This window comes from Steroidobacter sp. (genome assembly GCF_036402275.1).
GTDB lineage: Bacteria > Pseudomonadota > Gammaproteobacteria > Steroidobacterales > Steroidobacteraceae > Steroidobacter.
On record NZ_DASWTF010000005.1, the window covers coordinates 114,150 to 156,232 of the forward strand.

34 protein-coding genes are annotated in these 42,083 nt (G+C 62.7%); 20 read left to right on the top strand and 14 right to left on the bottom strand.

Annotated elements, in window-relative coordinates:
• Window positions 1-483: 483 nt before the first annotated feature.
• Window positions 484-990, top strand: coding sequence for an acetolactate synthase small subunit (gene ilvN / locus VGD45_RS02110; RefSeq protein ID WP_331153610.1), 507 nt, complete (start codon window positions 484-486; stop codon window positions 988-990).
• A gap of 122 nt (window positions 991-1,112) precedes the next feature.
• The gene (locus tag VGD45_RS02115) at window positions 1,113-1,721 is read left to right on the top strand and encodes a glutathione S-transferase family protein (protein ID WP_331153611.1); all 609 of its coding nucleotides are present in this window, start codon (window positions 1,113-1,115) and stop codon (window positions 1,719-1,721) included.
• Here VGD45_RS02115 and VGD45_RS02120 read toward each other — a convergent pair.
• Together VGD45_RS02120 and VGD45_RS02125 are read right to left on the bottom strand one after the other, a co-directional pair.
• A complete protein-coding gene (locus tag VGD45_RS02120; protein ID WP_331153612.1) occupies window positions 1,718-2,689 on the bottom strand; it encodes a quinone oxidoreductase in 972 nt (323 codons plus the stop codon). The genes VGD45_RS02115 and VGD45_RS02120 overlap by 4 nt on opposite strands.
• A gap of 76 nt (window positions 2,690-2,765) precedes the next feature.
• Window positions 2,766-3,104, bottom strand: coding sequence for a P-II family nitrogen regulator (locus tag VGD45_RS02125; RefSeq protein ID WP_331067962.1), 339 nt, complete (start codon window positions 3,102-3,104; stop codon window positions 2,766-2,768).
• A 561-nt stretch (window positions 3,105-3,665) separates the two neighbouring features.
• Here VGD45_RS02125 and VGD45_RS02130 point away from each other — a divergent pair.
• Both VGD45_RS02130 and VGD45_RS02135 read left to right on the top strand, forming a co-directional pair.
• Window positions 3,666-5,690, top strand: coding sequence for a M12 family metallo-peptidase (locus VGD45_RS02130; protein WP_331153613.1), 2,025 nt, complete (start codon window positions 3,666-3,668; stop codon window positions 5,688-5,690).
• A gap of 174 nt (window positions 5,691-5,864) precedes the next feature.
• Window positions 5,865-6,791, top strand: coding sequence for a DnaJ C-terminal domain-containing protein (locus VGD45_RS02135; protein ID WP_331153614.1), 927 nt, complete (start codon window positions 5,865-5,867; stop codon window positions 6,789-6,791).
• 88 nt (window positions 6,792-6,879) lie between these two features.
• Here VGD45_RS02135 and VGD45_RS02140 read toward each other — a convergent pair whose 3' ends face one another.
• The 7 genes from VGD45_RS02140 to gshA form a co-directional block, all read right to left on the bottom strand.
• Window positions 6,880-7,266: a response regulator gene (locus VGD45_RS02140; protein WP_331153615.1), complete on the bottom strand. Its 387-nt coding sequence runs from the start codon at window positions 7,264-7,266 to the stop codon at window positions 6,880-6,882.
• Between the two features lie 312 nt (window positions 7,267-7,578).
• A complete protein-coding gene (gene fixJ, locus VGD45_RS02145; protein WP_331153616.1) occupies window positions 7,579-8,208 on the bottom strand; it encodes a response regulator FixJ in 630 nt (209 codons plus the stop codon).
• Complete coding sequence (locus VGD45_RS02150; RefSeq protein WP_331153617.1) at window positions 8,205-9,758, bottom strand: PAS domain S-box protein; 1,554 nt, start codon at window positions 9,756-9,758, stop codon at window positions 8,205-8,207. The genes fixJ and VGD45_RS02150 overlap by 4 nt, the downstream gene beginning before the upstream one ends.
• Window positions 9,759-9,884: 126 nt before the next feature.
• Window positions 9,885-13,355 (bottom strand): pyruvate carboxylase, encoded by a 3,471-nt coding sequence (locus tag VGD45_RS02155; protein WP_331153618.1) that lies wholly within the window; start codon window positions 13,353-13,355, stop codon window positions 9,885-9,887.
• 190 nt (window positions 13,356-13,545) lie between these two features.
• A complete protein-coding gene (locus VGD45_RS02160; protein WP_331153619.1) occupies window positions 13,546-14,859 on the bottom strand; it encodes a GGDEF domain-containing protein in 1,314 nt (437 codons plus the stop codon).
• Window positions 14,802-15,029 carry a hypothetical protein gene (locus VGD45_RS02165; protein WP_331153620.1) on the bottom strand — a complete coding sequence of 76 codons (228 nt, stop codon included), beginning with the start codon at window positions 15,027-15,029 and terminating at the stop codon, window positions 14,802-14,804. The genes VGD45_RS02160 and VGD45_RS02165 overlap by 58 nt, the downstream gene beginning before the upstream one ends.
• A 340-nt stretch (window positions 15,030-15,369) precedes the next feature.
• On the bottom strand, window positions 15,370-16,953 hold the full coding sequence (gene gshA, locus VGD45_RS02170) for a glutamate--cysteine ligase (RefSeq protein WP_331153621.1): 1,584 nt from the start codon (window positions 16,951-16,953) through the stop codon (window positions 15,370-15,372).
• 183 nt (window positions 16,954-17,136) lie between these two features.
• On the opposite strand from gshA, the gene VGD45_RS02175 reads away from it, so the two are divergent.
• The 6 genes from VGD45_RS02175 to VGD45_RS02200 all read left to right on the top strand — a co-directional run bounded on the left by VGD45_RS02175 (window position 17,137) and on the right by VGD45_RS02200 (window position 24,191).
• Window positions 17,137-18,006: a diguanylate cyclase gene (locus VGD45_RS02175; protein WP_331153622.1), complete on the top strand. Its 870-nt coding sequence runs from the start codon at window positions 17,137-17,139 to the stop codon at window positions 18,004-18,006.
• Window positions 18,007-18,185: 179 nt separating this feature from the next.
• Entirely contained in the window at window positions 18,186-19,748 is a 1,563-nt protein-coding gene (locus VGD45_RS02180) for an amino acid permease (protein WP_331153623.1), read from the top strand.
• Window positions 19,745-21,115, top strand: a complete 1,371-nt coding sequence (locus VGD45_RS02185) for a glutamine synthetase (protein ID WP_331153624.1) — start codon at window positions 19,745-19,747, stop codon at window positions 21,113-21,115. The genes VGD45_RS02180 and VGD45_RS02185 overlap by 4 nt, the downstream gene beginning before the upstream one ends.
• 36 nt (window positions 21,116-21,151) lie before the next feature.
• Window positions 21,152-22,534: an aldehyde dehydrogenase family protein gene (locus tag VGD45_RS02190; protein ID WP_331153625.1), complete on the top strand. Its 1,383-nt coding sequence runs from the start codon at window positions 21,152-21,154 to the stop codon at window positions 22,532-22,534.
• Window positions 22,535-22,585: 51 nt separating this feature from the next.
• Window positions 22,586-23,764 carry an iron-containing alcohol dehydrogenase gene (locus tag VGD45_RS02195; RefSeq protein WP_331153626.1) on the top strand — a complete coding sequence of 393 codons (1,179 nt, stop codon included), beginning with the start codon at window positions 22,586-22,588 and terminating at the stop codon, window positions 23,762-23,764.
• Between the two features lie 52 nt (window positions 23,765-23,816).
• The gene (locus VGD45_RS02200; RefSeq protein WP_331153627.1) at window positions 23,817-24,191 is read left to right on the top strand and encodes a DUF2845 domain-containing protein; all 375 of its coding nucleotides are present in this window, start codon (window positions 23,817-23,819) and stop codon (window positions 24,189-24,191) included.
• On the opposite strand, the gene VGD45_RS02205 is transcribed toward VGD45_RS02200, so the two are convergent.
• The gene (locus VGD45_RS02205; RefSeq protein ID WP_331153628.1) at window positions 24,176-25,546 is read right to left on the bottom strand and encodes an MATE family efflux transporter; all 1,371 of its coding nucleotides are present in this window, start codon (window positions 25,544-25,546) and stop codon (window positions 24,176-24,178) included. The genes VGD45_RS02200 and VGD45_RS02205 overlap by 16 nt on opposite strands.
• Before the next feature lie 168 nt (window positions 25,547-25,714).
• On the opposite strand from VGD45_RS02205, the gene VGD45_RS02210 reads away from it, so the two are divergent.
• The 5 genes from VGD45_RS02210 (at window position 25,715) to VGD45_RS02230 (ending at window position 32,221) form a co-directional block, all read left to right on the top strand.
• Window positions 25,715-26,992: an acetyl-CoA C-acetyltransferase gene (locus VGD45_RS02210; RefSeq protein WP_331153629.1), complete on the top strand. Its 1,278-nt coding sequence runs from the start codon at window positions 25,715-25,717 to the stop codon at window positions 26,990-26,992.
• A gap of 589 nt (window positions 26,993-27,581) precedes the next feature.
• Entirely contained in the window at window positions 27,582-28,145 is a 564-nt protein-coding gene (locus tag VGD45_RS02215) for a PEP-CTERM sorting domain-containing protein (protein WP_331153630.1), read from the top strand.
• A gap of 150 nt (window positions 28,146-28,295) precedes the next feature.
• Window positions 28,296-29,372: a ferrochelatase gene (hemH, locus tag VGD45_RS02220; protein ID WP_331153631.1), complete on the top strand. Its 1,077-nt coding sequence runs from the start codon at window positions 28,296-28,298 to the stop codon at window positions 29,370-29,372.
• Window positions 29,372-30,091: a hypothetical protein gene (locus VGD45_RS02225; protein WP_331153632.1), complete on the top strand. Its 720-nt coding sequence runs from the start codon at window positions 29,372-29,374 to the stop codon at window positions 30,089-30,091. The genes hemH and VGD45_RS02225 overlap by 1 nt, the downstream gene beginning before the upstream one ends.
• A 54-nt stretch (window positions 30,092-30,145) precedes the next feature.
• Window positions 30,146-32,221: a S46 family peptidase gene (locus VGD45_RS02230; RefSeq protein WP_331153633.1), complete on the top strand. Its 2,076-nt coding sequence runs from the start codon at window positions 30,146-30,148 to the stop codon at window positions 32,219-32,221.
• A 45-nt stretch (window positions 32,222-32,266) separates the two neighbouring features.
• Here the strand turns inward: VGD45_RS02230 and VGD45_RS02235 are convergent, their stop codons facing one another.
• Window positions 32,267-32,884: a YceI family protein gene (locus tag VGD45_RS02235; RefSeq protein WP_331153634.1), complete on the bottom strand. Its 618-nt coding sequence runs from the start codon at window positions 32,882-32,884 to the stop codon at window positions 32,267-32,269.
• Window positions 32,885-33,126: 242 nt separating this feature from the next.
• On the opposite strand from VGD45_RS02235, the gene VGD45_RS02240 reads away from it, so the two are divergent.
• From VGD45_RS02240 to VGD45_RS02255, 4 genes are all read left to right on the top strand, one after another.
• The gene (locus tag VGD45_RS02240) at window positions 33,127-33,693 is read left to right on the top strand and encodes a cytochrome b (RefSeq protein WP_331153635.1); all 567 of its coding nucleotides are present in this window, start codon (window positions 33,127-33,129) and stop codon (window positions 33,691-33,693) included.
• The gene (locus VGD45_RS02245; protein ID WP_331153636.1) at window positions 33,690-34,280 is read left to right on the top strand and encodes a YceI family protein; all 591 of its coding nucleotides are present in this window, start codon (window positions 33,690-33,692) and stop codon (window positions 34,278-34,280) included. Before VGD45_RS02240 ends, VGD45_RS02245 begins: the two co-directional genes overlap by 4 nt.
• A 48-nt stretch (window positions 34,281-34,328) precedes the next feature.
• Window positions 34,329-36,509, top strand: coding sequence for an acetyl-CoA hydrolase/transferase C-terminal domain-containing protein (locus VGD45_RS02250; protein ID WP_331153637.1), 2,181 nt, complete (start codon window positions 34,329-34,331; stop codon window positions 36,507-36,509).
• A gap of 117 nt (window positions 36,510-36,626) precedes the next feature.
• Entirely contained in the window at window positions 36,627-37,460 is an 834-nt protein-coding gene (locus tag VGD45_RS02255) for a DUF4097 family beta strand repeat-containing protein (RefSeq protein WP_331153638.1), read from the top strand.
• Between the two features lie 4 nt (window positions 37,461-37,464).
• Here VGD45_RS02255 and VGD45_RS02260 read toward each other — a convergent pair whose 3' ends face one another.
• From VGD45_RS02260 to VGD45_RS02270, 3 genes are all read right to left on the bottom strand, one after another.
• Window positions 37,465-38,337 (bottom strand): fructosamine kinase family protein, encoded by an 873-nt coding sequence (locus VGD45_RS02260; RefSeq protein WP_331153639.1) that lies wholly within the window; start codon window positions 38,335-38,337, stop codon window positions 37,465-37,467.
• Window positions 38,338-38,346: 9 nt separating this feature from the next.
• Window positions 38,347-39,180 (bottom strand): orotidine-5'-phosphate decarboxylase, encoded by an 834-nt coding sequence (gene pyrF, locus VGD45_RS02265; RefSeq protein WP_331153640.1) that lies wholly within the window; start codon window positions 39,178-39,180, stop codon window positions 38,347-38,349.
• 118 nt (window positions 39,181-39,298) lie between these two features.
• Complete coding sequence (locus VGD45_RS02270; RefSeq protein ID WP_331153641.1) at window positions 39,299-40,024, bottom strand: 2OG-Fe dioxygenase family protein; 726 nt, start codon at window positions 40,022-40,024, stop codon at window positions 39,299-39,301.
• Between the two features lie 132 nt (window positions 40,025-40,156).
• Here VGD45_RS02270 and VGD45_RS02275 point away from each other — a divergent pair, with 132 nt between their 5' ends.
• Window positions 40,157-41,935, top strand: coding sequence for a M14 family metallopeptidase (locus tag VGD45_RS02275; protein ID WP_331153642.1), 1,779 nt, complete (start codon window positions 40,157-40,159; stop codon window positions 41,933-41,935).
• Window positions 41,936-42,083 lie beyond the last annotated feature (148 nt).

Below are 42,083 nucleotides of genomic sequence, written 5' to 3' on the forward strand. Positions count from 1 at the left end.
CGTGAACGGGAGGGGAACTAGATTTCTATGTATTTGTGCTCGCCTGCGGCGAGCACGCGCCAGCTCGGAAACTCGCTGCGGCGAGCTGGCTGCAATATGCCACATACGTTGAAGGCGTCGTTCGAGGTGACCTTCCTTCTTCCGGCAGTGTCGAGAAAGAGGGACCTTTTCGGCACAGTGCGCCCAGGGACGGGACCCGGCGGCACGCGCGATAGCGCGGGCAAGGGGGAGCACGGTGCCGGAAGGAGGGAGGTCACCTCGGACGGCGCGAACCACCGGCGCCTCTTCCTCCGAACACAGCCCGCCGCAGGCGAAAAAGGTGGGGCTTCCGCCGGCCGGGGCAACAGTCACGCTAGGCGCACCGCCCCTCGTCCCGTATGCTCTCCGGCCCTTTCGCCAGCGACAGCGGCGCGACCGATGACCACAATAGTGACGCCTCAATCCGGGGCCTGGACCACACCCGCGACCGCCCGAGGACCCGCGATGAGCACCCGCAAGCGCCACATCGTTTCCATCCTGTTACAGAACGAAGTCGGCGCGCTCACGCGTGTCGCCAGTCTGTTCTCCACGCGCGGCTACAACATCGAGTCGTTGAATGTCGCGCCCACCGAAGATCCGACGGTGTCGCGGTTGACGCTGGTGACCACCGGCACCGAAGCGGTGGTTCAGCAAATCGTCAATCAGTCGCTCAAGCTCATCGACGTAGTGAACGTCGACGACGTGACGCGCGATCAGCACGTCGAACGCGAGCTGTTGTTACTGAAGTTGCGCGTGTCGGGCTCGCAGCTCGCCGCCGTGAACTCCGCTGTGCAAAAGGCGGGCGGAAAAGTCTTGTCGGATGACGCGGAAAGCTATACCGTCGAACTCACCGATAGTGAAGCGCAGATCAACAGGTTCATCGCCGAAGCGGGGAATCTCGGCGAAGTTCTGGAGGTCGTGCGCAGCGGTGCACTGGCGATGTTGCGAGGAGCGACCACGCTCCGCGCCTGATCGGCTGGCGATCGAGTTCTCTGCAAACATCACGGGGCAGGATGTTTCGCAGGACGCGCTCAATTCTTTGAACGTGTACCTGGAAACCTGGACCTGCGGACGATGATGCTTTGGGAGAGATGATGTACCGCCTGTATGATTATCTGCCTTCGGGCAACGGCTACAAAGTGCGCCTGGTGCTCAAGCAGCTGGCGCTGCCGTACGAGCTGATCCAGCTCGATATCAAAGTCGGCGCGACCCGCACTCCCGAATTCCTGGCGAAAAATCCCAACGGCCGCATCCCGGTGCTGGAGATCCCCGAGAAGGGCTACCTCTCCGAGAGCCACGCCATCATTTCGTATCTGGCGGAAGGCACTCAGCTGATTCCCGATGATGCGTATCAGCGCGCCCGCATGTGGCAATGGATGTGCTTCGAGCAATACAACCTCGAGCCCAACATCGGCACGGTGCGCTTCTGGCTGAAAATGCTGGGCAAGACCCGCGCAGAATTGGGCGAGAAGCTCATCGAGAAGAAAAAAATCGGCTACGCCGCGCTCGACGTTCTCGAAGACGGACTGCGCGAACGCACGTTCCTGGTCGCCGATCAGTTCACGCTGGCGGACATCGCGCTGTACGCGTACACGCATGTCGCGCACGAAGGCGGCTTCGATCTCGCGCCTTATCCAAACATTCGTGGCTGGTGCGACCGCGTGTCCTCGCAGCCGCATTGGGCGCCCATTACTTCGACTTAGGGCAGTAACACCGTCGAGCCCGTCGTGCGGCGGGCTTCGAGGTCGGCGTGCGCACGCGACGCTTCCTTGAGCGGATACGTCTGACCGATCTGCACTTTGATCACGCCGCTTCCCATCAGATCGAACAACTCCCCCGCGGCGCGCGCCAGAGCTGGACGTGTCCCAGTGAAATGAAACGCCGTGGGTCGCGTGAGATACAGCGAGCCGCGCTTCGACAATTCCAACGGCGAAATCGCGGGCGGCGCACCTGAAGCGTTGCCGTAACTCACCATCAGGCCGCGCGGTCGCAACGTATCCAGCGAGCGCATGAAGGTATCTTTGCCGACTGAGTCATACGCCACCGCCACACCTCGACCGCCAGTGATTGCCTTGGCCTGCGCCACCCAATCATCGTCGCTCAGCAACGCATGTTGTGCGCCCAACTCGCGCGCCGTATCGGCCTTCGCGGCGGAACCGACAACTGCGATCACGGTCGCGCCGAGATGACGAGCCCACTGCACGAGAATGGATCCGACGCCGCCAGCGGCCGCATGCACTAACAGTGCATCGCCTTTGCGCACTTTGTAGACCTGACGCAGCAGCATGTGCGCCGTCAGGCCTTTGAGCATCGCGGCGGCCGCGGTTCGATCGTCGATCGCATCGGGAATTTTCACGAGCCGATCCGCCGACATGACGCGAGCTTCTGCATACGAGCCGGAACCGCTCGCGGAGTAAGCGACGCGGTCGCCGACTTTCACATGCTTCACACCGGGACCGATGGCTTCGACGACGCCCGCCGCTTCCTTGCCAGGCGTGGCCGGCAGCGGCATCTGATAGAGGCCGTTGCGCTCGTAGACGTCGATGAAATTGAGGCCGACGGCGGCATGGCGCAGTCGGACCTGGTCGCGCGCGGGCTCGCCCAACTCGATGGATTCCCAACGCAGCACGTCGGGGCCGCCCGTTTCATGGAAGCGAATGATGCCAGTCATGCGCGGATTGTAACCGCGTAGCGGCATGCAAAGGTGCAGGCGGCGAACGAACGCCGCCTGGCATCACGCGCGTCGGTTACAGCGCTTGATCGTCGGCTTCGCCGGTGCGGATGCGCAGCACGCGCTCCAGATCGGTGATGAAGATCTTGCCGTCGCCCACTTTGCCGGTCTTGGCGGCGCCGATGATGGCCTCGACCACCTGATCGACCAGCGAATCCTTCACCGCCACTTCGATGCGGGTCTTGGGAACGAAATCCACGACGTACTCCGCGCCGCGATAGAGCTCGGTATGACCGCGCTGCCGGCCGAAGCCTTTGACCTCGGTGACTGTCATGCCGGACACGCCGATTTCCGACAACGCGGCACGAACGTCGTCGAGCTTGAACGGCTTGATGATTGCGCTGATGAGTTTCATTCCCCGTGGCTCCTGTCTCGATTGCGCTACCCCGACCTGGTCATCCGCGTTCACGCGCGAGGTCGGGAGTTTGGGTTTTTCATTTCCGCTTGGGTTGCATGGCGTGGCCAGACTACCTTGCACACCGCGGCGAGGGTTTGCAATGCACGTTCTATGCCGCGCGCCCCGGCCCGGCGTGACCGCTGGCTGTCAGCTTACCAGCAGCCTGCCGGTAAAAAACCGATCGATCTCGCACCAGTTTGGCGCGCGACCCGATCCGGCCGCGCGCGTTTGGTGCGACCGGAAGGCTGTGCGAGAGCACAGCCGAGGGAATCCCGCGAGACGACCGGAAGGCTGTGCGCGAGCACAGCCGAGGGAATCCCGCGAGACGACCGGAAGGCTGTGCGAGTGCACGGCCGAGGGAATCCCGCGGGACGGCTGGCACGTGACCCACATCGCGTCCCCGGCAAGCCGGTCCATCAGTTCTGTTGCCGGCGGCGCGCTCCTGTGCGAAAAGGGGCGCCGGCATTTTGAGAGCAGGTCAGATCAAAGATGGAGGGCGGCACGCGTAACGGCGCATCCATGTTCAGCGGGTACTGGTTGGCCGCAATCGCTCTCGGCAGTGTGACCGGCTCCGCAATCGGCGCCGACCACGGCGACTCCCGGATTCTATATTTCGAGCCTCTGCAGCTCGCCCCTGCCTCCAGCCCCGGTCAGCAAAAGTCAGCGCGCTCGCGCGAGCTTCAGTTCGACGCCTACGGCCGGCGCTTCACTTTGACGCTGGAGCCCAACGACAAGCTGTCGCCGCTACTGCAATCCGATTCGAGCAGTTCCGACATCGAGCTCTACCGTGGTCAGATCAACGGCGTGTCCCAGTCATGGGCGCGCATCTCGATCTCCCAGGGCAAGTATCAAGGCATGGTTTGGGATGGCGCCGAGCTCTACGTGATCGAGCCGGTCGCCGAGTTGCGCTCCGCCCTCCCGGCGAACGCCAAAGTGGATGCGACCGCAACCGCCATTTTCCGTCTGAAAGATGTGGAGATGACGCCGGGCGCTGCTTCGTGCGGGACCGACACGAAGGCGAGCTCACTCAAAGCCGCGGACGCCTATAGCTCGATGGTGAACGAGCTCAAGAACACGCCCGCCATCATGGAAGCGGCCGGTGCGACCCGCCGCCTGGAAATTTCAGTGCTGGGCGACAGCTTGCTCATGAGTCGCTTCGGCACCGAGGCCGAGACGCGCGACAAGATCCTGCAGCGACTCAATAACGTCGATGGCATCTACAGCTCGCAACTCGGCGTGGAGATCAGCGTGCCGAGCATCGACATCGCGGACTCGCTGTCGAGCACGACGGTCCCGACATCGCTGCTCACCGAGCTGGCCAACCTGCGCCGACAGTCGCCAAACCTCTACGTGCGCGGCTTGACGCACATGTTCACCGGCCGCGATCTCGACGGATCCACAGTCGGGATCGCCTACATGAGCTCCGTGTGTGACCGCCAATATGGCGCGGGCCTGACCCAAGCCGGTAGTCCGAGCGTGTGGACCGAGTCGCTGATCACGGCCCACGAGATCGGCCACAACTTCGGCGCGCCCCACGATGGCGATCCCGAGGGCGCTTGCGCGAGCACGCCGACCGGACTGTTCCTGATGTCCTCCAGCATCAACGGCAACGACAAGTTCTCGTTGTGCAGCCTGAGCATCATTCAGCCGAAGGCGGACAGTGCGAGTTGCATCACCGCGCTGTCGAACGCCGACATCGCAGTGGACGCCAGCCTGGGCTCGGCGCGCCGGCCCGTGAATAGCCCGTTCGCTTGGGAGCTGACAGTACGCAATGCTGGCGGCCTCGCGACAAGCGACACGCGCGCGGAAATCACGTTGCCCGCGGCGCTCATAATCGAAGAAGCATTCGTGAGCGGCGGCACGTGCACGAGTGGCGCCGGGAGAGTCATGTGCGACCTTGGCGCCATCGCCGGCGGAAGTTCGGCTGCAGTCGAGCTCACTCTGCGGAGCGCGGTCGCGGCGTCGTATCCGATCTCCGTCGACGTGAGCGCATCCAACGAAAGCAACCTTGCCAACAATCACGGCGAGGGCACGATCGACACCGAAGTTCCAGTGAATCTGGGAGTGAGCCTGCAGGCGCCGACCTCCACCGCGGCAGGTGCGGCCTTCAATGCGATGCTCTCCGCCACGAATTCCTCGGACACCACGGCCGGCTCGGTGACGCTCACGTTGACGTTGCCGAGTGGAGTCACGGCATCCAGTGCGACGCTCGTTGGCGGCAGCTGCTCGATGGGAACCGGCGCCGTGACATGCTCGTTGCCCTCTCTCGCTGGGGGCGCAAGCGCGACCGGAAACGTGGGCCTCACTGCCAGCACGGTCGGAAGCGCGGAATTGCGAGCTCACATCGGCAGCGACCGGCTGGATATGGTGCCGGCCAACGACACCGCGTCCGCTACGGTCAGCGTAACCACTGCGGCGGTGACCACTTCGCAGTCGCGCTCCGGCGGCGGTGGCGGCGGCATGGGCACCGGCCTGCTGACCCTGCTGCTCGGCGCGCTGGGCCTGAAACTTCAGCGGCGGCACAGACCTGCAGGCGCCCGCTGACGCTTGAAAGCGCGGTTGTAAGCGCCATCTACGACGCCATGCACGCGGAATCCGTGTCTCCGGCCAGCCACAAGCTGGTTCCGGGCCACCGACCGCGTAAATTGCTCAACATCAGTCGCTAGCAACCTGCCCGGCGCGTGTCTCACGGGCCTGGGCGCGAGGTGTCATTTCGCCGTGCCTGAATACAAGGACTACTACAAGATCATGGGCGTCGCCCGCGACGTCGGCCAAGACGAGCTGAAGCGCGTCTATCGCCGGCTCGCGCGCAAATACCATCCGGACGTGAGCAAGGAAAAGGACGCCGAAGCCCGCTTCAAGGAAGTGCAGGAGGCCTACGAGGTCCTGAAGGATCCGCAGAAGCGCGCCGCGTACGATCAGCTGGGCAGCAACTGGCGTCAGGGCCAGGAATTCCGCCCGCCGCCGGATTGGGGTCAGAACTTCGAGTTCTCCACCGCGTTCGGCGACCAGGAAGGCGGCTTCAGCGATTTCTTCTCGTCATTGTTCGGCGGCGCTGCCCGAGGCGGCCGCGCGCGCGGCGGCGGCGGTGGCCGAGGCTTCGCGATGGCCGGCGACGATCAAGTCGCGTCCATCGAGATCGATCTCGAGGACTCGTTCCGCGGCGGCACGCAGACCATCGAGCTGAAGAGCCCGCAGACCGGGCCGCGCACTTTGAAGATCACGATACCCCAGGGCATCGTCGAAGGTCAGCGCATTCGTCTCGCGGGGCAGGGCAGTCCCGGTCACGGTGGCGGACCTTCGGGAGATCTGTATCTCGAAGTGCGCTTCCGCAAACACAAGTTGTTTCAAGTGGACGGTCGCGATGTGACTTTGACGCTGCCGGTCGCGCCATGGGAAGCGGCGCTCGGCGCGACGGTCGCCACGCCGACGCTGGCCGGAACGGTGGACCTGCGTATTCCTGCCAATGCGAAAGCGGGACAACGCATGCGGCTCAAAGGCCGCGGCTTGCCAGGCGCGACGCCTGGCGATCAGTACGTAGTGTTGAAGATCGTATTGCCGCCCGCCGATTCGGCGAAAGCGCGCGAGCTGTACGAACAGATGCAGCGTGAGTTGCCGTTCGATCCACGAGCGGAGCTGCAGTAAACATCCGCAGGTCGATCGGCGCGAGAAGACCGATCAATGGCAACCCATTGCACACACCCCGCCGAAGGCGGGGTGTTTACTTCCGGTTTCAATGTGCGTGCTGTGAATGATCGAGCAAGTAGGCGACGCGACGCACGATGGAAAAATCCACGTGCGTCTTTTCGATAAAGTCCACCGCCCCCTCGCGCATGGCCGCCACCGCGGCGCGCACATCCGCATCTTCTCCCAACAAAATCACCGGCGTCGACGCGTGTTTCGCGCGCAGCTGCTTCAACAGATCCAGACCCGACATGCCGGGCAACGTCATGTCGGTGATCAGGCAACCGCCGTGAATTCCGTTGGGCGACGCTAAATAGCTTTCAGCGCTGTCGTAATCCTGAACATCCGCGTTCAGCTTACTCAACAAGGAACAAAGCATTCGGCGGTCCGTTGCGTCGGCTTCGATCACTGCAACGATGGGGCGGGAGTACGACACAACAGAGAAAGAATCGTTTGCGCTGAGATCTTCAAAAAAGCGGCCACGGCCACTGTACCGGGAAAGCCCGAGCCGCAGGGAGGATTGGGGGCGGTGGACTCGCCTGTGGGCCGTGGTCGCATGCTGTTATCTTGGCCGACCGCCACCGACGAAAAAGTCGCACTTGTACTTAAGGAAGGCAGCGTCGCTGAACGCTGCGCTCACCGTGTTTTTAAAGTGTTTTTCATGAAGCGCCGTCGCCCACTAGCGACGAGCCGCAAGCATCTGTCACGCCAGCAAAATCATATCTCCCACACGCGCCGATGCGCGGCCTCACACTTGCCCGACTTCGAGCACCATGCGCACCAGATGCGCGAGCGACGACGCCTGCATCTTCTCCATCACGCGCGCCCGGTGGATTTCCACGGTGCGTTGACTGAGCTTGAGATCGCCGGCGATCACTTTATTGGCTTTCCCGTGCACGACCAGATCGAGCACTTCGCGCTCACGCGGCGTCAGTGTTTCTAATCGGCGGCGAATGTCGTTGCGCTCGCCGAGCGCGGCGCGGTTGCTCGTGTCTTTCTCGAGCGCCTGGTTGATGCGGTCGATCAGATCCTGATCTCTGAACGGCTTCTGAATGAAATCGACCGCGCCGGCCTGCATGGCCTCGACCGCCATCGGTACATCGCCGTGTCCAGTGATGAAAATGATCGGCAATATCGAATGTTTTTCATTCAGCTTCTGTTGCAGCTCCAGACCGGACATGCCCGGCATGCGGATGTCCAGCACCAGACAGCCCGGCCGGTCTTCGCTGTACGACTCCAGGAATTCGGAGCCCGCGCCGTACGTCTCCACCGATTGCCCGACCGACCGAAGCAGCAGCTTCAGCGCGTCGCGCACCGCAGAGTCGTCGTCGACGACGAAAATCGTGGGCCGCTGATTGGTGACGCTAGCTCTCATCATTGCTGACTCCCTGCTGACGCCGGCACAGCCGGCAGTGTGAAAAAGAATCGCGCTCCGCCGCCGGGATTGGCGCTGCACCACAGCTTGCCGCCGTGAGCGCGAACAATGGACCGGCTGATCGACAGGCCGAGTCCGGTGCCACCGGGTTTGGTGGTGAAAAACGGATTGAACAGCTCGGCCATGGCCGCCGGATCGACGCCCGTGCCGCGATCGGCGACCATGAATTCGACATCGCCTTCGCTGTCCACCGTGGTTCGCAACAGAATCTCACGGCGCACTTCGGGCACCGTCAGCATCGCGTCGATGCTGTTGCGAACCAGATTCAGCACCACTTGTTGAATTTGTACCGCATCCGCCTGCACCTGCGGCGATTGAGGCGAGGGCTCGAGCACGAGCCGCACGCCGTTGTGTCGCGCATCGGTCTGCGCGAGCGTGACCACGTCGTCGAGCAGTCGATTTGCCTCGATCAACTCTCGCCGCACCTCTCTGTTTTTGACGAACGTGCGCAACCTGCGAATCACTTCGCCCGCGCGCAGCGCCTGCGCGCCGATGTGATTGAGCGCCGCTTCCACTTCTTCCTGCGAGAAATCGTTGGCGGCGATCAATCGCTGGCAAGCCTGCGCATACGTCGCGATTGCCGTCAGTGGCTGATTTACTTCGTGCGCGATGCCGGCTGCCATTTCACCCATGGTGGATATACGTCCGAAGTGCGCGATACGGTCCTGCATCTGTCGCGCTTCGTCTTCGGCACGGCGCCGATCCGTAATGTCGTGCAATGTTCCCACCTGTCGGAGCACCCTCCCGTCGGGCCGCCTCGTTGTCTGTGCAATGTGATGCACGTACCGGAGCGAGCCATCGGGATGGATGACGCGATACTCGATGTCCATGGAGCGCGCGCTGGTCTCGAGCTCGTCGCGCGCTGCCTGCCAGCGCGCGCGATCCGCCGGATGCACCATCGGCTCCAGATATTCGTAGACGCCTATATACGGTTCGCCATAGCGTCGCCCCAACACTCGATACAAGTGGGGCGACCAGTAGTCCTCGAACTTGCCGTCCGCATGCACGACATAGTTGCCGAGGTTGGCGATCTCCTGCGCGATGGTCAGCTGCGCCTCGCTGCGACGGAGCGCCTCCTCCGCATTCCGGCGCACGGTGATGTCGCGAATGAAGCCGACGAATCGCGGCGGGTCCGTGCCCTGCACGCGGCCGACCGCGAGCTCGGCGGAGAACTCGCTGCCGTCGCGACGCTTGGCCAACAGCTCACGGCCGATGCCGATGATGCGCGGCTCGCCCGCTTCGATGTAATGACGCAGATAATCGTCGTGCTGGGAGCGGTACGGCTCGGGCAACAGGATGTTCACCTTGAGCCCGATGACCTCCTGTTCGTTGTAGCCGAACATGCGCTCGCCGGCATGGTTCAGCAGCTCGATGCGGCCCTCGTGATCGAACAGCACCACGGCGTCGACGGCAGCGTCCAGAACCGCCTGGAATTCCCGCTCCAGCCTGTGTGCGCGCTCTTCTTGGGGCTCGGCGACTCGCAGTAAGGTCATAACGCCGATCTAACCACGCATGGCAGCAGCCGTGGAAGTAGTGGCTGCCGCGATAGCTTCCGCGTGGAGATCGAAGTCGGGCCTGGGGGCCGGCTGCGGCGGCCCCTCTGGACTCAGTACAAGAGGCTAAGCGAGCACGACCAGCAGGTCTTTCGCGTCGACCGTCTCGCCCGGCTTGGTGACGATCTCGCCGATGGTCGCGTCGCGGTCCGAGCGGACCGATGTTTCCATTTTCATGGCTTCGATGGTGAGCAGGACGTCGCCTCGCTTCACCTTGTCGCCCTGCCGGACAGCGACCGTCGCGACCGTGCCGGGCATGGGCGCGCCGACATGGTTGGCGTCGGCGGGTTCAGCCTTGCGACGGGGAGGCTTGAGAGCGACCTGGCTTCGGTCGGGCACTTTGACCGAGCGTGGCTGGCCGTTGAGCTCGAAGAACACGGTGCGCGTGCCGTCTTCGTGAACATCGCTCACCGCGACGAAGCGCACGATGAGGGACTTGCCGCGATCGATGTCGACGGTCACTTCCGCGCCCGGTTCCATGCCGTAGAAGAACAGCGGCGTGGGCAGCACGCTGACGCGGCCATAGTCGAGCCGGTTGCGCATGTAGTCGAGGAACACCTTCGGATACATCAGGTACGAAGCGAATTCCTCGTCCGTGATCTCGCGCCAGGTCTTGCTCTGCGCCTCTTCGCGCGCCTTGTCGAGATCGATGGGCGCCAGCACTTCGCCCGGACGCCCCGTCATGGCGGACGAGCCCTTGAGCACCTTTTCTTGGAGCGCCGACGGGAAGCCACCATAAGGTTGGCCAAGGTCGCCGCGGAATAACGAGACCACCGATTCCGGGAACGCGATCTCGGTGTTCGGATCGAGCACCTGCTCCGGTGTGAGATTGCTCGTGACCATCATGATCGCCATGTCGCCGACGACCTTGGAGGTCGGCGTGACCTTGACGATGTCACCAAACATCTCGTTCACCTTGGCGTACGCGCGCGCCACTTCCGGCCAGCGAACGTCGTCGATGCCGAGCGAGCGCGCTTGCTCGCGAAGGTTGGTGAACTGTCCTCCCGGCATGCCATGGACATACACCTCGGACGCACCCGAACGCAGATCGCTCTCGAACGCGCTGTAACAGTGACGCACCTGTTCCCAGTAGCCGGACAGCACTCGCAGATTTTCCGGATCGAGGCCCGACTCACGCGGACCATGCCGCAAGGCCTCGACGATGGAGCCGAGATTGGGCTGCGACGTGAGCCCACTCATGGAATCGAGCGCACCGTCGACAGCGTCGGCGCCCGCATCCACCGCGGCAAGCACGCTCGCGGCAGCGATGCCGCTCGTGTCATGTGTATGGAAATGCACGGGCAAGCCGATCTCTTCCTTCAACGCTTTGACCAGCGTGTAAGCCGCTCGCGGCTGGCACAGACCCGCCATGTCCTTGATGCCGAGAATGTGCGCGCCCGCGGCCTTCAAGTCGCGAGCCATCGACAGGTAATACTTCAGGTCGTACTTGGTGTGCTGCGGATCGGACAGGTTGCCCGTGTAGCAAATCGCAGCTTCGCAGAGCGCACCCGATTCGCGGACCGCGTCGATCGCGACACGCATGTTCTCGACCCAGTTCAGCGAGTCGAACACACGGAACAAGTCGATACCCGACTCCGCGGCCTGCTTGACGAAGTAGCGCACGACATTGTCGGGGTAGTTGGTGTAGCCGACGGCGTTCGCCGAACGCAGTAGCATCTGCAGCAGCAGATTCGGCATGGCCCGACGGAATTCCTGCAACCGTTCCCACGGGCACTCGTTGAGGAAGCGCATGGCGACGTCGAACGTCGCCCCGCCCCAGCACTCCACCGAGAATAGATTTGGCAGCAAGCTCGCGTAATAGGGCGCGATGGCCTTCATGTCATAGGTGCGGAAGCGCGTCGCCAGCAACGACTGATGCGCATCGCGCATGGTCGTATCGGTGAGCAGCACCTGCTTCTGTTCCAGCATCCACTGCGCGAACTTGTCCGGACCCAGCTCGGTCAGCTTTTGCTTGGTGCCCGGCGCTGGCGCAGGCAAATCGATCTTCGGCAGCTTCGGCGCAACCAGGCGCTGTGGACGCGGCCGCGACTTCACTTCCGGATTGCCGTTCACGACCACGTCGCCGATGAAGTTCAACAAGCGTGACGCGCGATCTTTCTTGCGCGGGAAGCGGAACAGCTCCGGCGTTTGATCGATGAACTTGGTCGTGTACTCCGCCGACGCGAACTGCGGATGCAGGATCAGCTGATCGAGGAAGCGCAGATTGGTCACGACGCCACGCACGCGGAACTCCCACAACGCGCGGTGCATGCGAGCGATGGTTTCGGCGGGAGTCGGCGACCACGCCGTCACCTTCACCAGCAGGGAATCGTACGAGCGGGTGATGATCGCACCCGAGTACGCAGTGCCTGCATCGAGACGAATGCCGAAGCCCGCGGGGCTGCGATAGGCCGTGATGCGACCGTAGTCGGGAATGAAATTGTTCTCGGGATCCTCGGTGGTCACGCGACACTGCATTGCGTAGCCGTTGAGGCGAATGTCTTCCTGCTTCGGCACGCCGCTATCGGCATCGCCGATTCGTGCTCCCTCGGCGATCCGGATCTGCGCGCGAACGATGTCGATGCCGGTGACGGCTTCGGTCACCGTGTGCTCCACCTGCACGCGCGGATTGACCTCGATGAAATAGAACTTGCCGCTGTCGGCGTCTTGTAAGAATTCAACAGTGCCGGCGTTGAGATAGCGCACCGCCCGCCCGATCTTGAGCGCTTCGTTGCACAGGGACTCGCGCTGCTCGGCGTTGAAGAACGTGGCGGGCGCGCGCTCGATCACTTTTTGATTGCGACGTTGAACCGTGCAATCACGCTCGAACAGGTGCACGAGGTTGCCGTGAGCGTCGCCGAGCAGCTGCACTTCGATGTGCCGCGCCCGGCGCACCAGCTTTTCGAGATAAACCTCGTCGTTGCCGAACGCCGCCTTGGCTTCGCGCCGCGCGGTGGCCACCATCTCAGGCAGCTCCTTTTCGGTCTCGACGATGCGCATGCCGCGGCCACCGCCACCCCAGCTGGCCTTGAGCATGACTGGGAAACCCACTTCGCGCGCCATGCGCAATGTTTCCGCTTCGTCCCGCGGCAGCGGCGGGGTCGCGGGCATCACCGGCACACCGGCTGAAACGGCAAGGTTGCGCGCCATCACCTTGTTGCCGAGCCGACGCATGATCTCGGGCGTCGGACCGATGAAGATCACACCGGCGGCGGCGCAGGCTTCGGCGAACTCGGGATTTTCCGACAGAAAGCCATAGCCGGGATGGATGGCGTCGACCTTCGCTTCGCGAGCGATGCGCACGATGTCGGCGATGTCCAGGTACGCTTCGACCGGCGTTTTGCCCGCGCCCACCAGGTAGCTCTCGTCCGCCTTCATGCGATGCAACGAGAAGCGGTCTTCCTGCGAGTAGACGGCGACGGTGCGAATCCCGAGCTCGGCCGCGGCGCGCATCACGCGGATGGCGATCTCGCCGCGGTTGGCGATCAGCAGACTTTTGATTCCCTGGCCCGTCGGCCGAGACATGACATGAGGCATGACAACACACTCGCCGCCCGCGCCAGTCGGGCTTGTAATAGTCGGTGGATGGAGCTGCCCCGGAAACTCCAGAAAAGGCAGCGAGATGCATCGATCATAGCCGCACGCCTCGCCCCTGCAAGGCCGAGGCCAATAGGCTTTGGCGATCAAAGTATCGCCAGCGGAGATGACAACGCGAGACGTTGTTTCTTCAGTGAGTCGTGCCGGCTGCGACCGGCTTTTCCTTGCGGAACGAGCCGGTGTTGAGGTCGCCGTATTCCTTGTCCATGATCACGATGCAGTTGCGGCCGCGCTCCTTGGCCGCGTACAGCGCCTCGTCGGCGAGCTGGATGAAGCCGAAGTGACTGCGATCGCTCATCGGCTGCACGCACGCGATGCCGATGCTCACTGTCAGACGGTTGCTCTCGGTCGCCGGGGCCGAATGCGCGATGGCCAGAGATTCGATGCCCGCCTGGATTTGCCGCGCCATGTCCTCGGCGTGCTGCCGGCTCGAGTCGAACAGGATCATGGCGAATTCTTCGCCACCGTAGCGGGCCGCGATATCCAGCGGCCGGCGCGCATGACTGCTCAACGACCACGCGACCCGCCGCAGGCATTCGTCGCCGGCCTGATGGCCGAAGCGATCGTTGTAGGCTTTGAAGTGATCGATATCGATCATCAGCAAGGTCAGCGCCCGGCCTTCGCGCGCGGCCTGCGCCCATACCCGGTTGATGTGCTCGTCGAAGGTGCGACGGTTGGCGATGCCGGTCAATCCATCACGACGCGCCGTTTCCATCAGCAGCTGCGATTCCAGGAAGTTGGTGCGATTGGCGCGCTCCAGCGAATAGCAGACGATGGCTCCGATCGCGTTGGTGAACAGCAATACCCCTACATCGACCAGTCGTTGCGGACCAGGAATGCCCGCCAGCGTGGCGATCAGCGGGTACGACAGCAGCACGAGCAACGACGTGCCCAACGCCGGCCGGAACGACATCCCCAGCATCAGATAGTTGTAGATGATGGCCAGCACCACCGACGCGATCAGGCTGACGCCCTGGCTCGCGGCGATCACGGCCAGCACCACCACGCCGACGCCGAACAAGGTGGCGCCGTAGGGGCATACGATCGGATACCAGCGCTGATACAGGCGGGTGTGCACCAGGAGGAGCGCGATCAGGAAGACCGGCCCGAGCACGGTGAGGCGGATCAGATCCAGCGGCCGGTTCACCGGCCCCGGCAGTACTAAATGAGTGAGCGCCGAGAAACCGACGACGAAGCCGATGCCGAGCAGCAGGTTGCGGCTGATCTGCGCGCGGCTGCGAGCCAGATGCGCGCGTCGGAATTTCCGCTCCAGGTCCGGATCGTCGAACTTGAGACGCGGAAAGCCGCGCGCCAGCTGCAGGCCGTAAGCAGATTGAGGGGCGACGGGCGCCGCCCCTGATTCAGTTTGTGCCGCCGGCTCGGCGATTAGTTCGAATCCTGCTGTTTGCGACGGTCGCGCGCGTCCTTGATCAAGCGTCGCCATACTTCGTAGGCATCCCAGCCACCCGTGGATTCGATAGTGGGCTCGACGACCGTGTCGATGCCGATCTCCGGCGATACATGCAAGTTGATCGCGTCTCCGAGCTGATCGGCGTTGGCCGCCGATCCTCCGCTGATCATCTGGCTGACGACAGGTTTGATTACAGTGCTCATATAAGTCAGTCGGCTGAGCGCTCTCACGCAGCTTCGGAGGAAAAAAACGTGCCCATGTTATTTCTCGCCCGACCGTGAAAGCGTGCGCAGTTCTCAGTTTTAGAACCTGGACGTCTTCGTAGACGACTTCCGTGCGCAAGACACTCGACAGACGTGGGTACGCGTTTGAAATCGCCTCGTTATGTTCAAGCGACCAACGCGCTAGCCAGGATGCCGAGAGTAATCCTCGTTAATAACTTCTGCTAGTCGGCGCGAAAAATAAAACTCACCCGCTAAATCGCGGCGCTGCGATATCCGGATTCGCTGTCGTTGGATTTGTCTCGGTCAGCGACTACAAACTCTACCGCGCGAAATATTTCGCCAGGAACTGGTCGAAAGTCATGTCGTCGGCGGCTTCGATGGCGGCTTGACGTTGCAGCGATTCTTCGGCTTCGGCACTGAATTCCGCCAGGCGCTGCTCGTTCGGCGGATACAGGTCCACAAAGTACGCTTTGTGGACGCGCGACATCCGCAGCGCGAATTGCGCGAAGCTTTCCCCGGTCGTACGCAACTCCTGCAGACTGCGCGCCGAAGGCGTGCGGTCCGGGTCGTCGATCTTGGTCTGTTGCAAATCCAACGCCGCCGTGTATTGCCGACGCTCGTCGCCTTCATCGAGCAGCTCGCAGATGCCACGCATCGAGTCGATCAGCTCCAGCGCCCACGTCCGCAATTCTATGGGGCGTCCATTGCGATTAAGTTTCAAGCCGGGCTCGCGGCCACGACGCGCCACGATGGCGTGATTGGCGTCCAGCTGCGCTTGCTCGCGAGCCTCGATAGGATCGCTCTGTTTCAACACGCATAGCGCGGCGAACGCTTCTAGAAAGCGCAATTTGTTCTGATTGACACCGACCGGATCGAATGCACTCACGTCGAGCGCGCGGAACTCGACGTATTCGACGCCACCCCGACGTAGCGCCTGCGACGGATGTTCGCCCGAGCGGGCCACTCGCTTCGGCCGGATGTAGCTGTAGTACTCGTTCTCGATCTGCAGCAGGTTGGTGTTGAGCTGTCGATACTCGCCGTCGACTTTCACGCCGAGTTTCTGATATTCCGGATGCGGCGTGCTGACCGCGGCCGTCAGGTCGCGCACGTACTCGTCGAGACCGTTGACCGAAATCTCCACTCCCGCCTGGCTCTTGTTGCGATAACCGAGGTCGCTCATCCGCAGCGACGTGGCGTGCGGGGCATAAAGCGTGCCGGCAGCGAACGGCTCGAGCTGATGATCGCGACCGCGCACGAACGAGCTACACAGCGCGGGTGAATTCCCGAACAGATACAGAATCAGCCAGCCATGCCGCCGATAGTTGCGTAGCAGGCCGAAGTACTGCTCCGAGATGAAACTCTGATCGGCGTTCTTCTCTTGCAAGGCTTCGGCCAGCACCGGCCAGAACTGCTGAGGGAACGAGTAGTTGAAATGCACGCCGGAGATGGCCTGCATCATCCGGCCATAACGATGCCCCAATCCCAGCCGATACACTTCTTTCATCCGCCCGATGTTGGAGCGGCCATACCGCGCGATGGGAATGTCGGCGTCGCCGCCGAGCATGCACGGCATGCTGGTGGCCCACAGCAACTGCTCGCCGAGATGGCGATACACGAACTGGTGCAGATCGCACAGATACTGCAGCAGTTGCCAGCTCTCGCGAAACGCGGGCGTGACCAGCTCGATCAGGGCTTCGGAATAATCGGTGGTGATGTGCTCGTGGGTGAGTGCCGAGCCCAGCACCTGGGGATGCGGGCTGTGTTCGATGCGGCCCTCGGGCGAGACACGCAGCGATTCCTTTTCCACGCCCTTCAGGCCGTTCTGCAGGACGCGCGGCTCGCGCGTATTGATCAGCGTCGCCAGGCGACGCTCGAAAGCGCGATCGATGCCGGAGCTGCTCATGTCACATCAGAATCTGAAATGGCCGGCAAGTTTCCCGAGCCTGTTCAAGGGCGTCAAGCGCAAAGCTCCGCGAATGGCGCGGGGATTGCAACCAAATCGTCACAAGACATGTGAATGGCCATGGGAATGACGGCGGGGCGTTTCGTCAAGTCTGATACCGCAAGCCCGGCCTTTGTGCTCTGATTGCATCATCCCGATGGGGCCCGCAGGAGATCCGTGGAGCTTTGGTCCGCCGCCGCGCTTGAATTCGCAACCTCGTATCTGTCGATCGGAGTGGTCGCGGCGCTGGCGGTCACGGTCATTGCTGCCTTGGCTCGGGCGCTCTGGCTGGTGCGACGGACGCGGGAGCTGGAAGCCGAGCTGCAAACCGTCCGCGACGATCTGGAAAATCGCGTCCGCGAGCGCACGCATGCACTGGAAGCGCGCAACGAAGAACTGAGCCGCCTGCGCCTGGCGCTGGAAACGGCCAATCAACGGCTCAAGCGCCTGGTGGCCATCGACCCGCTGACCGGCATCGCCAACCGACGCCATTTCGACCGGGCGCTCGAGCGGGAAGTGCGCCGGGCCCGCCGCGAGCAGCTGCCATTGTCGTTGATCTTCCTAGACCTCGACGAATTCAAGCACTTCAACGACACCTACGGCCATGCGCACGGCGACGAAGTCCTGCGACGAGTGGCGCGGACGCTGGATGAAAGCTTTCGCCGCGGCGGCGACCTGGTCGCCCGTTATGGGGGCGAAGAATTCGCCGTGATCTTGCCAGGTGTGGACGCGCGCCGTGCCGGGCTTTATGCCGAGCGACTGCGCCGGCGGATCTGGCGGATGGCCATTTCCGCGGGCAGCCCCACTGCCACTGACCGCATCACCATCAGCGGCGGCGTCGCCACCATCGCGCCGGGCTCGCCGGGCTTCATGGATACAGCGCCCGATGCATTGTTACGAACGGCCGACCAGGCGCTGTACCGGGCGAAATGCCAGGGTCGAAACCGAATTACCATGGCAGCCACTGCCGCGCCCGCCGCCGACCAGCGCCCCCGGATCGACCTCGCTTCTTAAAAACATCCGGCATCGAGGCGGGCTGGCCCTACTCTTGCTTGTCATTCAGCGCGCCCGCCGCGGCTCGCGCCATTCATTCGCGGTCGGCGTATAGTCGTTTCGTCGCATTCATCCTCGAGAACAACAGTTACAAGGAACGTAGTCGCGGCTGCGATTGACGTTCCTTCCAGGAGAATCGCATGACAGACAAGAAGACAGTCGGTGGCGTCACCTACCAGAACGCCGGCACGGAGTACTTCGAAAAGCGCCGCCTCAAACGGCACGCACGGGTCTGGTCGCTGTGGGCGCTGGGAGTCGGCGCCGTCATCTCGGGTCATTTCTCCGGCTGGAATTTCGGCATCGGCGCCGGCGGCTGGGGCGGCCTGTTCATCGCGGCCATCATCATCGCCATCATGTATCTCGGCCTGATCTTCAGCCTGGCGGAGATGTCGCCGGCGCTGCCGCACACCGGCGGCGCTTATTCGTTTGCTCGCAGCGCCATGGGACCGTGGGGCGGGTTCATCACCGGCCTGGCGGAGAGCATCGAATACATCATGACGCCAGCGGTCATCGTGTTTTTCATCGGCTCGTATCTCACCGGCATCTTCGAAACTCCCGCCGCGGTTCAACCATTGTGGTGGATCGGCTGTTACCTGCTGTTCGTGGCGCTCAACTACGCGGGGGTGGAGCTTTCGTTCAAGATATCCGTCGTGGTCACCGTGCTGGCGCTGATAGTACTGGTGGTGTTCTGGATCAGCGCCATTCCATATGCGGACTTCTCGCGCTGGGCGTTGAATATCGCGGTCGGCCCGGACGGCAAGATCATGGAATTGCCTCAGGGCGGCGGCAGCTTCCTGCCCTTCGGCTGGACCGGCGTGCTCGCGGCCTTGCCGTTCGCGGTGTGGTTGTTCCTGGCCATCGAGGAGTTGCCGCTCGCGGCCGAAGAATCGGTGGATCCGAAGCAGGACATGCCGAAAGGATTGATCTTCGGCATGTTCACGCTGATCGTGTCCGCGCTGATGATCATGCTGCTGAATGCATCCATCGGTTCCGCCGACGAAGGCAAGCTGCATGGCGCATATTCGTTGGCAACGTCGGCGGAGCCGCTGCTGGACGGCTTTCGAGTGATCTTCGCCGGCGACACCGCCAAGGTGCTGTCGCTGCTGGCGGTGATCGGATTGATCGCGAGCTTCCACACCATCATCTTCGCGTTCGGCCGGCAGATCTATTCTCTGTCACGCGCGGGTTACTACCCCGCGGCGATGTCGATCACGCACGGCTCGCGCAAGACTCCTCACATCGCATTGTTCACGGGCGCAGCGATTGGCTTGGCCGTAATTCTCGCGGTGTGGTTCTCGCTGGGCGCGGAAAAAGGCGGCTCGGTCATCGGCGCGACGCTGCTCAACATGGCGGTGTTCGGCGCCATGATTTCTTATGCGCTGCAGGGCGTTTCATTCATCCTGTTACGCAGGAACATGCCGCACATCGAGCGTCCGTATCGCAGCCCGTTAGGTATTCCCGGCGCGGCGGCGACCGTAGTCATCGCGTTCGTGACTTTGTATTTCCAACTGAAGGATCCGGTGTATCGCGCCGGCGTGTACTCGGCTTTGGCGTGGTACGTGGCCGGCCTCATCTACTTCGCCGCGGTGGGCCGTCACAAGCTGGTGCTGTCGCCGGAAGAAGAGTTTGCAATGACCGGCGGCCAGCATGGCCACCCGGAGCGCGAGGGTTACGGCACCACCAAAGTTGACACCGCATCATGATGGAACCTCGTCAGGTCAAGAGCGTCGCCGACGCCAAAGCCATCGTCGAGCAGCGCGGTCTGCCGCACGTCAAAGTCGGCGTGTTCGACGTGGACGGCATCATGCGCGGCAAATATATGTCGCGCGCCAAGTTCATATCGGCGCTGGAGAGCGGCTTCGGTTTTTGCGACGTCGTGCTCGGTTGGGACTGCCAGGACCAGCTCTACGACAACGTGAAATACACCGGCTGGCACACGGGCTATCCGGATGCGCCGGTGCGCATTCTTCCTGAGACGTGCCGGCCGCTGCCGTTCGAAGACGACAACCTGCTCTTCCTGAGCGAGTTCACCGGCGGCGCGGAACAGATCTGTCCGCGCGGCCTGCTACGACGCGTGCTCGACAAAGCGGCCAAGCTTGGATTCAACGCGTACGCCGGCTTCGAGTACGAAGTGTTCTTTTTCGACGAGACGCCGGAATCGGTTCGCGCCAAGCACTATCGGGATTTGAGACCGATGGCGCCTGGCTGGTTCGGTTACTCGGTCATTCGCAATTCGACCGCTGCGGATTTCTATCGACACATGCTGGCCACGTGCGAAGCCATGGATTTCGGCATCGAAGGGCTGCATGAGGAAACCGGGCCGGGCGTGATCGAAGCGGCCATCGCATTCGATGGCGCCCTCGCCTCCGCGGACAAGGCAGCGCTGTTCAAGACCTTCGTCAAAGTGCTCGCCCAACGCAGCAACATGATGGCCACCTTCATGGCGAAGTGGTCGCGCGACTGGCCCGGTCAAAGCGGGCACATTCATCTGTCGCTGAAGGACGGTGACGGCAAGCCGGTGTTCTACGATGCCGACCAGCCGCATCAGATGAGCCAGACCATGCGCCATTTCATCGGCGGCCAGCAGCAGCTCATGCCGGAGCTGCTCGCCATGGTGGCGCCGACCGTCAATTCGTACACGCGACTGATTCCCGGCTTTTGGGCGCCCACGCATTCGACACTTGGCGTCGAGAACCGGACCTGCGCTCTACGCGTCATTCCCGGCAGCGCGAAGTCACAACGTGTGGAATATCGAGTGGCCGCGGCCGATGCCAATCCGTACATCATTCTCGCCGCGGCGCTGGGCTCCGGTTTGTGGGGCATCGAGCATCGCATCGAGCCGGAGCCCATGGTCGAGGGCAACGCCTACGACCATCAGTTTCCCGAGCGCCTGGCGCTGCCCCGCACTCTGTGGGATTCGGCTCAGCGTTTGAAACAATCACGAATGGCGCGCGAATATTTCGGGGACGCCTTCGTGGATCATTTCGCCGCCACACGCGAGTGGGAAGAGCGAGAGTTCCGCAAGCACATCACGGACTGGGAGCTCGCCCGCTATTTCGAGATCATCTAACCCGCCGCCGTTCGGCGCGGCAGCTTCGGACTTCCCATGCAAAAGACGATCTCTCCCATCGATGGCAGCCTTTACGTCGAGCTCGAGCTGGCGACGCCGGCGGTGATAGATGAAGCACTCGATCGCGCTCGGACTGCGCAGCGCGCGTGGCGCGATACCTCCGTGCAGGATCGCGCGGCCATCCTCTCCAAGTTTTGCGATGTGTTCGAGAGTCAGCGAGACGAGATTGCCACCGAGCTGACCTGGCAAATGGGGCGGCCGATTCGTTACTCGCCCAACGAAGTCAACGGCACCCTGGAGCGCGCGCGACACATGATCGCCATCGCGCCCCAGGCCCTCGCCGACATCGACGCCGGTCCCAAAGAGAACTTCACACGCTTCGTTCGGCGCGAGCCGCTCGGCGTCGTGTTCACCATCGCCGCCTGGAATTATCCCTATCTCATTGCCGTGAACAGCGTGGTGCCCGCGTTGATGGCCGGCAACGCGGTGATCCTGAAACATTCGGCGCAGACGCCGCTGTGCGCGGAGCGCTTTGCCAGCTGCCTGACCGAAGCGGGCTTGCCGGACGGCGTGTTCCAGGTTCTGCATCTCACTCATGCTGACACCGAGAAGATCATCCACGACCGGCGCATCGATTTCGTCGCGTTCACCGGCTCGGTGGCTGGCGGCCATGCGGTACAACGCGCGGCGTCGGAACGTTTCATCGGTGTGGGACTGGAGCTCGGCGGCTGCGATCCCGTCTATGTGAGACATGACGCCGATCTGGCGCATGCCATCGAGAACGTCGTGGACGGTGCATATTTCAACAGCGGTCAGTCGTGCTGCGGGCTGCAGAGAATCTACGCGCACGAGCGCATCTACGACGAGTTCGTCGATGGCTTTGCCGATCTCACTCGCAAGTACGTCTTGGGAAACCCGCTGGATCAGAACACCACGCTCGGCCCGGTCGTTCGAACCGCCGCCGCGGATGCGATCCGTCAGCAGATCGAAGCTTCGATTCGCGCCGGCGCGCAGCCGGCCATCGAGGAATCGGCATTTGCTGTCAGCAAACCCGGCACACCGTATCTCGCCCCACAACTTCTGCTGGACGTCGACCACTCGATGACCGTGATGCGCGAGGAAATTTTCGGCCCGGTCGCCGGTCTGATGAAAGTGAGCTCGGACGAACAGGCGATCGCGCTCATGAACGACACGACCTTCGGACTCACCGCGGCGATCTGGACCCGCGATCGGGACGCGGCGCTCGCCATCGGCGATCGCATCGACACCGGCACCTGGTTCATGAATCGCTGCGACTATCTCGACCCGGCGCTCGCGTGGGTGGGCGTGAAGAATTCCGGTCGAGGCTGCACGTTATCCGTCGTGGGTTACGAGCACCTCACTCGCCCCAAATCGTTTCACCTGCGCACGCGGACTTGAAGACCCATGCGAGAGTTCATCATTAAACCGGTTCGCTCGAAGGAAAGCATTATGGCTTCGTTACGCGGCAACTGGAACTATCCCACTTCGGTGCGCTTCGGCCCGGGCCGCATCGCCGAGCTCGCCGACGCGTGCAAATCGCTGGCAATGAAACGTCCGCTGCTCGTGACCGATCCAGCTCTGGCAAAGTTGCCGATGATCGAGAACGCCGTCGCCGCCTGCCGGGCCGCGGGGCTGAGCTGCGAAGTGTTCAGCGACCTGCAGGCGAATCCGGTGGAGTCCAACGTCACGAATGGCGTCAATGCATATCGCCGAGGCGCGCACGATGGCGTGATCGCTTTCGGCGGCGGCAGCGCGCTGGACACCGGCAAGGCCGTGGCATTGATGGTGGGACAGACACGACCGCTCTGGGATTTCGAGGATCGCGAGGACTGGTACACACGCGTGAATGTCGCAGGCATGGCGCCAACGGTGGCAGTGCCCACGACGTCAGGCACGGGCTCCGAAGTCGGGCGCGCCTCCGTCATCACCGACACGCGCGACCACACCAAGAAAATCATCTTTCATCCAAAGATGCTGCCCTCGGTGGTGATCGCCGATCCCGAGCTCACTCTCGGGCTGCCGCCCAAGGTAACGGCGGCCGTCGGCATGGACGCGCTCTCTCACAATCTCGAAGCGTATTGCTCGCCTTCCTATCATCCGTTGGCGGAAGGCATCGCACTGGAAGGAATGCGTTTGATTCATGACTGGTTGCCAACCGCCGTGAAAGACGGCGGCGACATCGAAGCCCGCGCGCACATGATGGCGGCGTCGCTGATGGGCGCGACGGCGTTTCAAAAAGGCCTCGGCGCCATGCATAGCCTGAGCCATCCCTGCTCGGCCAACCTGAACACGCATCACGGGCTGACCAACGCCGTGGTCATGCCCTACGTATTGTCCTGGAACCGTCCGGCGCTCGGCGAAAAGATGCAGCGGCTGGCGGCTTACCTGAACCTGACCAAACATTCCTTCGACGGCGTGCTGGACTGGATCCTGGAGCTGCGAAAAACTCTGGAAATACCGGATACATTGGCCGATCTGGGCGTTAAACCAGAGCACGCGGAGACATTCGCGCCGCAGGCGTTTGGCGATCCCTCGACCGGCGGCAATCCGGTGCCGGTGACAGTCGCGGAATTTGCTCAACTGTACCGAAACTGCATCGAGGGCCGGCTGCATGCGGCGGCGTCGTGAGACTGGTTACAATTCATTTGCAATTCATCCCCTCCCAGGCATAGTGAAGGCCATGCGCACCCCCCTACTCATCGGTCTGACGGTCGTCATGGCGTCGCTCGCCGTGCCTGCCCATGCCGACGGCATGCGTTGTGGCGGTCGTTTGCTTCGAGACGGAGATTCACGCGCCGAAGTACGCGCCTTCTGCGGCGAGCCGGCCGACGTGCAGACGCGAACGATTCTGCGGCGGCCGTTTTATAACGTCAGCGGCCGCATTGTTTATTTCGGCGAGGGGTTGGTCGAAATCCCGGTGGAAACCTGGACCTATAACTTCGGCCCGAACAAATTGATGCGTCGGGTGCGTTTCATCGACGGCATCGTCGAAGACGTGGAAACGCTCGGTTACGGATATAACGATCCGCAGCGCGGATCTTACGCGGGCCGCTGACCCACACTGTCGATCCGCGCTTTGGTCACACGCCAATAGCGCGCGACTAAGAGCACCGCGCTGACGGTCAGTCCGACGTTCAGCCCGACCCAGACCAGCACCGGACCTTCGCCACGGTACACGCCGTAGTAATAAGCGAAGGTGAACCCAACCACCCAGTACGAGAACACGCACATCATCATTGGGATGGTCGTGTCTTTGAACCCGCGCAGCGCGCCGGCGGCGCCCACCTGCACGCCATCCGAGAACTGAAACAGCGCGGCCATGAGCAGCAGGCTCGCGGCCAACTCGCGTACCGGAAGATCGCGCGTGTACATCGCGGCGATATGGTCGTTCAGGAACAGAATCACGATCGCGGAGATCGTCATCACGACGGCGCACATCGCGATCCCGAGCAGACCGGCGTTGCGCGCTCCCTGCAAATCGCCACGTCCCAACGTGTGCCCCACATGAATCGTGGTCGCCGAGCTGATGGCCAGCGGCACCATGAACATGAAGGCGGCGTAGTTCAGCGCGATCTGATGTCCTGCCGCCGTTACCGCCCCCATGCCGCCCATCATCAAGGCCGCGCCTACAAACAAACCGCCTTCGGCCAGGATGCTGCCGGCGATCGGCGCGCCGACGCGAGCCAGCTCGCCGAGCACTGGCCAGTTCGGCGGATCGATGCGCGCAAAAAAGTTGAACGGCCGATAGGCGCGATGCATGCGCACGTGAAGAAACATCGCAAAGAACATCAGCCACATGGAAATGGCTGTCGCCACTCCGCAGCCCACCGCGCCCAGCGCGGGCGCGCCGAACTTGCCGTACATGAATATCCAATTGCCGATGATGTTCGCGGTCAGGCCGAGGAAGCCCGTGAACATGATGGGCTTGGTGCGCCCCAGTCCTTCGCTCGTGTAGCGCAATGAGAAGAACGCGAGCAGGCCGGGCATGCCCCAGCTCATCGCGTGAATGTATCCAATGGCGACCGGCAACACCTCGTCGGCGATGCCTAGCGCCGGCAGAAACCAGTCGGCCTGTCGCATGCCTATGAACAGCAGCATTGAAAGGACCAGCACCAGCCACCATGACTGCCGGGCATAGGTGGTGACCTTCACTGAATCCTTGGCGCCGAAGGCGTGCGCGACGGACGGCGAGGTCGCCATCAGCAGACCGAAGCCCGTGTACATGAACAGGTTGAAGCTGGCCGCGCCGACGGCCAGGCCGGCGAGGTCGACCGCGCCCAGCTGGCCCGCCATGACGGTATCGGCGAACGCCATGCCGGTGATCGAGAGGTTATTGCCTAGCAACGGTCCGCCGAGCGCAACAATAGCTCGGGCGTCCACGACCAGGCGGTCGCGGCTGGTGATAGTCATGCGGTCGATGGCGCCGTCACGGGCGGCGCGAAGAAAGTGTGGCTTTACGGATCGCGGCCGCACAGCGTACGGCCTTTGCACCGTTCGCGCCAACAGTGATCTTTGCTATGTATCGAGCTACGACGGCTGGCATGCTTGCGGCCCCTCGTTGCTCGCAATGGAGCCGCCATGCTCGTAGGTTCTTCGATCCGCCGCGTCGCCATCGTCGGTGGTACGCGCATCCCCTTCGCGCGCTCGATGGGCGCGTATGCAGAAGCCAGCAACCAGGAAATGCTCACTGCTTCGCTCAAAGGGCTGGTCGATAAATTCAACCTGCGCGGCGAAGTGCTCGGTGACGTGGGTGCCGGCGCGGTGCTGAAGCATTCCAGGGATTTCAACCTGACGCGCGAAAGCGTGCTCGACAGCGGCCTCGCGCCGGAAACACCCGCTTTCGATCTGCAGCGTGCGTGCGGCACCAGCTTGGATACAGCCATCGTGCTGGGATTGAAAATCGCCACCGGGCAGATCGACTCAGGGATTGCCGCCGGCGTGGACACGGCGAGCGATGTGCCCATCGTCTATCCCACTGCGTATCGCAAAATGCTTTTGCGCAGCGCGCGCGGCAAATCGCTCGGCGAGCGACTGTCGCCATGGGCGAGCTTTCGGCCGAGCTTCCTCAAGCCGCAATTGCCCGGCGTGAGCGAGCCCCGCACCGGCATGTCCATGGGCCAGCACACCGAGAAGATGGCGCAGACATGGCAGATCCCGCGCGCCGAGCAGGATCAGCTCGCGTACGAGAGTCATCGGAAGGCGGCGGCAGCTTGGGACGAAGGTTTTTACGAAGACCTGGTCGTGCCGTTCCGTGGCTTGAAGCAAGACAACAACGTTCGCCGCGACACTTCGATCGAGAAGCTCGCGAAGCTCAAGCCCTCGTTCGCCGCGAACGGAACGCTCACCGCCGGCAACTCGACGCCGATGACTGACGGTTCCGCTGCTGTTCTGCTCGCGAGCGAAGAATGGGCGAAGTCACGTGGCCTGCCGGTGCTCGCCTATCTCACGTATGGCAAATACGCGGCTGTGGATTTCGTGCAGAAGGAAGGACTGCTGATGGCGCCCGCCTATGCAGTGCCTCGGATGCTCGCGGACGCGAAGCTCACGCTGCAGGACTTCGACATCTACGAGATCCACGAAGCCTTCGAAGCGCAGGTGCTGTGTACGCTCAGAGCGTGGGAGTCGCCCGAGTTCTGCCGTGATCGGCTGGGACTGTCGGCGCCCCTCGGCAGCATCGACCGAAGCAAGATGAATCTCAAAGGCGGCAGCGTCGCCATCGGCCATCCCTTCGCCGCCACCGGCGCTCGCATCCTGGCCTCGCTCGCCAAGCAGCTGGCTCAACGCGGCAGCGGCCGCGGCCTGATCTCGATCTGCACCGCCGGCGGCATGGGTGTAACAGCGATTGTGGAGCGTTAGCCCGATTTGCCGAAAATGGAGGCGGTCGGTAGGGCCGATGGCTCGACTTCTACCGACCGCCGTCCGGACTGAGGCCAGAATAAGTTAATCCGGCGATCAGTCCCCTGCGCGAGGCGCCGCGATCCCGGGGAGGGGGCAGTAATGAATCGCGACACATCGAGCAAACGGTTGTTGAGGAGGTCGGCTGGCGGGAGCCGCTGACCTGGGAACCAAGAAATAAGTCAAAGAGAGATGAAGGGCATCCCTGCCCGGTTGCATGCCCCGACCTTGCGGGTCCTTGTGAAGGCATCCCTAATCACACGCACGCAGATCCTAAAATGTATAGCGACAAACCGAGGTAAATACCCTCACAGCCGCACTAGATAAGTTGCGCGCGCAGACATGCGATCAGTCCCTGCGGGAAGTCCACAATAGGTCAAACCGATTGCTGCAGCGCACGTCGGTAACGATTACAGGCCCTCTGACCAAGCCGGCGTCTCGCGGCTCCAACGGAAGCCAAGGCCCTGAAGCAGAAAGCAAATATTCTGCGTGGCATACCGGTTGCTTGATTCAGCTCAGCGCTCGAACCAACAACAGGAATGCTTCCCCCATGAATCGATTTTTCGCCCTGGTGCTGCTCGCGGTGGGCTTCGCCAGTTCCGCTCACGCCGACCTCATCCCGGCCACCTGGACCGACTCGGCCAACACCGGCAACGGCATCTACATCGGTGGCGGCCAGTCCTATACCTACGTTCACGACCTGAACGACAACGGCTTCCGCCCGCTCAACGACCTGATCACCAGCTTCAACCTCGCCATCAACCTCGCCGACGACAGCAGCAGCTGGCGCGACGGACTGGAGCTGGCTTTCATCGATCTGCCGGGCGTGCTGGGCGACGATGACGTGTGGAGCTGGGACTTCGACGCCAGTGGCGACGAGTACGGCGGCTGGTCCCTCGCCGGCCTGCTGCAGCTGAATGTGCTCGGCACTCTGACCGTCACCATCAGCTCGGTGTTCGGCGACTTCAATCTGGTCAGCTCCACTCTGACCGCGCACGGCCTGAGCAATGTGGACACCAGCGTTCCAGAACCGGGCGCGCTCGGCCTGCTCGGCATCGGCCTGGTCGGCATGGCGCTGAGCCTGCGCCGTCGCAAGCAGCTCGGCCGCGCCTGATCTCAAACTGTTCTCCTGGTAGGGAAGGCCCCGCTGCGGCGGGGCTTTTCTTTTTGTGCCCTTCAATGGCTGCGATTGCGAGGGACTGTTGGTCGCGCGGGGGGCGACCTCATTAAACTGGCGGCCCCTGAACGACGAGTCTCGATGGGCATGCCCACTTACCTTGGCGACCCTTCTCACCAGCATGGCGCTGCCGACCGCCTCGGCGTGTTGCTGGTCAATCTGGGTACGCCGGAGGGTCCCAAGCCTGGGCCCGTGCGCCGGTTCCTGGCCGACTTCCTCGGCGACCCACGCGTCATCGAAGCGCCGCGCCTGCTCTGGTGGCTGGCTCTGCACGGCGTGATTCTGCGAATCCGTCCGTCGAAGAGCGCCCATGCCTACCGACAGATCTGGACACCTCAAGGCTCGCCCCTGCTGACCCATAGCACCGCATTGACCCAGCGCGTGGCCGAGGCACTCGCGCCCCGTTGGAATGCCGCCGTCGCTCTGGGCATGACTTACGGCTCGCCCTCCATTCCCAAAGCGATTGAAGACCTGCGCCGGCAGGGCGCGCGTCAGCTCGTGGTGCTGCCGCTGTATCCTCAATATTCGGGCTCGACGACAGCCTCGGTGTTCGAGCGTGTAACGAAGGAACTGGGCCGCTGGCGCTGGGTGCCGGAGCTGCGCTTCATCGGCGACTATCACGATGACGCTGGTTATATCGACGCAATCGCCGCCAGCATCGAACGGCACTGGCGCACCAACGAGCGCCGGCATCTGTTGTTTTCGTTTCATGGCGTACCCCAACGCTATGCCGCAGCCGGCGATCCTTATGAGCATCAATGCACGCAGACCGCGCGACTCATCGCGCAGCGCCTGTCGCTGGGCGAGAAGGACTGGAGCCTCAGTTATCAATCTCAGGTCGGCCGGGAAGAATGGCTGCGACCCTACACGGATGAGCAGTTGCTCGAATATGCACGCAGCGGCCCGAAGCGAGTCACGGTCGTATGCCCGGGCTTCGCCACCGATTGTCTCGAAACGCTCGAGGAAATCGCGATCCGCAACCGCGAGACGTTTCTCGGCGCGGGTGGCGAAGCGTACGATTACATCCCGGCATTGAACGCCGACGAAGCGCACGTGACAGCTCTCACCAACCTCATCGATCGCCACGCCCAAGGCTGGACGGAAGCCGCGCGTAGCTCAGCTCAAGCCGACCAACCAGCTCTACGCAGCGGCGCCCAGCGTTGATGTTCGGCCGTTTCCTGGAAATCAGTCTGTACGCGCCCGAGATTCGCGATTCGCTCGCGTTCTACGAATCGTTGGGCTTCGTCCAGGCGCGCGTGGGTGAAGCTCTGAAATATCCATACGCAGTGGTCACCGACGGCCGTTTGTTTCTCGGGCTGCACGGCCAACCCATGGCCGCGCCCGCGCTGACGTTCGTCATGCCGCGACTCATGCACGGGGTCGATCAACTGGAACAGATGGGCATCGAGCTCGAAGACCTGAAGCTCGGCAACGAAGTGTTCAATCGCGTGAGCTTTCGCGATCCTTCCGGGCAATGCGTGAACGTATTCGAGGCCCGCACTTTCTCGCCGCCGCAGTTCGACGCCGAACCCGCCACCACTTGCGGGTATTTCAGCGAATACGGCCTGCCCGTGCGGGAACAAGGCCAGATGCGGGTGTTCTGGGAAGCGCTCGGCTTCGTGGCCTGGGACGAGCAACCTGAGCCATTCGCGCGTACGGCGATCACCAGTGACCATCTCAATCTGGCGTTGTATCGTTCGCGGGCATTTCGGCAGCCGGTGCTGACGTTCGAAGATCCCGACATGCGCGAGCGCCTGGCCCGACTCAAGGAGCGCGGTTTCCGGCTATCCGACGAAATGCCCGATAATCTCGACGAGTCGTGCAACGCCATTCTCATCGCGCCGGAAGGAACGCGCCTGCTGCTGTTACAGTCGGACGCCTGAGCCCCGGCTGTGCCGGCAGACGCGGCGGTCGATGTATACACCAAGGAGAATTCGATGTTTCGAAGCCTCGCTGCCGCGCTTGCGGCGCTGTTCGCCACGATGGCCGTGGCGGACGAAGGCATGTGGACCTTCGACAACGTTCCGCAAGCCGCGATCCAGAAAAAGTACGACGCCACCCTGGACAAGCCCTGGCTGGACAAGCTGCAGCGCTCTATCACGCGTTTCGAGAGCGGCTGCACCGGCTCGTTCGTATCGCCCGACGGTCTGGTGCTGACCAATCATCATTGCGCCATGTCGTGTCTGGCGGAGTTGTCGAGCACCAGCGCGAACTACGTCGACGATGGCTTCAACGCCGGCACGCGCAGCGCTGAAAAGAAATGTCCGACGCAGATCCTGTCGGTGCTGGTGGAAACGGAGAACGTCACCGCGAAGGTCAACAGCGCCACCGCGGGACTGGCCGACGCACAAGCCAACCAGACACGTAAACAGGAGCTGAGCAAGCTCGAAGCCGCGTGCACCGAAAGCTCCAAAAAGAGCCGTGGCGGTCCGCTCGCCTGCGAGTCGGTGACGCTGTATCAGGGTGGCCAATATTATTTGTACAAGTATCGCCGCTACGACGACGTGCGGCTGGTGTTCGCTCCGCATCACGCCATCGGCGCGTTCGGCGGCGATCCGGATAATTTCAACTTCCCGCGCTGGAGTCTGGATTTCAGCCTCATGCGCGTATACGACAAGGGCAAGCCGGCGCGCACGCCGAATCATCTGACCTGGCGCGTGGAAGGTCCGCAGCCCGGCGATGCAACCTTCATCGCAGGGCATCCGGGCAGCACCAGCCGCCTGCTGACCGTCGAACAATTGCGCTTCCAACGCGATGTCTCCGTGCCCTCTTATCTGATTCGCAACTCCGAGCTGCGCGGACGAATGATTCAATATGGCAAGACTGGCGACGAGCCGGCGCGCATCGTCAGCGATTATCTGCAGAGCGTGGAAAATTCGCTCAAGGTGTATCGCGGCTTGCAGGCCGCGCTGCTCGATGACGGTTTGTTTGCACGCAAGACCGTGCAGGAACGCGAGCTGCGCGAACGCGTGAAGACGGATGCGAAGCTCGAAACCGCCGTCGGCGATGCCTGGAAGGACGCGGCCGCCGCGCAGGAACGTTATCGGCAGATCTACGATCGTTATCTCTATCTGGAAAGCGGCGCCGGGTTCAACAGCAAGTTGTTCGGTTATGCACGCCAGTTGGTGCGTGGCGCGACCGAGCGCAGCAAGAGCAACGAACAGCGTCTGCGTGAGTACGCAGACTCGAATCTGCCGAAGATCGCTTCGGGTCTGCTCGCGACCACCCCGCTCTATCCTGACTTCGAGCAGGTCACGCTGTCGTTCTCGCTCGACAAGCTGCGCGAGGCGCTTGGACCGGACGATGCAGTGGTTCGCAAGTTGTTGAGCACCGAATCGCCCGAGTCCCTGGCCGCAAAGTTGATTGGTGAGAGCAAGCTTGCCGATCCCGCCGTTCGCAAGGCCTTGTGGGACGGCGGCGCCGCTGCCGTCGTGGCTTCGAACGATCCGATGATCGTGCTGGCGCGTGACATCGACGGCGAAGCCCGCGCCGTGCGCAAGATCTACGAAGACGAAGTGCAGGCTCCGGTCGCGACGGCGCAGGAGCGCATCGCCAAGGCGCGCTTCGCGGTGCTCGGCACGAACACTTATCCCGACGCGACGTTCACGCTGCGACTCAGCTACGGCGCGGTCGAAGGCTGGACGGAAAAAGGCCAGCCGGTCGAACCGTTCACTCGCCTGTCGCGGTTGTATGAGCGCACTACCGGCAAGGATCCGTTCCGTCTGCCGCAAGCGTGGCTCGATGCGCGGGACAAGCTCGACATGAACACGCCGTTCTGTTTCGTGACCACCAACGATATCGTCGGGGGTAACTCCGGCAGCCCGCTGGTGGACACCCAGGGCCGCCTGGTCGGCCTGGCCTTCGACGGCAACATACATTCCATCGCCGGCAGCTACTGGTACGACGGCGAGATGAACCGCACGGTCGCCGTGCACCCGGCCATCATCATCACCGCGCTCCGCGATGTTTACGGAGCCAAGGATTTGGCGAACGAGCTGCTGGGCGCTCGCTGATAAATAAAAGGGCGGGGCCGATGCGCCCCGCCCTCTCAGTCCACCTCAGCGCTTCGTCGCGACTAGATTGAAGCGCACGTGCAGGCGGTCCTGCACTTCCAGTGCGCCGAGCGCGACGCTGAAGGGTTTCATTCCGAAGTCCGTCTGTTGAATGTCGAACTCTCCACTGGCGGTCAGTCGGCTGCCATTTACGGCGAGGGTCGCAGGCACGACGACGTCTCTGGTGGCGTCCTTGATAGTGATGCGCGCGCTGATGCGGGGCGCTTGCAGGGAGCCGGAGATTGCAACGGACTGCACCTTTACCTTCGGGTAGTTCTCGGCGTCCAGCACTTCCTTGCGCAGCATGTTCTTGCGCGTTCCATCCTTGTCGGCCGCCGGGATCTCCGGCGGGAAATCGCTGCCGGCGGCGCGACGCGCGTCGGGGTCGTCGACGATCAGGTCGGCCACCGGGAATGACAGCTCGAAGCCGGAGCCGGAGAACTGCGGTCGCATCCAGACGCGACCGGTCACCGATTTGCTGGTGATCACGTGGTTGTGCCCGAGGCGGGCAAACGTGCCGCCGCGAAACACGTGAATGTGCAGAACCGACGCCTGCGGATCGATCTCATAAACCTCCGCCCCCGTTTCCGAGGCCGGAGGTAACGGTTCGCTCTGAGGTGGCACGCTCGTGGGCGGCGCGGGGGGCTGGACCGGTCGCGGACAAGCGACAAGTCCTAAGCACAGAAGTAACAGGACCGCCACGCGGCCGGTCGCGCCCGCTGTTCCGCTTCGTAAGGTTGGCATTCCGGGGTGCCCCGCTCTGTGTCAGATTTGCCGTCGATAAAAGCTTCGCGTGGCCCCGCCCCGCGAATCGCTTACACTGTCGTCTCTAAGTGACCGTTTCAATGTGACCCGAGGTCGGAGTGATGCAACTGAAGAACGACGATTCGCGCTATGGCGTCGTCGCACAGTTATTTCACTGGGCCATCGTCGCGCTCATCATAGTGCAGTTCATCCTGGCCAACCGCGCCGACGACCTGCCGCTGGGCTCCGCCAAGATCGCCGTGCTGGCCCAACACAAATCCTTCGGCATCACCATTCTCGGGCTGGTGCTGCTGCGCCTGATCTGGCGCTGGCTCAACGTCGTCCCAGGCGAGCCGAAAGATGTGCCCACCTGGCAACGCATTGCCGCGCGCATCTCTCATGTCGCACTGTACGCGCTGCTGCTGATCACGCCGGTCGTCGGCTGGCTCATGTCATCGGCGCGCAACTTTCCCGTAAGCTGGTTCGGGCTGGTGACGCTGCCGGATTTCATCGCGCCCAGTAAGCCCGCCTATGAGTTCCTCCACGAGACCCACGAGTTCTTGGCGGGAACGCTGTTCTGGCTGGCGCTGCTGCACGTGGCCGCGGCGCTCAAGCATCACTTCGTCGACAAGGACAACGTGCTTCGCCGCATGTTGCCCGTCAAGTTGAAACAGGAAACGCCTCGATGACCGCTTCATCCCGAGTCCCCCATCGTCTCGCCGGCCGGCTGGTCGTCGGCTTGTCCGCCAGCCTGGCCGCCATGCTGGCGTTCGCCGCCGCGCAGTGGAGCATGCAACCGAAGGAAAGCAAACTGACGTTCGTCGGCGAGCAGGCCGGCGCGCAGTTCGAAGGCGGCTTCGACAAATTCACCGCCGACATCCGTTTCGATCCCGCCGACCTCGCGGCCAGCCGCTTCGACGTGAAGATCGACACCGCCTCGGTGAACACGCAGGACGGCGAGCGTGACGACACCATCAAGAGCGCCGACCTGTTCGACGTCAAACGCTTCCCCACCGCGCATTACGTCGCCGACAAGTTCACGAGCAAGGGCGGCAACAAATATTCCGCCACCGGCAAGCTCACGCTGCGCAATGTCACCAAGGACGTGCCCATCGAGTTCACGTTCGAGAACAAGGACGGCGGCGCATGGCTGAAAGGCGCCGCGAAAATCAAACGTCTGGACTTCGGCGTCGGCCAGGGCGAATGGAAGGACACCTCGACCGTCGGCAACGACGTGCAGGTGCGCTTCGCGCTGCGGCTCAAAGGCGCTTCATGATCGCAGCGGCAGCGATGATCCACCTGCAAGCCGGGTGACCGTAGCGCGATGTCTGCAGCCACCCCGCTCCGATTCACGGCTCCCGAGGACTGCGTAGAGGCCACCTTGAACCGGGTTGGCAAGCACGTGGTGCTTGGCCTGCCCGTCGCGATCGGCAAGCCCAACACGCTGGTCAATGCTTTCGTTTCGCGCGTGGCCGCGGATCCGAGCCTCAAGCTGACCATCATCACGGCGTTGTCTTTGCGCGCGCCCCAAGGACGCAGCGATCTCGAACGTCGTTTCATCGATCCGTTCTCGCGGCGGGTGTTCGGCAACTACCCCGAGCTCGAGTATCTGCGGCTCATGGAACGGCAGCAGCTGCCCGCCAACATCGAAGTGCTGGAGTTTTATCTGGAGCCCGGCGCCTGGCTGCGGAACGAACATCTGCAACAGCATTATCTCAGCAGTAACTATACGCACGTGGCTCGCGACGCCCTGCGCCGTGGCCTCAATGTCATTGCCCAGCAGGTCGCCGCGCCGCCGCCGGATGAAGCGCCGGGGTTGCTGAGTCTCGGCTCCAACGCCGATATGACGGCCGACCTGTTGCCGCAGATCGCCGCCATGCGCGCCGCCGGCAAAGGCAAGCCGTTCACGTTGATCGGACAAGTTCATCGCGAGATGCCGTTCATGTACGGCGACGCGCTGGTCACGTCGGACACGTTCGATTTTCTGGTCAAGGATCCGGACACGGCGCTGTTCAGCCCGCCGAACATGCCCATCCCGGCCACCGAACATGCGATCGCGCTGAACGTCAGCACGCTGATTCGCGATGGCGGCACGCTGCAGCTGGGAATTGGCGAATTGGGCGACGGCATCTGCTACGCCTTGCAGCTCAGGCAGCAGCAACCGGCGTTATATCGAGAAGTCCTGGAATCCACCGGCCTGCTCGCTCGCCATCGCCGGCTGATCGAAAGCGAAGGCGGCACCGCGCCGTTCGAACGCGGTCTGTATGGCTGCACCGAAATGCTGGCCGACGGCTTCCTCGATCTGTACCGCAACGGCATCCTGAAGCGACGCGTCTATCCGAGCGCCAAGCTGCAACGCCTGCTCGACGACGGACACATCGATGAACGCGTCAGCCTGCATACCCTCGACGCGCTCGTCGAAGCGGGCATGAGCCGCATGTCGTTTGCCGACTTCCAGGAATTCCGGGAAGTGGGTTTGTTTCGTGACGACGTCGAGTACGACCGCGGCGTGCTCATCACGCCGGACGGCCAGCAGCTGCGCGCCACCTTTTCCGACCCTGAGCAGCGTGCGCAGATCGCACAGCACTGCCTGGGCGACACGTTACGAAACGGCGTGCTCGCCGACGCTGGATTCTTCTTCGGCCCGAAAGGTTTCTATGCCGGACTGCGCGAGCTGCCCGCCGTTCAGCGCAAGATGTTCGCCATGCGGGGCATCAGCTTCGTCAACGAGCTGTACGGCCACGAATGGGAATTGAAGTGCGCCCAGCGTCGCTACGCACGCTTCGTCAACACGACCATGATGGTCACCGGCCTGGGCGCCGCCGTGTCCGATGCGCTGGGCGATGGCCGCGTCGTGAGCGGCGTCGGCGGCCAATATAACTTTGTCGCCATGGCGCATGCCCTGCCGGAGGCCCGCTCGATTTTGTGCGTGCGTGCTACGCGCACCTCCGACGGGACCACTGCATCGAATATCGTCTGGAGTTATGGGCACGCGACGATTCCACGCCACTTGCGGGACATCGTCGTGACCGAATATGGAATCGCCGACCTCCGCGGTCGCACCGATCGGGAAATCGTCGAAGCCCTGGTCGGCATCATGGACGCCCGCTTCCAACGAGCCTTCGTCAGCGACGCGCGGCGCGCCGGCAAACTGCCGAAGGACTGGAGCATCCCGGACGCGGCGCGCGCCAACACGCCGCAACGGCTGGCCAGCAAGTTCGCGCCCTGGCGCGAGCGCGGTTTGTTTACTGAATTGCCGTTCGGCACGGATTTCACCGCTGAAGAGATCGTGCTGGCCAAGGCGCTGCGTTCATTGGAAGCGGCGACCCGGACCTGGTCCGGCCGGGCGCGCGCGCTGCTCGACGCCCTGTTCAATGGCTCGTCGACGCCTGCGGTTCAGCCTCACCTCGCTCGCATGGGCCTGGCGCAAGCCAGTTCCCTTTCACAACACGTGCAACGTCGCCTTCTGACGACTGTTCTTCGCAAAATTTTGCACAGCGCCTGAGCAACGCCTATCTTTGCTTCCCTTCTGCAGACCGGGTGCGGGCCCGGTCCTGTAGCGAACCCGCCACGCTCAGCGCCGGCGGGCCGTGCGTTTAACTTATTCGAACAGGAAGTTTGCATGAACCACACCCTGGGGAGCCGGCTGCTTTTACTGTTTTGGTTGAGCGGCGCCAGCGCGGCTTGGGCGGAAAATTGCGAGTTCAGCTCCGAGCGCGTCGCCAATTTCAACGGCCCGGTCAAGAAAGTGGTGGTGACGGCCGAGGCCGGCACTCTGACGATCCATGGCGACACCAACGGCGAGCTCAAGGCCGTCGGCAAGGCCTGCGCCTCCTCCGAAAGCCTGCTCGGCAAGATCGCGCTGGAGAGCCGTCGTGAGAACGACATTGTTTATTTAACAGTAGTGATGGGCGGAGGCATGGGTGACATGTTCAGCTTCAATCGCTACGCATCGCTGGACCTGGACATCGCCGTGCCGCGCGACGCGGAGCTCGACGTCACCGATACGAGTGGCGATCTGGAGCTGAGCGACGTAGGCCCGGCCCGGATCAAGGACACCGCCGGCGATCAACTGCTGAAAAACGTCAACGGCGACCTCACCGTGCACGACAGCTCGGGCGTGATCCGCATCATGAGCGTGGTCGGCAACGTCGAAGTCGAGGACAGCTCCGACAACATTGACATCGAAGACGTCCGCGGCGAAGTGAAGATCGTCACCGACAGCTCGGGTGACATCGCCATCGCCAAAGTCACCGGCAATGCCGAGATCATGGAGGACAGCTCGGGCGATATCACCATTCGCGACGTGAGGAAGAACGTCAAGATCAACGACGACAGCACGGGCGACATCAACGTGACCGATGTGGGCGGCAATTTCGCCGTCACTGTCGATAGCAGCGGCAACATCCTCTACGAACGCGTTGCCGGCACCGTGCGGATCCCCGCCCGCACTTGATGATCTACATGGTCTCGGCCAGCAGGCGCTGAATCATTCCCAGCGCCTGCCGCTGATAACCGCCGCCGAACAGGTTGAAGTGGTTCAGCACGTGATACAGGTTGTAGAGCGTGCTGCGCGTGGCTGCGCCAGGATCCATTGGCCACGCCGCCTGATACGCCGCATAGAACGGCGCGCCGAAGCCGCCGAATAAACGCGTCATCGCCAGATCGGTCTCGCGATCGCCAAAATAGACCGCGGGATCGAACAGAACCGGCTGGCCACTCGCATCCGCGCCCCAATTGCCGCCCCACAGATCGCCGTGAAGCAACGACGGCACCGGGCGATAGTCGGCGAAGAAACATTCGAGCTGCTCGCACAGACGCTCACCGCTGTCGACGAGCTCGACTCCTGCGCCGTTCCGCTTCGCCAACGCAAGCTGCGGTCGCAAGCGGGAGTCGCGGAAAAACTCCACCCACGTCTCGGTCAGCCGATTCGCTTGCGGCGTGGAGCCAATCGTATTGTCACGATGCCAGCCGAATTTATCGCGAGTGACCCGGTGTTGAGCCGCCAGCAGCTCGCCCAGTTCTGTTTCGCTCCTGGCGGACGCGCTGCGCAAGTCGATCCATTCGAGCGCTAGAAAAGCAGTTCCTTCATGCTCGCTCAACGCCAGCACTCGCGGAACTCGCACGGCTTGCGCCCGAGACAACTCGACGAGTCCGTCCGCTTCGGCCTGAAACATTTCCAGGCTGGACGCATCGCCGTGCTTCACGAACACCGGGCCGCTGGCGCTCTCGAATCTGGAACAGGAATTGATCGAGCCGCCCGCAACACTTCGCTCCGAGCCCGCCGCGACTTTGCTTCCTAACGCGCGAGTCAGTGCGGCAGCGAGCGACATGACAATCGCCTACAGCAACTCGCGAGCTTGCTCCTGCAAGCCTCGAATGGTGGTGCGGATGTCGGCGACGGTGCCGCCGTTGGCCAGAATGGCTCTGGAAACATTGGGCAGCACGCGACCGCGCGCCGTCGGCATGCGCTTCAACACATCCTGCATCGTTGCGCCTTGCGCGCCGACTCCCGGCGCGAGAATGAACGATTGAGGCAGCGCAGCCACAGTCTCGGCCGCATCGTCGCAAGTAGCGCCCACGACGGCTCCGATGTATTCCAGCCCCTCACCCTGACGTCGATTGCGTAACGTGATCTCGCGACAAAGGTTCTGAGCGACGGTTTCGCCGTTGGCCATGCGAGCTGTTTGTAACTCGCGACCTTCGGGATTCGACGAGCGCACCACGACGAACACGCCGCCTTCGGCGCGCACGGCGATGTCCAGGAAAGGATCCAGCGCGGCGAGACCCAGATACACATGCGTGGTGACAGCGTCGACTCGCAACGTCGTGGTCGAAGAGAAATAACCTTCGGCGTAAGCGGCTCCTGTGGTGTCGATGTCACCTCGCTTGCCATCGAGCAGCACGAGCACGTCGCGACCGCGCGCGAGCAGCGTGAGCTCTTCCACAGCCTTGAGGCCGGCGCTGCCGAACCGCTCGAAGAACGCCGACTGCGGTTTGAGCAGCGAGATTCGAAAGTCCGCCGCTTCCAGCACGCGCTTGCCGAACTCGAACGCGCCGTCGGGCGTGTTGGGCAAATTGCAGGATTTCAACAGCGCCGCTGACGGGTCGATACCGACGCACAGCGGGCCGTGCTCGGCGATTTTCTGTTGCAGACGAGCGGCGAACGTGGACATGAGCAGGTACCTATTTCAGCAATGCGACATTGTACGGGCACCCCACGAAATCGCGTTAACTCCGTGCTAACCGGCACGGTTCGTGGAGCGATTTCGCGGGGACCCCGCCAGGGGCGTATCAAACGCCTGGTGACTGAAACCCGCGCTCGCGGAACGTAATCACCAGCGTGTCTCGCACGCCGCCGGGGCCGTCGTTCTGAATCGGCGTGGTCTCGTGGATGACCTTGGCGTCGTCGAGTAACAACGCCGTCCATGGCGCGCTCATGGTGAAGCGAACGCCGGAAATGCCTTCCGCTTCGAACACACGCGTTTCACCGCCGCGCACGTTGAAACGATTCACCAAGATCACCGCCACGTAATCGACGCCATCGCGATGCGCGCCTTCGGGAGTGGGACGGCCGATGCCTTCAGCCGTGTCGATGCGGAACTGATGGGCCTCGATGTACCAGCGTGGCACCGGGCGCGCACGCGCAAACAACTCGGCGAGCCCGCTGATCAACGCACTCCACACCGGAGCCTGCAGCACATCGCCGGTCATCGGCTCGAACCAGCGTTCCATGCCGCCGTGAAGTGCGTTGTATTCGGTGGGCTGCCAGTGCGCGCGATGAGGGACCAACTGCAGTCCGGCGCGCTCGTGAATAAAACAACTATGGCGGCGGAATCGGTAGCGGCCGCCGTCGCGCAAATACGCATCTCGCGGCAGTCGATTCCAGGAAGGCGACAGGCTGCTCAGATCCTCGAGGCGTACGCGGCATTCCTGCGCCAGTTCCTCCGGCTGCAATAACACACAGCCCACATCATGCAGCGACGAGGCCGCATCACCACTCGATCTACTCAGCTTCAAGTCGGACTCCCGCCGACGGATGCAATAGCCGTCGACGCCGCGAATTTTACCGCGACTGGAGCAAGAAACGGGACAACTTCAGGCGTCTTCATACAGTAATCTTGCGCGCCTGGTCGTCCACGGAAGCCGCCGATGATTCGTCATAAAACCGCCGCGCTCGCCTTGCTTGCCTGCGCTCTTGCCCCAGCCGCCATGGCTGCACCCTCGAGCACCGCCTCGCTGCGTACCGTCGCCGAGCAATCCGGCGATCGCCGCACCGGCCGCTACGAAGAAGTCGAAAGGCTGTGCCCGGCCTTTCAACAGCAGTGGCCGCAACAGGTCCGCTGCTTCGAATTCGGCCGCACGCCCGAAGGACGACCGATGCTCGCGCTGGCCGCCTCGGCTGACGGCACTCTGGACGCAGCCTCGGCTCGCCGGAGCGGCCGTCCCATCGTGTTCATGCAAGGAGGCATTCACTCCGGCGAGATCGATGGCAAGGACGCCGGCTTCCTGGCCCTGCGCCAGATGCTCGAAGGCTCGCTCGCCAAGGATGCGCTCAAGAACGTGACGCTGGTGTTCGTGCCGGTGTTCAACGTCGACGGCCACGAGCGCTTCGGCCGCTGGAACCGCCCCAACCAGGTCGGCCCGGAGGAAATGGGCTGGCGCGCCACCGCCCAGAACCTCAACTTGAATCGCGACTACGCCAAGGCCGAGGCGCCGGAAATGCAGGCCATGCTACGCCTGTTGGGCGAGTGGGATCCGATTCTGTACGTCGACCTGCACGTCACCGATGGCGCCAAATTCGAGCACGACATTTCATACAGCGTCGCGCCGACGCTCAACGGACACGATCCCATCCGACAAGCGGCGGTGGCGGTCCGCGACGAGTTGATGAAGCGCGCGGCGGAGAAAGGTTCGCTGCCGTTGGACTTCTATCCTTCTTTCCTGAAGGACGACGATCCGACCACGGGCTTCGCCGTGTCGGTCGGCCCGAAGCGTTTCTCGCAGGCTTATTGGGCCGGTCGTAACCGCATCGGCGTGCTGGTGGAAACGCATTCCTGGAAGGACTATCGCACGCGCGTGCGCATCACTCATCACACGATTATTTCGTTGATGGAAATGGCGGCGCGCGATGGCAAGAAGTGGGTTGCCGCTGCTCAGGCCGCCGATGCGGAAGCTGCGAAGATCGGCGGCTCGACGGTCGCGCTGACTTACACCAACACTCCGCACGTTCGCACAATCGAGTTCCGAGGCTATGAGTACGAGCGCACGCCTTCTGCGATTTCGGGCGCGCTCATGACTCGATACAACGATAAGAAGCCACAGATCTGGCGCATTCCGCTACTGGATGAAGTGAAGCCCGACATCACTGTGACCGCGCCTCGCGGCGGGTACGTCGTGCCTGCAAGCTACGCTGGTATGGTCGCCGAGAAGTTGACTCTGCACGGCATCGAGTTCCAGGCGCTCAAACAACCACTGAAAGCTTCGGAAGTAGAAGTCTTCCGCGCGACCAAAGCGGCGCCCGCTTCCGCAACCTTCGAAGGCCGCAGCGTCTTCAACGTCGAAGGCGACTGGAGCAAAGAGAAGCGCGATGTTTCCGCCGGCGCGCTGTTCGTGCCGATCGCTCAACCCAAGTCCGAGCTGGTCATGTCGCTGCTCGAACCCCGCGACCCGGACTCGCTGGTGAGCTGGGGCTTCTTCGCCGCCTCCTTCGAGCGCAAGGAATATATGGAAGCGTACGTGGCCGAAGAAGTGGCCGAAGAGATGCTGAAAAAGGACCCGGCCCTACGCCGCGAGTTCGAAAAGCGCCTGGAAGACCCCGCCTTCGCCGGCAACCCCAACGCGAGACTGGACTTCTTCTACCGCCGCCACTCGTCCTGGGATGAGCGGTACAACCTCTACCCGGTCTTGCGCATCGACCGCACTCCCTAACGCGACCACAAAGAGGTTTGGCAAAGGCGAAAGAGCAAACCGAACGCATCGGCGAGCGGTCTCGGGGGGAGGGCCTTCCGGCAGATTGAGAAACAGGGAAGTTTCGCCAATCAGCCCTACAGGGACGTATTCACGCGGCGGTGCCGGA

Bases quoted from the DNA above. Each gene is read 5' to 3' on its own strand.
- VGD45_RS02190 (WP_331153625.1), top strand. From the start codon at position 21,152: ATGCAAAAGACGATCTCTCCCATCGATGGCAGCCTTTACGTCGAGCTC.
- VGD45_RS02255 (WP_331153638.1), top strand. From the start codon at position 36,627: ATGAACCACACCCTGGGGAGCCGGCTGCTTTTACTGTTTTGGTTGAGC.
- VGD45_RS02165 (WP_331153620.1), bottom strand. From the start codon at position 15,029: ATGAGCACTGTAATCAAACCTGTCGTCAGCCAGATGATCAGCGGAGGA.
- VGD45_RS02230 (WP_331153633.1), top strand. From the start codon at position 30,146: ATGTTTCGAAGCCTCGCTGCCGCGCTTGCGGCGCTGTTCGCCACGATG.
- VGD45_RS02245 (WP_331153636.1), top strand. From the start codon at position 33,690: ATGACCGCTTCATCCCGAGTCCCCCATCGTCTCGCCGGCCGGCTGGTC.
- VGD45_RS02130 (WP_331153613.1), top strand. From the start codon at position 3,666: ATGTTCAGCGGGTACTGGTTGGCCGCAATCGCTCTCGGCAGTGTGACC.
- VGD45_RS02210 (WP_331153629.1), top strand. From the start codon at position 25,715: ATGCTCGTAGGTTCTTCGATCCGCCGCGTCGCCATCGTCGGTGGTACG.
- VGD45_RS02200 (WP_331153627.1), top strand. From the start codon at position 23,817: ATGCGCACCCCCCTACTCATCGGTCTGACGGTCGTCATGGCGTCGCTC.
- VGD45_RS02155 (WP_331153618.1), bottom strand. From the start codon at position 13,355: ATGCCTCATGTCATGTCTCGGCCGACGGGCCAGGGAATCAAAAGTCTG.
- fixJ (WP_331153616.1), bottom strand. From the start codon at position 8,208: ATGATGAGAGCTAGCGTCACCAATCAGCGGCCCACGATTTTCGTCGTC.
- VGD45_RS02150 (WP_331153617.1), bottom strand. From the start codon at position 9,758: ATGACCTTACTGCGAGTCGCCGAGCCCCAAGAAGAGCGCGCACACAGG.
- hemH (WP_331153631.1), top strand. From the start codon at position 28,296: ATGCCCACTTACCTTGGCGACCCTTCTCACCAGCATGGCGCTGCCGAC.
- gshA (WP_331153621.1), bottom strand. From the start codon at position 16,953: ATGAGCAGCTCCGGCATCGATCGCGCTTTCGAGCGTCGCCTGGCGACG.
- VGD45_RS02115 (WP_331153611.1), top strand. From the start codon at position 1,113: ATGTACCGCCTGTATGATTATCTGCCTTCGGGCAACGGCTACAAAGTG.
- VGD45_RS02185 (WP_331153624.1), top strand. From the start codon at position 19,745: ATGATGGAACCTCGTCAGGTCAAGAGCGTCGCCGACGCCAAAGCCATC.
- VGD45_RS02160 (WP_331153619.1), bottom strand. From the start codon at position 14,859: ATGGCGACGCTTGATCAAGGACGCGCGCGACCGTCGCAAACAGCAGGA.
- VGD45_RS02260 (WP_331153639.1), bottom strand. From the start codon at position 38,337: ATGTCGCTCGCTGCCGCACTGACTCGCGCGTTAGGAAGCAAAGTCGCG.
- VGD45_RS02180 (WP_331153623.1), top strand. From the start codon at position 18,186: ATGACAGACAAGAAGACAGTCGGTGGCGTCACCTACCAGAACGCCGGC.
- VGD45_RS02125 (WP_331067962.1), bottom strand. From the start codon at position 3,104: ATGAAACTCATCAGCGCAATCATCAAGCCGTTCAAGCTCGACGACGTT.
- pyrF (WP_331153640.1), bottom strand. From the start codon at position 39,180: ATGTCCACGTTCGCCGCTCGTCTGCAACAGAAAATCGCCGAGCACGGC.
- VGD45_RS02205 (WP_331153628.1), bottom strand. From the start codon at position 25,546: ATGACTATCACCAGCCGCGACCGCCTGGTCGTGGACGCCCGAGCTATT.
- VGD45_RS02250 (WP_331153637.1), top strand. From the start codon at position 34,329: ATGTCTGCAGCCACCCCGCTCCGATTCACGGCTCCCGAGGACTGCGTA.
- VGD45_RS02120 (WP_331153612.1), bottom strand. From the start codon at position 2,689: ATGACTGGCATCATTCGCTTCCATGAAACGGGCGGCCCCGACGTGCTG.
- VGD45_RS02240 (WP_331153635.1), top strand. From the start codon at position 33,127: ATGCAACTGAAGAACGACGATTCGCGCTATGGCGTCGTCGCACAGTTA.
- VGD45_RS02275 (WP_331153642.1), top strand. From the start codon at position 40,157: ATGATTCGTCATAAAACCGCCGCGCTCGCCTTGCTTGCCTGCGCTCTT.
- VGD45_RS02195 (WP_331153626.1), top strand. From the start codon at position 22,586: ATGGCTTCGTTACGCGGCAACTGGAACTATCCCACTTCGGTGCGCTTC.
- ilvN (WP_331153610.1), top strand. From the start codon at position 484: ATGAGCACCCGCAAGCGCCACATCGTTTCCATCCTGTTACAGAACGAA.
- VGD45_RS02225 (WP_331153632.1), top strand. From the start codon at position 29,372: ATGTTCGGCCGTTTCCTGGAAATCAGTCTGTACGCGCCCGAGATTCGC.
- VGD45_RS02215 (WP_331153630.1), top strand. From the start codon at position 27,582: ATGAATCGATTTTTCGCCCTGGTGCTGCTCGCGGTGGGCTTCGCCAGT.